The sequence below is a fragment of the Lentzea sp. NPDC054927 genome (genome assembly GCF_053610285.1).
On record NZ_JBSGXZ010000001.1, the window covers coordinates 272,998 to 330,668 of the forward strand.

Sequence of the window (57,671 nt, forward strand, 5' to 3'; positions counted from 1 at the left end):
GAGGTCGGGGTGTTGTCCCACCGGGCGGGCATTCTTTGCTGCTTGGCCGGGGGCTGCCCGGGCCGCCCGGGGCCCGCCACGTCTACCGCGGTTACAGGTACTTCTTGAGTTCGCGCTTGGCCAGCGACATGCGGTGGACCTCGTCGGGGCCGTCCGCGAGGCGCAGGGTGCGGGTCGCGGCCCACAGTTCGGCCAGCGGGAAGTCCTGGCTGACGCCGGCGCCGCCGTGGGCCTGAATGGCCTTGTCGAGGACCCATTCGGTCATCGAGGGGACGCCGATCTTGATGGCCTGGATCTCGGTGTGGGCGCCCTTGTTGCCGACGGTGTCCATCAGCCACGCGGTCTTGAGGACCAGCAGGCGGGCCTGTTCGATGCGGACGCGCGATTCGGCGATCCACTCGTGCACGACGCCCTGGGCGGCGATGGGCTTGCCGAACGCGACGCGGGAGGAGGCGCGTTTGCAGAGCAGTTCGAGGGCTCGTTCGGCCATGCCGATCAGGCGCATGCAGTGGTGGATGCGGCCGGGGCCGAGGCGGGCCTGCGCGATGGCGAACCCCTCGCCCTCGCCGGAGATGAGGTTCGAGGCCGGGACGCGGACGTTCTCGAAGAGGATCTCGGCGTGGCCGCCGTGGGCGTGGTCCTGGTAGCCGAAGACGTGCATGGCGCGCTTCACGGTGATGCCGGGGGTGTCGCGCGGCACGAGGATCTGGGACTGCTGGCGGTGCCGGTCGGCGTCGGGGTCGGTCTTGCCCATCACGATGAAGATGGCGCAGTTGGGGTTCATCGCGCCCGATGACCACCACTTGCGGCCGTTGATGACGTAGTCGTCGCCGTCGCGTTCGATGCGGGTGGCGATGTTGGTGGCGTCGGAGGAGGCGACCTCGGGTTCGGTCATGCAGAACGCCGAGCGGATCTCGCCGTCGAGCAGGGGCTGCAGCCACTGCTTCTTCTGCTCGTCGGTGCCGAACATCGTCAGCACCTCCATGTTGCCGGTGTCCGGCGCGGCGCAGTTGAGCGCCTCGGGGGCGAGGTGCGGGCTGCGGCCGGTGATCTCGGCGAGCGGCGCGTACTGCAGGTTCGTCAGGCCGTTGCTGTGCTCGGGGTGGAACAGGTTCCACAGCCCCTGCTTGCGGGCCTCGGTCTTCAGCTCTTCCAGGATCGGCTGGCGTTCCCACGGGTCGGCGGCGTCGTGGAGTTGCTGTTCGAGGACGGCTTCGGCGGGGTAGACGTGCTCGTCCATGAACGCGAGCAGCTTGGTGCGCAGTTCCTCGGTCTTGGCGTCGAAGGCGAAGTCCATGTCAGAGCTCCTTGTGGGCGGCGGCGAGACCCTGCCGCACGAGGGGGGCGGTGAACGCGCCGAGCTTCTCGAACCCGGCGCCGACGGTTTTGCCGCTGGCGAAGCGGAAGTGGATGCCTTCGACGATGACGGCGAGCTTGAAGTAGCCGAAGGCGATGTACCAGCCCAGGCCGGAGGTGTCGGTGCCGGTGCGGGTGGTGTAGCGGGCGACGAGTTGGTCGGCGGTCAGGAACCCGGGCATCGAGGTGACGCCGCCGGTGATGGGGTCGCTGCCCGCGGCGGTGTCGACGCCGAGGCCTTCCCAGTAGACGTAGAGCAGGCCGAGGTCGGCGAGCGGGTCGCCGAGGGTGGCCATCTCCCAGTCCAGGACGGCGCTGATCCGCAGTGGTGACTCGGTCACCAGCGCGTTGTCGAGGCGGTAGTCGCCGTGGATGATCGCGACGCGCGGCGAGTCGGGGACGGTGTCGGCGAGTTTGTCGCGCAGTTCGTCGATGCCGGGCAGGTCGCGGCTGCGGGAGGCGTCGAGCTGTTTGCCCCACCGCTTGACCTGGCGGGCGAGGAACCCTTCCGGGCGCCCGAAGTCACCGAGGCCCACCGAGTCGGGGTCGACGGAGTGCAGGTCGGCGAGGACGTCGACCAGTTTCCGCGACAGCACGGTGGCCTTCTCGGAGTTGAGCCACGGGGCCTGCGACCGCTCGCGCAGCGCCACACCGGGCATCTCCGACATGAGGTAGAAGGGCGCGCCGATGACGGAGGTGTCCTCGACGAGCTGATGCGCGTGGGGCACCGGCACCGACGTGGCCTCCAGCGCGGAGATGACGCGGAACTCGCGGGCCATGTCGTGCGCGGTGGCCAGCACGTGGCCCAGCGGCGGGCGGCGCAGCACCCAGCTCTGCGCGCCGTCGGTGACGCGGTAGGTGAGGTTCGAGCGGCCGCCGCGGAACAGTTCCCCGGACAGCGGGCCTGTGCCGAGGTGCGCGGCCAGTGCCTCCAGGTCGAGGCCGGGAAGGTCGGTCACAGGTTCACTCCGAGGGTGGCGAGGTTGGCGCGGGTGTCGTCGGCGGTGGTGTGGCGGAACGCGTGCATGCCGACGGCCTGGGCGGCTTCGACGTTGACCGGCGCGTCGTCGAAGAACACCGCGCGCCCGGCGGCGACGCCGATCTGGTCGAGGGTGTGACGGTAGATGCGCTCGTCGGGCTTGCGCAGGCCGATCCGGCCGCTGATCACGATGGTGTCGAACAGCTCGACGAGCAGGTCTTTCGGGTAACCCTCGCCCCAGCTGTTGGACAGCAGCGCGGTGTGCAGGCCCGCGGCGCGGGCCTTGCGGACGAGCTCGACCATCGCCGGGTCCGGGGCCGCGCCGCCGAACATGCGCTTGAGCAGCCCGTTCTCGTCGATCGCCGCGCCGGTCGTGGTGATCAGCTCGGCGGCCAGCAGCCGTTCGAACTCGGGCACCGTCAGCTCGCCGGTCTCCAGGCGGTAGACCGGGTTGTCCGGGAGCGCGTCGCGGCTCATCCACTCGCGCATGATGCGGCCGTAGACCTCGCGGTCGATGGCCTCGGCGTGCAGCCACGCGCCGACGAACTCCGGCACGGAGACGGTCAGGACGCCGCCCCAGTCGAAGACGAGCGCGTCGACCAGGGGCTGTTCCGGAAGCGTTGTGTCACCCACGACTCGGAGGGTACCGACCGGTCGGTATGTCGGCAACAGGGGAAGCGGAACAGCGACTTTCGATGAACGGGACATGTTCTCCTTCAGCGGTTCCGGCCTCCCCCGGTCCTCGATACGTTCGAGGCCGAAGGGGGCGAACAACTCATGGCGAGGAAACTCACGGCGGCACTGGCCGCCGCGATGGCGCTTGTCGTCATCGCCGTCCCGGCCGCGCACGCGGACGGCGACGGCCACGTCGTCAGAACGGACAAAGGCGCGGTCTCCGGCACGGTGACCAGCACGTATCGGACGTTCGGGAACATCCCGTTCGCCGCGCCGCCGGTCGGCGAGAACCGGTGGCGCGATCCGCGGCCGGTCACACGGTGGCAGGGCGTGCGCGACGCGACCACACCCGCGCCCGCCTGCGCACAGACGACGCAGCCCGGGGTGCCGGGGTCCGAGACCGAGGACTGTCTCTACCTGAACGTCACCACACCGGCCGGGAAGCCGCGCACGCCGCGGCCGGTCATGGTGTGGATCCACGGCGGCGGTTTCACCAGCGGCAGCGGCGGCACCTACGACGCCACCAGGCTGGCGACGCTCAACGACGCCGTGGTCGTCACGATCAACTACCGGCTGGGCGTGTTCGGGTTCTTCGGCTACCCCGGCCTGCCCGGTTCGGGCGCGTTCGGCATCGCGGACCAGCAGGCGGCGCTCAAGTGGGTGCAGCGCAACGCCCGTGCGTTCGGCGGCGACGCCCGCAACGTCACCATCTTCGGTGAGTCCGCCGGCGGGTTGAGCGTGTGCGCCCAACTCGCGTCACCGGGCGCGGCGGGCTTGTTCCACAAGGCGATCATCCAGTCCGGCGCGTGCGGGGTCACCTTCCCCACCGAGCCGCCGGGCACGTTCGCGACGCTGTGGCGGCCGCGCGACGTGGTCGAGCAGCTCGGCGCCGCCCAGCCGCTGGGCTGCCAGGACATCGCGTGCCTGCGGGCGTTGCCGGTGACCAAGCTGCTGCCGGTGCACAACGCGTTCTCCTACCCGGCGTTCGGCACGCGGGTGCTGCCGATCGACCCGCTGGTCGCGCAGAACACCGGCCGGACGCGCCGGGTGCCCACGCTGGTCGGGTCCACGCACGACGAGGCGAACCTGTTCGCCGCCTTCGCCTCTCCCTCGCCGGTTCCCGACGTCGCCTACCGCGCGAACGTCGCCGGGCTGTTCGGCGAACAGAAGGCGGACCGGGTCGTGGCGCGGTATCCGCTCAACGACAACAGCGACGCCCGCGACGAGCTCGCGGCCGCGCTGACCGACGGGTCGTGGGCGTGCCCGACACACACCGCGCGCCAACGGCTCGGTGGACGGGTGTCCGGGTACGAGTTCGCGGACAAGGACGTGCCGATGTTCTTCCCCGGCATGCCGCCGTTCCCCGGTGGCTACGGCGCCTATCACGGCTCCGAGCTGGCGATGCTGTTCGGCCTCGGCCTGGACCTCACGCCAGGGCAGCAGAAGCTGTCCGACTACATGGTCACCGCGTGGGGCAGGTTCGCTCGCACCGGTGATCCGGGCTGGCGGGCGGACGTGCAGTCGCTGGCGGCGGGCGCGGTCGGGCCGGCCGAGTTCACGAAGGACCACAAGTGCGACTTCTGGGGGTCTCTGTGAGGGCGATGCTGACGGCGGTCGTCGCTGCGGCGATGACGTGTGCGGTGGTGGTGAGCCCGGCTTCCGCGGACAGCGGCGCCGTGGTGCGAACCGACAAGGGCGCGGTCTCCGGCACGGTGACCAGCACGTATCGGACGTTCGGGAACATCCCGTTCGCCGCCGCGCCGGTCGGTGAGAACCGGTGGAAGGACCCTCAGCCGGCGGCGGCGTGGCAGGGCGTGCGCGACGCGACGAAGCCCGCGCCTATGTGCGCGCAGAACGCCGATCTGGGGCAGCCGGCGGGTTCGGAGACCGAGGACTGCCTGTACTTGAACGTCACGACGCCGGCTGGGCAGGCGCGCAAGCCTCGGCCGGTGATGGTGTGGATCCACGGCGGGTCGTTCACGTCCGGATCGGGCTCGATGTACGACGCAGGGGCGTTCGCGGCGAAGAACGACGTCGTGGTCGTGACGATCAACTACCGGCTCGGGGTCTTCGGGTACTTCGGGTATCCCGGTCTCCCCGGCTCGGGGGCGTTCGGTCTGGCGGATCAGCAGGCGGCGTTGAAGTGGGTGCAGCGCAACGCACGTGCGTTCGGCGGTGACAGTCGCAACGTCACGATCTTCGGTGAGTCCGCCGGTGGGTTGAGCGTGTGTGCCCAGCTGACGTCGCCACGTGCCGGCGGGTTGTTCGCGAAGGCGATCATCCAGTCCGGTGCGTGCGGGATCGACTCACCGACGTTCGCCAAGCCGGGCGAGTTCGTACACCTGTGGAAGCCGCGGGCCGACGTGGAGAAGCAGGGCGTGGGCACCGTGGGCTGTGCCGACATCGCGTGCCTGCGGGCGCAGCCGGTGTCGAAGCTGCTGACCGTGCACGCGCAGTTCTCCTCCCCCGCCTACGACACGGCCGTGCTGCCGATCGATCCCGTGGTCGCGCAACGGACGGGGCGCGTGCATCACGTGCCGACGATGGTGGGGTCGACGCACGACGAGATGACGTTGTTCACGCCGATCGTCTACCCGCAGCCCGTGCCCGAGTCCTCTTACAAGGAGCAGTTGGTCGCGCTGTTCGGTGAGCACGCGGACAAGGTCGCGGCCGAGTACCCGGTCAACGGCAACGGCGACGCCCGTGACGAGATCGCGCGGACGCTGACCGATAAGTCGTGGTCGTGCACCTCGCAGACCACGCGCGAGGAACTCGGACGGCACGCACGGGTGTCGGGCTACGAGTTCGCGGACAAGAACATGCCGGTGATCTTCCCCGGCCTGCCGCCGTTCCCCGGTGGCTACGGGGCGTACCACGCATCTGAGCTGCCGTTGCTGTTCGACTTCGGTGTGCCGCTGACGCCGGGGCAGCGGGAGCTGTCGAACTACATGATCGCCGCGTGGGGCAGGTTCGCCCGTACCGGTGATCCGGGCTGGCGGGCGGATGTGCAGTCGCTGGCGGCGGGCGCGGTCGGGCCCGCGGACTTCGCGAAGGACCACAAGTGCGGCTTTTGGGGGCAACTGTGAGAAGGATGCTGACCGCTGTCGTCGCCGCGGCGATGACGTTCGCGGTGGTGAGTCCGGCTTCCGCCACCGGCAACGGTGCGGTGGTGCGGACCGACAAGGGTGCCGTTCAGGGAACGGTGACCGATACATATCGGACGTTCGGGAACATTCCGTTCGCCGCCGCGCCGGTCGGTGAGAACCGCTGGAAGGACCCTCAGCCGGCGGCGGCGTGGCAGGGCGTCCGGGACGCGACCAAGCCGGCCCCGATGTGCGCGCAGAACTCGCAGCTCGGACAGCCGAGCTCGCAGACCGAGGACTGCCTCTACCTGAACGTCACGACGCCGGCCGGGCAGGCACGGAAACCGCGGCCGGTGATGGTGTGGATCCACGGTGGCGGCTTCACCGCGGGTGGCGCCTCGATGTACGACGCGCGGTGGCTCGCCACCAAGAACGACGTCGTCGTGGTGACGATCAACTACCGGCTGGGTGTGTTCGGGTACTTCGGCCTTCCCGGTCTCCCCGGCTCGGGGGCGTTCGGTCTGGCGGATCAACAGGCGGCGTTGAAGTGGGTGCAGCGCAACGCCCGTGCGTTCGGCGGGGACGCGCGCAACGTGACGGTGTTCGGTGAGTCGGCGGGTGGGTTGAGCGTGTGTGCTCAGCTGGCCTCACCGCGGGCGGGCGGGTTGTTCGCCAAGGCGATCATCCAGTCCGGTCCGTGCGGGCTCACGTTCCCCGGCGCCAGCCCGGGCGAGTTCGGTGGTGTGTGGCGGGCTCGGGCGGACGTCGAGAAGCAGGGCGTCGGCACCCTGGGCTGCGCCGACCTGGCGTGCCTGCGGGCGCAGCCGGTGGACAAGCTGCTGACGGTGCACGACCTGTTCAACTGGCCGGCCTACGACACCGCGGTGCTGCCGATCGATCCGGCCGTGGCGCAGAAGACCGGCCGGATGCATCACGTGCCGACGATGGTGGGGTCGACGCACGACGAGATGACGTTGTTCGCCTCGTTGTTGTTCCCGCAGCCTCTGCCGGAAGCCGGTTATCGGGCGATCCTGGCCGGGGTGTTCGGCGAGAACCACGCGGACGCCGTGCTGGCCCGCTACCCGGTCAACGGCAACGACGACGCTCGCGACGAGCTCGCGGCGGCGCTCACGGACAAGTCGTGGTCGTGCCCGTCGCAGGTCGCGCGCAAAGAACTCGGACGGCACGCACGCGTGTCGGGGTACGAGTTCGCGGATCAGGACGTGCCGCTGATCGTCCCGTTGCCGCCGTTCCCGGACTACAAGGCCTACCACGCCTCCGAGCTGCCGATGCTGTTCGACTTCGGTGTCCAGCTCTCGCCCGGTCAGCGCGCGGTGTCGGACTACATGATCGCGGCGTGGGGACGGTTCGCGCGCACCGGTGATCCGGGGTGGCGTTCGGCCGTGCAGTCACTGGCACCCGGAGCAATCGGCGGCACCGACTTCGCCCGTGATCACCAGTGCGGGTTCTGGTCGTCCATCCTGTAGTGCATGCCCGGCTACCGTGCGCTCGCCCGCGACGGTGAGTTCCGCGCCGTTTTCGTGGCGCACGTCGTGTCGGTGGCCGGGGACCAGTTCGCGCGGGTCGCGTTGACGGTGCACGTCTACGACCGCACCGCCAGCGCCGGCCTGACCGCGCTGACCTACGCGTTGACCTTCCTGCCGGACCTGATCGGCGGGCCCCTGCTCTCCGGGCTCGCCGATCGGTTCGCGCGAAAAGAAGTGATGGTGGCCGCCGACCTGGCCCGGGCGGCCCTGCTGCTGTTCATGGCCGTGCCGCGGATGCCCTTGTGGGTGCTCGCGGCACTGCTGGTTCTGGTGCAGTTCGCGGGGGCACCGCACGGGGCGGCGCGCGCGGCGTTGCTGCCGCAGATCCTGCCCGACGAGCGGTATCCGCTGGGTCAGGCGGTGCTGAGCACGGTCACGCAGGCCGCCCAGGTCGCCGGGTTCCTCACCGGCGGCGCGCTGGTCGCCTGGCTCGGACCGGGGCTGGTGCTGGTCGCCGACGGGGTGACGTTCGGGGTCTCGGCGTTCCTGGTGGGGGTGTTCCTGCTGGACCGGGCCGCCCCGGTGCGCCCGCACGTGCGGGCGTGGTCCGCGGATCTGGTCGGCGGGGCACGGCTGGTGTGGGGTGAACGGCGGCTGCGGGCACTGGTCGCGCTCGCGTGCGTGTCCGGCTTCTACATCGTCGGTGAGGCCCTGGCGGTGCCGTACGCGACACAGCTCGGAGCGGGACCGGCCGGGGTGGGGCTGATCTTCGGTGCCTACGCCGCCGGCGCGGCCGTGGGCATGCTGGCCGTCGCGCACCTGGGCGCGCGGCTGCAGCTGCGGCTGATGCCGTGGCTGGCGATCGCCGCGTGCGCGGTTCTGGTCCCGGCCGCGCTGCGGCCGGGTCTCGCGGTGAGCTTGGGACTGTTCGCGTTGTCCGGTGCGGCCAGTGCCTATCACCTGGTCGCGAACACGACGTTCGTGCGCGCGGTACCGGACTCGTCGCGGGGGCAGGCGTTCGGCCTGGCCGTCACCGCGCTGCGGGTCTCCCAGGGCATCGGCGTAGCCCTGGCCGGTCTGGCTGCGGAAACCCTCGCGGTGCACCAGGTCGTCGCCGCCGCCGGAGCACTGGGAGTGCTCGCGGCAGGCGGTGCGGCGATCGTCTGGTGGGTCACCGACGCCAGTCGGTCGGACGGTGCCAGTCGGTGGGACGGCTCAGGTCCGTCAGGCGCAGCCAGTCAGTCGGACGGTTCCAGTCGGTCGGACGAACAGGACGGCCGGCAGCGGAGGTACGGTTGATCATGACTGCTCCTATGGGTGTTCGTTGCGCGTGAACTGCGACGACTTGCGAGGCTGCATTCTGTGAGGACTACTCACGGTGAGGTCCCCCACATGGAGCCACGACTTTGAGTTACCCGGTAGCTACAGTGGTTGGTTCCTGGACAGTGGTGTGGGGGTGAACGCGTGCCTTGGCTCGACCCGCGCCGGTGGAAGTTATGGTCGCTTCCTCCTGTGGTGCTGGCCTATGTCGTGACGGTGGTTGTGTCAGCGACCCTCGTCACGCTCGCCACCGCATGGCGTACCCCTGCCGAGGCCTTGAACTGGCCCATCTTCTTGCTGCTCGCCGGCGGTGCGGTGGTGCACCTGGAAGCGGCACGGGGCATCGAACGGATCCGCGAAATCGGCGCCGAGGGCTCGCCGCACGCCCACATGCAGTCGGTGTGGCTGTTCGCGGGCGTGCTCCTGCTACCGATGCCACTGCTCGTGGCGCTGATCGTCATCAGCTACACGCACTCGTGGTACCGGGTCTACAAGCGGCGGGCGGTCCTGTTCCGCAAGGTGTTCTCCGCTAGCACTGTCGTCCTCGGCAGTGCGACGGCGCAACTCGTCCTGGGGCTGTTCCCAGTCCGCGCCGTTGACGTTGACGGCCCGCTTGGCCTGTTGGCATTGGTTACGGCCGGATTCCTGTATTGGTTCATCAACTATGCGTTCGTGGTGACCGCGATCTTCGTGACGAACCGCCAGAATCCCGTCCGCACAGCCCTGGGCAACGCCTCTGACGTGCTGATCGTGCTGGCCTCGGTCGGGCTGGGCTCCGGTGTCGCGATCATCATGACCCTGCGGCCCTGGCTCACGCCGATGCTGCTGCTGACCGTGCTCGCCCTGCACATGGGCCTGCTGCTGCCGCAGTTCCGCGTCGCAGCCCGCACCGACTCCAAGACCGGCCTGGTCGACGCGACGTTCTGGCACGACGTGGCCGAACGCGAACTCGCCCGCGCCCGCCGCCTCGTCTCGACCGTGGGCGTGCTGATCCTCGACCTCGACCACTTCAAGCTCATCAACGACACCTACGGCCACCTCGCCGGCGACCGCGTCCTGCGCGCCGTGGCCGACGCCTTGAAGCACTCAGTGCGCTCATACGACCTCGTAGGCCGCTTCGGGGGTGAGGAGTTCGCCGTACTGCTGCCCGGCGTGAGCACCGACGAAGTCCGCGCGACCGCCGAACGGATCCGCTTCGAGATCGCCAGCCTGCACATCGTCGTGACCGACCGCCTCGGCGAACAACAGGTCGTCCTCGGCCTCACCGCCTCGGTCGGCGCCGCCGTCTTCCCGGACACCGCGACCGAGCTCAGCCCGCTGCTGCTGGCCGCAGACGACGCCCTCTACTCGGCCAAGAACAACGGCCGGGACCGCGTCGCCACCGCCCGCGTGTTCTAGCCACACCACTAGTCGTTCAGGAACGCCGCGATCTGCCCGGCGACCTGCTCAGGCTCCTCCACCCACGGGTAATGCCCCACACCCTCGTGCACGTACAACGTCGCGTCCGGGAACAGCTCCGCCAGCTCCGCGCAACGCCGCACCGGCGAGATCGGGTCCACCGAGCACGCGTACACCAGCACCGGGTGGTCGAAGTCCGCGAGCGCACGCCGCAGCACACCCGGCACGAACGCGCCCTCGGCGTTGTAGCCCAGCGCCACCGCGTACTTCCACTGACCGAGCTCGGCGTTCGCATGCGCCTGGGAACGCTCGTCCCACCGCGCGTACAGCAGCGGAGACGCGGCCACCCGGTTCTCCACCGAGTCGTCACCCGCGGCATTGCGTTCCAGCGCCGTCGTCGCGCTCTCGAACCACGGCTCGCCCGCCCGCGCGGCCAGGAACGTGTCCCAGTCGCTCTGCTCCGGCGACAACCCGACCGACCGCAACGCCGGAGTGAGCAGCACCAGCTTGCCGACACGGTCCGGGAAGTCCGCCGCGTACCCCATCGCGATCCCCGCCCCCGCCGAGTGACCCAACACGTCGACGAGCTCCAGCCCCAGGTGACGGCGCAGCATCTCCACGTCGCGGACCAGCATGTCCCGGCGATAGGTGAACGGATCCGCCGGCTCGTCGGACTCACCGGTGCCCCGGTTGTCCAGGACGATCAACCGGCGGGCGGAGTCCAGGCCGCCCAGCGTCTCCAGGTACTCCGAAGCCCGGCCGGGACCACCGGCCAGGACGACCAGCGGGGTGCCCACGCCCACTTCCCGGTAGGCGAGTTCGGTGCCGTCGAACGAGGTGAAGCGTGCCATGCTGCACATCATGCCGAAGATCGCCACGGCCGACCTCGTCGACCGGCCGCAGCTGCTCGAGTTCCTCCGCACCCGCCACCACGGCGTCCTGATCACCCGCCGCTCCACCGTCGACGGAGTGCAGGTCTCCCCCGTCTCCTGCGGCGTCGACACCGACGGCCGCATCGTCATCGCGACCTACCCGCAACGCGCCAAGGTCCGCAACGCCCGCCGCACCCCGTCGGTCACGATCTGCGTGCTCTCCGACGACTTCGACGGCCCCTACGTGCAGATCGACGGCACCGCCGAAGTCCTCGACCTGCCCGAAGCCCTCGAGGACTTCGTCGAGTACTACCGCTGCATCGCGGGCGAACACCCCGACTGGGACGAGTACCGCGCCGCCATGCTCCGCCAGGGCAAGTCCCTCATCCGCATCACCATCGACGCTTGGGGCCCCATCGCCACCGGCGGCTTCCCGCCCGAGCTGGAGGCCTGAGCGCCCCGTGAAGCTCTGGATGAAGATCGTCCTCTGGGTCTACATCGCGTTCAACCTGCTCCAGGCCGTCGTGCTCACGTTCTCCCCGGAGCTCACCGACCGCGCCTACCTCGGCGGCGAGATGACCCCCACCCGCGCCTTCCAGTGGTACGCCGTCGCCGGCTACCACGTGATCATCATCGCCGTCACGATCATCGCGATGGGCCTGCGGCGCGCGGCCGACCGCCGCAAGCTCATCGTCGTCAACGCGCTGATGTACCTGTTCTGGGACGCGGGCTCACAGCTCGCCTACTGGGGCCGCGAGATCGGCATGGCCACCTCGGACCTGCTGATCAACTCCGGCGTCAGCATCGCCACCGGACTGATCCTGCTGACCGTGGCCTGGCTCGACCGCGACCCCGCCAACTAGCCGGCCCAGGTCCCGCCCCAGCCCTTCGGCTGCTCCAGCAACACGCAGGCGCCACCGTGCGGGCCCTCGATCGACGCGATGAACCCGGTTGGCACGGTCGTGGGTTCCAGCAGCACACGACCGTCCAACTCGGACACCGCCGCACAGGCCGCCGCGAGATCGTCCACCGCGAAATAGGTCTGCCAGCCCTGCGCGCGTTCGGTCCTCAACCGGCCCGCGACCGCACGCGGATCACCGTGCCGTGAAGACGTGTAGAGCACGAAGTCGTCCGTGCCGGGCTCGGTCTCCCAGCCCAGCTCCCGCGTCCAGTACTCGTCGTCCGGCTCACCGGTCATCAACTCGACCCAGCACGGCTCACCCCCGCGCGGCGCGGGAGCCCACGGACCGTGCAGCACCCTGCCACCGTCCACAGAGGAATTAACTGCCAGCTCACGGGGCTCGTCACCACCGAAGAAGACACGCCAACCCGCTTCTCCCGCAACGACCTGAGCCGCCAGTCTGTCACCGACCCAGCCCGTGAAAGTTCCGCCGGTCTCCGCTATCACCGTCCAACCGAGAACACCGGCGAAGAAGTCCACCGACAACTCAGGCTCGGCAACGCTCAACTCAAGACGACGCAGACCACAAGACGACACGGGCATCCCATCGGGCGGGAATCAGGAGCGCGCACCATCCTCTGCTCCGACCACCCGAGACGACAATGCGCCATTCGGCGGCATGCGCTCCGCGTTCACCACGTCACGCAACGGCACCGGCCTGCCCAGGTGGAAACCCTGCCCCACCCGCACACCCAGCCGCCGCAGAGCCTCCACCTGAGAAGGCCGCTCCACCCACTCCGCCACCGCCGACAACCCCAGCCCGTTCGCGATCTGCACGATCCCCGACACCAGCACCGCGTCCGCGTCGTTGGTCTCGATGCCCTTCACGAACTCACCGTCGATCTTGATACCCGTGATCGGCAGATGCTTCAGATGCACGAACGACCCGAAACCCGACCCGAAGTCGTCCAGCGTGATCCGGCACCCGAAACTGCGCAGCTGAGTCGCCAGCGTCACCGCCGCGTCCAAATTGGTCACCGCCGCCGTCTCGGTGATCTCCAGCCCCAGCCTGCCCGGCGCCACACCCGCCGAACCCAGCTTGTCCAGCACGAAATCGCCGAAATCCGGATCCTCGAGAGTCCGGCCGGAGACGTTCACGTTGAACTTCAACCGCGGATCCGGCTCCGCGACGAGAGCGTCGATCGCGGTCGTGAGCACCCACCGGTCGACCTCCAGGATCAGGTTCGACCGCTCCGCCACCGGCAGGAAGTCCGCCGGACCGAGATACGGCTCCTGCCCGTCCTCCAGCCGCAACAACAACTCGTGCCCCAGCGTGTGCCCGGTCATCAGATCGACCATCGGCATGCCGTACAACGCCAGACCATTGCCCGCCAACGCCGCCCGCAACCGATCCAGCACACTGACCCGCTTCACCGTGTCCGCGTAGTGGTTCGGCTCGTACACCGTCACCCGATCCCGGCCCGCCGCCTTCGACGCGTACAACGCCAGATCCGCGTTCGCCAGCACCAGCTCCCACGAATCACCAGGACCGAACTCCGCCAGACCCGTGCTCACCGTGATCCGCGCCGGCGTCCCGATCCCCGCCAGCGGGAAACTCGCGACAGCCTCCTTCAGGTTGTCCGCGACCTCCGAAGCGTCCTTCAAGGACGCACCCGGCAACACCACCGCGAACTCGTCACCACCCAGACGAGCGATCAACCGATCCGCCAGCCGCGACTGCAACGCACTCGCCAGCATCCGCATCACCCGGTCACCCACCGCGTGCCCGCGCAGATCGTTGACGTCCTTGAAGTTGTCCAGGTCCAGCACCAGCAACGCACCAGAACCGTTGTTCGCCAGCTCCTGCTCCAGCGCACGCGTGAGAGCCCGGCGATTCGGCAACCCCGTCAACGGATCCTGCTCCGCCATCCTCACCAGTTCGTCGTGCACCCTCGACGACTGCGTGACGTCGTGCGCCGTACCGAGAGCCCGCAGCGGCACGCCGTCGTCACCGACCACGACCTCACCGAAGCACTCGAACACCCGCTCCTTGCCGTCCGGCCGCAACATCCGATGCGTGTACGTGAACACCGAACCGGTCTTGAGCGCCGCGTCCAGCGTCTCCTCGATCATCGGCAGGTCGTCCGGGTGCACCAGCTGCGAGTACATCTCGAAGTCGAACGCCGTCCCCGCCGCGAACCCGAACATCTCCAGCAACGTGTCCGACCAGGTCACCCGGTCATCGGTGATCGACCACTCCCACGTACCCATGCGCCCCAGCGCCTGAGCCCGCCGCAGCGCGTCCGCCTCCTGGGTCACCGTCAGCTCGCGATCACGCCACGCCGACACGTCCACGACCTCGTACATCAGGTCGTCACCCAGACTCGAACACCGCACCTCGAGCCACTTCGGACCCGGAACCAGCACCTCCCGCGCCGGAGCGGGCACCTCGGGCACACCCGGCAGCAGTGCGGGCAACGACCGCCCGTACGCCTGCTCGACCGGAACACCGAGCACAACACCCAGCGCGCGGTTGCACCACAGCAGGTTCCCGCGCGAGTCCGTCACGGCATAGCCGACACCCGCTCGGTCCAGCACCGTGCGGCAGTAGGAGGTCACGCGCGTCATGATCGTCCGATCACCGGACGTAAGCAACCCGCTACGCCGGTCAGTTCGCTACTTTGCGAACGGCTCAACGAAGCCGTTCCAAACCTTTCGCCGACTCCACCAGCTCCGCGGCCAGCTTCCGCAGCTCCTCGTTCTCGGCCCCGTCCTGCGCGGCCGTCACCACGTCCTCAGCCGCACACCGCAGCTGGAACAACCTGTCCTGCAGATCAGCCAGCTCGGCCGTCGAGAGAACGACCGCGTCCTCCGGCAGACCACCCCGCTGCAACGCCGCCCTGCGCTCGTAAGCACGCTGACGACACGGCTGTGCGCAGTACCGCCTAGGCCGGCCGATCCGCCCACTCCCCGGCAACCTCCGCCCGCACCACGCACAGTGCCTGGGCTCATCCGCCTCCATGGAGCGCTCCATGGCGCGCGACGGTAGCGAATTGCGAGGGGTGGTCTCCAGCGACGCGCCAGAAAGCCCGACCTTCGTAGGGAACCGGACAGTACCGCCTCGGCGAGTGGTGCTGCTTTCGGGTGGGATCTGATCGCCTTGCGTCGCCTGCCGGCGCGTCTGCCTCGATTGATCGCTTTTCAACTACTTCTCCCCTGCCCGGTTTCCTCGATTCCTTCGAGGGCCGGCGTCGCTCCTCGGTTCCATTGCTTCGTTCATTCCGGACGTTCCTGTGAACGGGACAGCCGAGAGGCTTTATTTCAGGCAACACTGAAGTGATAGAGGTCAAGAAGAAAGTGTCCCGCCACCCACTGTCCACCCCGGAGCCACTGCCGCCAGGCACACTCAGGACGTGACCCACCCGTACCTCGCAGGTCCGCGCCCCCGAGCCTTCGCCCACCGCGGCTGGCACGTCGACGATCTGACGGGCATGGAGAACTCGCTGAGTTCGTTCCGCCGCGCCGTGCAGGAGGGCTACCGCTACATCGAGACCGACGTGCACGCCACCGCCGACGGCGAAGTCGTCGTGCACCACGACCACACGCTCGACCGCACCACCGACAGCCAGGGACGCGTCGCCGAACTGCCGTGGACCGAGGTCCGGCTCGCCCGCGTCGGCGGCAGGGAACCCATTGCACGCCTCGCAGACGTCCTCGAAGAACTGCCGGAGACGTTCTTCAACATCGACGTCAAAGCCGACAGCGCCGTCGAGCCGATCATCGCCCTGCTGCGCAAGGCCAAGGCACTGCAACGGGTCTGCCTCGCCAGCTTCTCGGACAACCGGCTCGCCCGGCTGCGCCGCCAGGGCGGACCGGAACTGCTCACGTCCATGGGACCGCGATCAGCCGGCGCGCTCTGGGCGGCAGGCCGCATCCCGCTCGCCGGACTCGCCGTGCGCGGACAGGTCGCCCAGGTACCGGTGAGCCAGGGACGACTCAAGGTCGTCGACAGGAAGTTCGTTCAGGCAGCCCACCGCCGGGCCCTCGAAGTGCACGTGTGGACGATCGACGACGAGGCCGACATGCGGGCCCTGCTCGATCTCGGCGTCGACGGCCTCGTCACCGACAGGCCTGATGTCCTGCGCGAAGTTCTCCGGTCGCGCAACAGCTGGTAACAGCTTGGACAGTCGGTCATGGGATGAGTCGGCGGACAAGTACAGTCCGCCGACATGAAGGTCAAGGGCGACGACGCCGCCGACGCCAACACCACCGGCCGCCGCAGGGAACAACGCGGCTGGGTCTGGTACGACGTGGCGAACTCCGTGTTCCCCACGTCCGTGATCACCGTCTTCCTCTCGCTGTACCTCACGAGCATCGCGACCAACGCGGCCAAGGCCGACACCGCGCTCAACGGGGCGAACCCCTGCGCGGGCGACAACGCCTTCAACCACTGCGACGTCACGTTCCTCGGGCTCCAGTTCCCCTCCGGCTCGCTGTGGGGCTACCTGCTCTCCGCCGCGACCGTCATCCAGGTCCTGGTCCTGCCGGTCATGGGCGCCATCGCCGACCGCACCCAGAACAAGAAGAAGATGCTCGGCTTCTTCGCCTTCACCGGCTCCGCGGCCACCATCGCGCTCGCGACCGTCGAAGGCACCAACTGGAAGCTCGGCGTCTTCTTCTTCGTCATCGCGAACATCTGCTACGGCGCCAGCGTCGTCGTCTACTACGCCTTCCTGCCCGAGATCGCGACACCGGACGAACGCGACGCGGTGTCCAGCCGCGGCTGGGCGTTCGGCTACCTCGGCGGCGGCGTCGCCCTCGCGATCCAGCTCGGCATCACGCTGTCCGCCGACTCCCTCGGCATCACCTCCGGCGACGCGGCGCGCATCGCGTTCGTCATCTCCGGCATCTGGTGGGCCGCGTTCACGATCATCCCGCTGCGCACCCTCACCGAGCACCAGTCACCGCACGGCCGCGAGCACGGCGCCTCGGTCGTCTCCGCCGGGTTCAAGGAACTCGGCTCGACCTTCAGGCAGGCCAAGGCCTTCCCGCTCACGCTCGCGTTCCTCGGCACCTACCTGATCTACACCGACGGCATCGCCACCGTCGCCAACGTCTCCGCCCAGTACGGCAGCGTCGAGCTCAAGTTCGAACAGCAGACGCTGATCACGGTCATCCTGATCGTCCAGTTCGTCGCCTTCATCGGCGGCGTCCTGCACGGCTTCGTGGCCAAGCGCATCGGCGCCAAGAAGACGATCCTCGGCTCGCTCGTGGTGTGGATCGTCGTGATCACCGCCGCGTTCTTCGTGCGGGCGGGCGACGAGATGCAGTTCTACCTCGTCGCCGCGGGCATCGGCATCGTGCTCGGCGGCACCAACGCGTTGTCCCGCAGCCTCTTCAGCCAGATGGTGCCGCCCGGCCGCGAAGCGCAGTACTTCTCGCTCTACGAGGTCGGCGAGCGCTCCACCAGCTGGCTCGGCCCGCTGGTGTTCGCCGGCGTCGGCCAGGCCACCGGCAGCCTGCGCCCCGCCATTCTCGCCCTGATCATCTTCTTCGTCGCCGGCTTCGTCCTGCTGATCTTCGTGCCCGTCCGCAGGGCCATCAAGGCAGTCGGGAACTCCGAACCGACGCTCGTCTGATCGGTGCGGCGGCGCTGACCCCCAGCAGCGCCGCCGCCACCAGCACGTACCCCTGCAGCTCCGGCGGAAGCCTCAGGTACGTGACCACCGCGTCGGGCAGCAGCAACAGCGCGAACAGCGACAACGCCCGCCCCAGCGCCACTTCCCCACGCACGTACGCGAACACCCGCACGGCGAGCACCACCGCCGCCGGCACCACCGGATACACCTGCCACGCCAGCAGTTCCGCGGCACCCACGAGCACCGCTCCCCCGCACCACCACAACATCGGCCCGACCCGCGGTACCGGCGCTTCCCGGTGGAAACCCAGGCACAGCGCCACGAACGCCACCAGCACCGGCAACTGCCACAGCACGCTCAGCGCACCGGCCGGCCCCACGTCCGTCACCGCGTTCACCAGCCACGGCACGAACGCCGCACCGGCCACCACCTTCGCCCACGTCCGGTACCCGCGCAGCAACAACGCGATCACCACCACCGGGCTGAAGTTCGCCAGCACCGCGCTCCACTGCGGCGCCACGACCTCACCACTGGCCCGCACGACGATCTCGCTGTAGATCACGTGCACCACGTTCTTGAGGCCCAGCAACAACCCCAGCACGGCCAGCCACCGCGCGACCTCCCCCAGCCGCACCGCACGCTCCGGCGCGCCCGACGCCGCGAACCGCGTGCGGATCGCCAGCGCCAGCATCGCCCCGGTCTCACCCCAGCCGGGCCAGCTGTGCTCCAGGTCGAGCTCGTCGGTCCGTTCCACCAGGAACAGCCCGACCATCTCCTCCTCGCGGTCCTCCCGGTACCACGCCGGCAACACCTTCAACAACGCGCGATACCGGCGCTCGAGGTTGTTCACGCGAACCGGGGTTTCCGCACCGGCGCCACCGCGCTGAGCACGAGCAGCACCACCAGCACGAGCGCGGCGGCAAAGACCTCTCCCCCGGCGAGCAGCACCACGACCGGCCCCAGCTCCAGCGCCGCGAACACCGACAACGCCCGCCCCAGCACGAAGTCACCGCGCACCAACGCCACCACCCGCACGGCCACCAGGACACCGACGAGCGCGACCGTCCCCAACCACGGCCCGGCGAGCAGGCCCAGCAGCAGCGCTCCCCCACCCCACCACGCGAGCCGCCCGGCCGGCGGCGTCGGAGCCTCCCGGTGGAAACCCAGGCACAGACACGCGAACGTCACCAGCATCGGCAACTGCCACAGCAACCACGACCCCGGTTGCGGCCCCAACAGCAGCAGGCCGGGCACGGACGCCAGGAACGCCACGGACTTCGCCAACGTCCGCTTCCCCGCCAGCAACGCCACGAACGCCGCGATCGGCAGCAGGTTGAGCACCAGCATCTCCGGCGCCGGACGGGACAGCTCCGGGTTCCCGGTCGCGTAGAACGCGCTCTGCACCGACGCACCCGCCTGGAACACGCCGACCAGCAGCCCGATCATGCCCAGCGCCCGCACGATCTCGCCGCGCCACACCACCCTGGCGGGAACGGCCGCGAGCGCCGCACCGGCAGCCAGATGCGTTCGCGTCGCCAGACCCAGCGCCGCCCGCGTCTCCCCCCACCCCGGCCAGCCGTGCTCACGATCGAGCCCGTCCGCCCGGCCGTCGAGGAAGATCCCGACCATCTCCTCCTCGCGTTCCCGCCGATACCACCGCGGCAGCACCTTCAACAGCGCGCGATACCGCCGCTCCAGGTTGCTCATCCCCTGCTCGCCCATGTCTGGACGCCCCTCCCCCTCAACACCGCCGAGGCCGCCCGCACGTTCGCGCTGAGCCTCGCGACCTCCGCCTGCAACGCCCGCACACCGGAGTCGGTGAGCTTGTAGTAGCGCCGCAGCCGCCCCTGATGCACCTCTTCGCGGTCGCGCTCGGCGAGACCGTCCGCCACCAACCGGTCCAGCACCCCGTACAGCGTGCCCACCCGCAGCACCATCCGCCCCTCGGACAACTGCTCCACCGCCTGCACGATCGCGTACCCGTGCAACGGCTCCTCGGCGAGCGCGGTGAGCACGAGGAACGTCTGCTCCGACATGACCCGACCACTCATGCCGCTGAATATATCGCAGCGCGAGCTATATCGGGAAGCCGCATATTTCGGCGAGCCGGACCGGTCCGGCCGTGGGAGCGCCGGGCAGGCGGGGAGGGCTTCGCGGACTGGCGTCGGGAACGCGGTGAGCAGGCGCGCCGCCTCGGCGACGTTGACGCAGGTACCTAGTGCGATGCCGCGATCGGATCGCGTCCCCTTCTTTGCGTTGTTGGAGGCTGCTGCGGCTAGGTGTCGGCCGCTACGCAAGATGTTTGACTTCGGTCAACACTGAAGTTATCGAGCACGTCATACCTCGGCTTGCCGCGCGCGCCCATGAAGCCGAGGTATGACAGACGCCGAGAGCGGGCGCACTCTCCCCAAGTCCTGCCAGGCCCTCCGCTCCTCCGACATCGGCCGCCCACCGACGGCCGCCCCTCCCCTTCCTTGCGGTTGTTGACCTTTGACTGCGCACCGGCCGCCGCCACGTCGGAGTTGACCTATCTTCAGTCAACACTGAAGTTATCGAGCAGTCCGAGTCGAGACGATGTTTAGTCGATCTACGCAATGGCTATGACGTGCTCAGACGTGCGGCGCCGACACGGAGGACCGATCGATGAGCGGGGATACGCCATGGGGATGCCTGTTGATCAGGAGCCAGGCACTAGGGTGACCCGCCGTGGACGCCCTTCCCGATCCGACAGACGCCCTCTCCGCTGTACCTGTCGCGGGTTCCCGGCGGTCGACGCCGGTGGTCGGACATCTCAAGTTCTTCTTCGGTCCCATGGACTGCGGCAAGTCGACGCTCGCCCTGCAGATCGACCACAACAACTCGCGGCAGGGTCGTCGCGGGCTGCTGCTGGTGCGGCACGACAGGTCGGGCCGGCCGCAGATCTCCAGCCGGATCGGCATCACGCGCGAAGCCGCGGAGATCCGCGACGACGATCTCCGCCGGCTGGTCCGCGCGGAGTGGGCCGAGGGGCGCCGGGTGGACTACCTGATCGTCGACGAGGCCCAGTTCCTGTCCCCCGACCAGGTGGAGCAGCTCGCCGAACTCGCGGACGACGTCCAGGTGGACGTCTACTGCTTCGGTCTCGCCACGGACTTCCGCGGCGAGATGTTCCCCGGCTCGCAGCGACTGTTCGAGCTGGCGGACGAACTGAAGGCGATTCAGGTGGAGGTGCTGTGCTGGTGCGGGGTGCCGGGACGGTTCAACGCGCGGGTGCGGGCCGGACGGGTGATTCGCGCCGGCGACACGGTTCTGGTCGCAGATACAGCTTCGGACACGGAACAGCACCGATCGGGTACAGAGAGCAACGGTGTAACCGATACCACGGAAACTACTATCCGTTACCAGGTGCTCTGTCGGCGTCACTTCCGGTTGGGTGACCTAGGCCCTGACGTCGCACAAAGTGGCCAGCTCCGCTTGGCCTAGGCGGTTACACACAGGGTTGGCTAGGCCATTAGAGTGACGCATGAGCGCGATAGCTTGATAACGCGTCACGATCCTGTGGCGATCGCATCCATTAGTAGGAAGCCTTCGTTGACGAGTGAACGACGTCACTGTGGGCGACCATGAGAGCGAACCGGAAACAAACGGAGCAATCCGGGCGTTGCACACGGTGAGCAAGAAGCCTGGGCCCCGGCCCTGAGCCGAGCGAAAGGACACCGCCATGGCCGACCGCGTTTTGCGTGGAAGCCGGCTCGGAGCAGTCAGCTACGAGACCGACCGCAACCACGATCTCGCTCCGCGCCGGGCAGCGCGGTACGCCTGCCCGAAGGGACACGACTTCGAGGTCCCGTTCTCCGACGACGCCGAGTTGCCGCCGACCTGGGAATGCCGTCTCCACGGCACCGAGTCGAAGATCATCGACGGCGTCGAGCCGGAGGTGAAGAAGGTCAAGCCGCCGCGCACGCACTGGGACATGCTCCTGGAGCGCCGGTCGATCCCCGAGCTCGAGGAGCTGCTCGACGAGCGGCTCGAAGAGCTTCGCGGACGCCGTACCCGCACGGCCTGACCTTCCAGCGAAGGTCATAGACGCTTCAAGCCGTCCCGGTCTCCCGCCGGGGCGGCTTTTCGCGTTTCCACGCGCGGTTCCGCGGGCGGTCCTACGCGGTCCTGGTGACGAGCCGGCGTCCCCACCACAGGCCGACCGCCGCCAGCACCGTCCAGATCGACAGCGCCACGACGGACCGCGGTGACCCGAGGTCGCTCAGCGCGTCCCCCAGCACCGCGGCGAGCACGGTGGACGGCACCAGCCCCAGCGCCGTGCCGAGCGCGAAGTCCCTGCCCCTGACCGCCGTGACGCCCGCGCCGTAGTTGGCGAGCGTGAACGGCACGATCGGCAGCAGCCTGATCACGAGCGTCGCCTCCACACCCCGGCGCGCGAAGACCTGTTCGAGCGTGTGCAGCCGCTCCCCCAGCCATCCCTTGATCGCGTCCCGGCCGAGACCGCGGGCGATGCCGAACGCGATCAGCGCCCCCGCCGTGAACCCGGCGATCGCGAGCGCACTCCCCCACCCCACGCCGAACAGCAGGCCCGCCGCCGTGGCGAGCACCGGTTTCGGGAAGAACACCGCCGTGCCGAACGCGCAGACAGCGACGAACAACGCGGGTGCCGCCGCTCCCGCCTGGTCGACGAGTTCGCGCAGTCGTGCGCCGTCCGGGATGTCGACGAGTTGTGCGGTGACGGCCAACGCGATGACGAGCAGCACCAACAACACAAGCCCCGCACGTCGCATCAGCCCAACGTACCGGGCATCCTGAGGGACATGACTGTGGCGCTGCCGTCCGGTGAGACCATCCCCGCGCTCGGCATGGGCACGTGGATGATGGCCGAGAACGCCTCCAAGCGCGCTGCCGAGATCGCCGCGCTCCGTGCCGGCATCGACCTCGGCCTGACGTTGATCGACACTGCCGAGATGTACGGGTCCGGCGCGTCCGAGTCGCTCGTCGGCGAGGCGGTGGCCGGGCGGCGCGACTCGGTGTTCCTCGTGTCGAAGGTGCTGCCGTCCAACGCCACCGCCAAGGGCACTGTGCGGGCCTGTGAGGCCAGCCTGCGCCGTCTGGGCACCGACCGGCTGGATCTCTACCTCCTGCACTGGCGCGGCCGCGTACCGCTCGCTCAGACCCTGGACGGGTTCACCGAGTTGATCGACGCCGGCAAGATCCGGCACTGGGGCGTGAGCAACCTGGACCTGGCCGACATGCGGGAGCTGACCGAGTTGCCCGGCTTCTGCCAGACCAACCAGATCCTCTACAACCTGTCGCGGCGCGGGCCGGAGCACGACCTGCTGCCGTGGCACGCCGCCGCCGGGATGCCGGTCATGGCCTACTCCCCCGTCGAACAGGGCAGGCTGCTGGGTTCGCCGGTGCTCGCGGAGGTCGCTGAACGGCACGACGCCACGCCCGCCCAGGTGGCGCTGGCCTGGGTGTTGCGGCTGCCCCACGTCAACGCGATCCCCAAGGCGGGCACCGTCGAGCACGTGCGGGAGAACGCCGGGGCGCTGTCGGTGCGGCTGTCCTCAGTGGACCTGGCCGACCTGGACCGGGCGTTCCCGCCGCCGGACGGCCCGGAGCCGCTCGCCATGCTCTAGTTTTTGGTCTCATGGCAATGCCGAACGAGAACACCGCCAAGCTCGCCGTGCTCATCGACGCGGACAACGCGCAGCCGGGCAACGTCGAGGCGTTGCTGGCCGAGGTCGCCAAGTACGGCACCGCGCACGTCAAGCGCGCATACGGTGACTGGACCGGCACGAACCTGAAGGGCTGGAAGGACCAGCTGCTGGCCCAGTCGATCCAGCCCATCCAGCAGTTCGCGTACACGTACGGCAAGAACGCCACCGACGCCGCCATGGTGATCGACGCGATGGACCTGTTGTACTCCAACCGGTTCGACGGCTTCTGCATCGTCTCCAGCGACTCCGACTTCACCCGGCTCGCGGCCCGGCTGCGCGAGTCCGGCCTGACCGTCTACGGCTTCGGTCAGCGCAAGACGCCCAAGCCGTTCGTCGCGGCCTGCGACAAGTTCATCCACGTCGAGAACCTCATCGACACCACCGCGACCACCCCCGACGCGGCGCCCGCACCGAAGTCCACCTCGGCCACGCAGCTCAAGGGCGACACCGCGCTGGTGAACCTGCTGCGCAACGCCGTCGAGGCCGCCTCGGACGACGACGGCTGGGCCACGCTGTCCTCCGTCGGCAACATCGTCACCAAGCAGCGGCCGGACTTCGACCCGCGCACCTGGGGCTACGCCAAGCTCAGCGACCTGATCACCGCGACGACCCTGTTCAAGACCGATCGGCGCAGCCCGGGCGAGGGCAAGCCGGCGATCATCTTCGTGCGTGACCGGCGCCGCGCCGAGCAGACGACCTGAAACTGGGACGTCCGTCTCACTCTCACCCAGGGCTCACACCGGGCCGGATAACGTGAACGACCGGTCTTACCAACCAGACACGAGGAAGCGAGGTGAGCGACACATGCCAGGCGACAGTAGCCCGCGCAGGTCTTTCACCTCGCACGTCCAATTTGGGCACGTCCGATTTGGGCACGCTTCAGTTTCTGGCGTGTGACGCACACCCCTGAACACAAGGGGAGTCACACGATGCACGTCTTCGACATGACGCTGCGCATTGCCGAGAGCATGGGCCTCGGCGCGTTGATCGGTTTCGAGCGGCAGTACCGCTCGCGCATGGCAGGCCTGCGCACCAACGCCCTCGTGGCGGTGGGTGCCGCGTTGTTCGTCCTGCTGTCCGCGCAAGGTTTCGACGGCCAGGGCGACCCCACGCGGGTCGCCGCCCAGGTCGTGTCCGGCATCGGCTTCCTGGGCGCGGGCGTGATCCTGCGCGACGGGTTGTCGGTGCGCGGCCTGAACACCGCGGCCACGCTCTGGTGCGCGGCCGCGGTGGGCTCACTGGCGGGCGCCGGGCTGCACGTCGTCGCGGCCGCCGGCACCGTCGCGATCATCGCGGTCAACGTCGGCCTGCGGGAGCTCGGCCGGGCCGTGGACCGCAAGGACGAAGAGGTCTAACGGGGTTCGTAGGTCAGGCAGTTCGCGTGGTGGTCGCCCGCACCGGCACCGATGCGCACGCTCTGCGCCGTGCATTCCAACGAGGCGTTGTGCGTGCAGTCGGTGCGCAGACAGGCACCCACCTGTGCCACGACCTTCTCCAAGCCGCCCTTGGTGCTCAACGGGATGAAGGTGCCGCAGTCGGCAGCCCCGTTGTCGCCGCGCACGGTGATCGCGAAGGCGTGGCAGCCGTCGTGGTTGTACGAGCACTCGCTCACGGAGCAATCGTGGACGGCGGGCATCGCCGGGTTCTCGAGGGTGGTCATGTCCGCTCCTGCCGTGGTGGGAAAGGTTCGGTGATTCGGACGATGCCACCACGGCAGAAGGCCCGCAATTCGAAGGGAATTAGGCGAGCCTATCCTCAAGAATTGTTTCTAGCCTGGATCGAGGATCCTTCGCAGGAATCGTTGCGTGCGTTCTTCCCGCGGGTCTCCGATCACCTGTCCCGGCGCTCCCCGCTCCACGATCACCCCGCCGTCCAGGAACAGCACCTGGTCGGCCACACCCTCCGCGAACCGGATCTCGTGGGTCACGATGACCGTCGTCCACCCCTGCGAGGCCAGGTCCTTGATCACCGCCAGCACCTCCCCCACCAGCTCGGGGTCCAGCGCGGACGTCGGCTCGTCGAACAGCACGACGCGTGGCTTCAAAGCCAGCGCACGGGCGATGCCGACGCGCTGCTGCTGGCCGCCCGACAACTGGTACGGGTACGAAGAAGCCTTGTCGGCCAGCCCGACCTGATCCAGCAGCACCCGAGCCTCGGCGACGACCTCCTCGAGAGGACGCTTCTGGGCCACGACCGGGCCCTCGGTCAGGTTCTCGAGGACCGTGCGGTGCGGGAACAGGTTGTGCGACTGGAACACCATGCCGCTCTGCCCGCGCAGCCGTTGCGCGGCGGCACGGCCCGCCTTCCCGGCAGGCAACAAGGAGAAGTCCACCGACACGTCGTCGATGCGGACGATGCCGCGGTCTGGGGTGTCGAGGACGTTGAGGGAACGCAGCAGGGTGGTCTTGCCGGAGCCGGACGGGCCCAGCAGGACGGTCGAGGTGCCGCGCGGGACCGTGAAGTCGATGCCGCGCAACACGTCGAGCGAGCCGAACGACTTGTGCAGGCCAGAGACCTCGATGCGGATGTCGGTCATGCGATCACGTACCTGTTCAGCCTGGTCTCCAGTCGTTTCTGCCCGGCGGAGAGCGCCACGCAGATCAGCCAGTAATAGAGCCCCGCGAAGGCGTAGAGGGCGAGGAACTCGTTGCTCTCGGCGGCGGCCAGCTGGGATTCGCGGAAGAGTTCGGTCAGCAGCACCACGGAGCCGAGCGAGGTGTCCTTCAGCAGCGACAGCAGCGTGTTGGACAGCGGGGGCACGGCGGTGCGGGCGGCTTGCGGCAGGACGATGCGGCGCAACGTCTGCGCGTAGCCCAGGCCGATGGTCGAGGCGGCTTCGAACTGGCCGCGTGGCACAGACAGAATCGCCGAGCGGACCACCTCGGCCGCGTAGCCCGCGACGTTCAGGGAGAACGCGACCACCGCGGCGGTGAAGGGCGGGAACTTCAGGCCTATCTGCGGCAGGCCGTAGAAGACGATGAACAGCTGCAGCAGCAACGGGGTGCCGCGGATGATCGAGATGAACGCCCGCGCCAGGCCGGACAGCACCCGGTAGGGCGATATTCGGGCCAGGGCCACGAGAAGGGCCAGTGCCAGGCCGATCGCGAACGACAGCGCGGTCAGCGGGATCGTCACCTTGACCAGGCCCACGAACATCGGCCACGCGGTGGAGCGCAGGACCTCCCACGTGCTGCGCGGGCCGCGCCCCTCGGACAGGTCCGCGGCGCCACCGTCCTCAACGGACACATCGGCCTTGAAGTACTTCTGGGAGATCCCGCGCAGCGTGCCGTCGGCCTTCAACGCGTCGATCGCCTGGTTCGCCTGAGAAAGCAGCGCAGCATCCGTCTTGCGGAGCGCCAGCACCTGTTCGCTGCCCGCCTGGCCCGCGTCGCCGGTGATCTCGACGTCCTTGGAGCCGGTGGTGGCGAGGTAGTCGAGGACGGCGATGTTGTCGTTGACGATCGCGTCGACACGACCCTGCTGCAACAACGCGGCGGCCTGCGCGAAGCCTTCGACGGCCTCCACGTTCGCGCCGGCGTCGCGGGCTACCTTGGCCCAGTTGCTGGTGCTGGACTGCGCGGTGGTCTTGCCGCTGAGGTCCGAGATGGACTTGATCCGGTCGTCGCCGGTGCGGCGGACGATCACGCCGCGCGAGTAGGTGTAGGTGGTGGACAGGCCGTACTTGGCCGTTCGTTCGGGATTGCGCGACACCTGGTTGGCGATCAGGTCGATCCGGCCCGAGTCCAGTGCGGGGAAGATCGCGTCCCACTGCGTCTCGACGAACTCCAGCCGCCAGCCGGCCTTCGCGGCGATCGCCTTGATCACCTCGATGTCGTAGCCGGTCAGTTCCTGGGTCTGGGGGTCGTGGAAGGAGAACGGCGGATAGGTGCCCTCCGTCCCGACCTTGACCACGGGAGGTTGCTGTTGTTGCGCGTTCGCCGGTGCGGGGACGACGATCAACAGCAGCAGGAGCAGCACCGCGCCCCTGATCACTTGTCGCATTCGGGCAGAGTAGAGCGAACAGGGCGGGTGCCGCTGATGATCCACTATGCGGGAAACCCGAGATGAGGTGTGGCATGGCGACAGTCACGACGGGCGACGGCCAGCTGGTGTCCTACGTGGACCACGGCGGTGACGGCCCGGCGGTCGTGCTGCTGCACAGCTTCCTGATGGACACGACGATGTGGGCGCCGCAGGTCGCGGCGTTCGGCGACCGCTTCCGGTTGATCGCGGTCGACGAGCGCGGGCACGGCGGGACGCCTGCGGACGGGCCGTTCGACCACTGGGACGTCGCCAGGGACACGCTCGCCGTGCTCGACGACCTGAACATCGACTCAGCGGCCGTCGCCGGCACCAGCCAGGGCGGGTTCGTGGCGCTGCGGATGGCGTTGCTGGCACCGGAACGGGTCACCGCGCTGGCGTTGCTGGGCACGTCCGGCGAGACCGAGGACGAACAGATCGCCGCCGCGTACGACCAACTCGCGGAGGTCTGGATCGCGCAGGGACCCGAGACGGTGATCGAGGCCGTCGCCAAGATCTGTCTGGGCGATTACGACCCGTCCGAGTGGACGCCGAAGTGGTCCGAGGTGGAACCGGAGCGGCTGCGGCTGATCATGAACGCGCTGGTCGGCCGCGAAAGCGTGCTGGAGCGAGCCAGCGAGATCTCCGTGCCCGCACTCGTGTTGCACGGCACCGCCGACCTCGCCTACCCGGTCTCGAAGGCCGAGGCGCTCGTGGCCGCGTTGCCCAAGGCCGAGCCGCTGGTCACGATCGAGGGCGGCGCACACTTCCTGAGCCTCACCCACGCCGCGGACGTGAACCCGCACCTGGAGCGGTTCCTCAGCGCGACCCTCTGACGGCCCACGCCTTGGCGGTCAGCTCGATCGGGCCGCCGGCACCCAGGCGTGACTCCAGCAGGTCGCGGATCGCGTCCTGCTGGCCGGCGGGCAGCGTCGCGTAGTAGGCGGGTGCCGCGCCCGCGCCGCCGAGGAACGGTTCCCAGAAGTCGGCGAAGTCGCGGAACACCGTCGGCACGACGATGCCGGTCACCTCGACGTGCCGCAGACCGGCACCGGACCACAGCGCACGCAACGGTTCCTCGCCGCTCACGTTGGCGAACCGCGTGCCTTCGTCGTGGGCGGCCGCGGACGGGTCGACGTGCCGTGCCGCGTCCCAGAAGTGGCGCATCATCTGCATGCCGCTCGTGTAGTCCCAGACGTACGACGCGACGAACGAGCCTGCGCGCGCGAACTCGGCCACGGCGCGAGGAACGTCGGGCACGAAGGTGAGCACGAGCCCGCTCACCACGACGTCGGCCTGGAGGTCGCCCAGCTCGATCGCGTTGCCGACGTCGAAGGTGGCGCCGGGCACGCGTTGCCTGGCCAGTTCGAGGAAGCCCGCCGACGGGTCGACGCCCGTGATCGACGCCGGCCGCGCGCAGGCCAGCACGGTCTCGGTCAGCGCACCGGTGCCGCAACCCACGTCGAGCCACGTCCGGTCCGGCGGCACGTCCAGCCAGCGCAGGAACTCCACCGCGACGGGCCTGCTCCACCGGCCCACGTAGCGTTCGTACGCGTCACCGAGATCCCACATGCCCGCGACGCTAACGCAGCGGACGGAAGCCCGCCCAGAGTTCCTGGGCGAACAGCTGTGGCTGCTCCCAGGCGGCGAAATGCCCACCCGCGGCCACCCGGTTGTAGTGGATCAGGTTCGGGTACGCGCGTTCGGCCCAGCTGCGCGGCGCCTGGTAGACCTCCTCGGGGAACACGCTCACCGCGACCGGCAGCGTGACGCCCTTGGCGGCGATCACCGAGTACTTGCTCTCCCAGTACAGGCGGGCCGCGGAGATCGCGGTGCCCGTCAGCCAGTACAGCGAGACGTTCTCGACGACGTCCTGGCGCGTGAGCCCTTCGCGATGCCCCTCGAACGTCCTGACGATCTGCGCGAGGCTCGCGAGGTTGTGGTCGATCATGAACGACGCCAGCCCGGCCGGGGAGTCGGTGAACGCCATCAGCGTCTGCGGCCGGGTGCCCATCATGCGCGCGTAGGCCTGCCCCTTGCCGTAGCGGAAGAGCACGTCCTGCCACGCCTTGAGCTCGTCACCCTGCAGTCCGGGCGGCTGCGGGCCACCGGCGCGGGCGGCGTTGTCGATGTCGACGGGGACCGCACCGGGCAGGTTGGTGTGCACGCCGAGCAGCCCGGCCGGCTTGCGCAACGCCATGAGGTCGACGACCAGCGCGCCCCAGTCGCCGCCCTGCGCGACGTACCGGTCGTAGCCCAGCCGTGTCATCAGCTCGATCCACGCTCCGGCGATGTGGTCGGGTCCCCAGCCGGTCGCCGCCGGCTTGCCGGAGAAGCCGTAACCGGGCATCGACGGGATGACCAGGTGGAAGGCGTCCTCGGCCTTGCCGCCGTGTGCGGTCGGGTCGGTGAGCGGCCCGATGATCTTCAGCTGTTCGATGACCGAACCGGGCCAGCCGTGCGAGACGAGCAGCGGCAGGGCGTTCTCGTGCTTCGAGCGGACGTGCAGGAAGTGGATGTCCAGGCCGTCGATCTCAGTCATGAACTGCGGCAGCGCGTTGAGCTTGCGTTCGGTCGTGCGCCAGTCGTACTCGTGCGCCCAGTAGTGCGCGAGCGCCTTCATCGTACGCTGCGGCGGGCCCTGGGAGAGGTCCGTGACGGTCTCCACCTCGGGCCAGCGGGTCGCGAGGACGCGGCGGCGCATCTCGGTCACGTCCCGCTCGCCGATCCGCACCCGGAACGGCCGGATGGTGCTCGCAGCCTCGGCCGGACCGGCTTTGACCAGTCCGAACGTGAGTGCGGCCGCTGCCGAGGCGGTCAGGAAACTGCGGCGAGAGGGCTCGTTGGACACGGTTCACGACCGTAGGGAGGCGGGCCGGCCGTCGCGAGCGTCGGGTGACGGCGTTGCGGTACGTCACCCCTGCGGAATAAACGGGGGCCGGTCCGGTTATGCTGGGTGACACGTCAACTAGCCAGGTCGGGTGAGCTGTGAAGATCGCTGTTCTCGGTGCGGGCCACGTCGGTCCCGTCATCGCGCGCCTCGCCCTCGCGGCGGGCTACCCGGTGGCCATCGCGGGGTCGGGTGATCCCTCGCGGATCGAGATGATCACCGAGTTCCTGGCGCCGGGCGCCGTACCGCGGTCGGCCGCCGACGCGGTCGCGGACGCCGATCTGGTCGTGCTGGCGATCCCGTGGCACCGGCGCGATTCGCTCGAACCGGCGATGTTCGCGGGCAAGGTCGTCATCGACGCGATGAACCACTGGCCGCCCGCCGACGCGCCGCTGGGCACCAGCGAAGAGGTGGCCGGACGGCTCACCGGCGCGTACGTCGTCAAATCCCTCAACCACGTCGCCTACCAGGACATGGAACCCCCGAACGGCCGTGCCGTCGGCCTGGCCGGTGACTCGCCGGAGGCCGTCGAAGCGGTGCGGGAGTTCCTGTCCCGCATCGGTTTCGACCCGGTGCCGGTGGGCCCGCTGACGTCGGGACGGCTGCTGGAACCCGGCAGCCCGGTGTTCGGGGTCGCCGTCCGCCGTCCGGAACTCGAGAAGCTCGCGAAGGAGCAGTCATGAACACGTTCGGACTCGACACGTTCGGCGACGTCACCCTCGACGCCGAGGGCAGGCCGCTGACCCACGCCCAGACCATCCGCAACCTGGTCGAGCAGGGCGTGCTCGCCGACCAGGTGGGCCTCGACTTCTTCGGCATCGGCGAGCACCACACCCCGGACATGCCGCTCTCGGCCGCCGACGTGGTGCTGGCCGCGATCGCCGCCCGCACCACCCGCATCCACCTGGGCTCGGCCGTCACGGTGCTGAGCTCCGACGACCCGGTGCGGGTGTTCCAGCGGTTCTCGACGTTGAACGCCGTGTCGGACGGGCGCGCGGAGATCATCCTGGGCCGCGGGTCCAGTGTGGACTCGTTCCCGCTGTTCGGTTACGACCTCGCCGACTACGAGGACCTGTTCGAGGAGAAGACGCAGCTGTTCGCCGAGCTGGTGAAGGGCGGCCCGGTGACGTGGCAGGGCAAGACCCGCTCGTCGTTGCACGAGCAGGACGTCGTGCCGTTCACCGAACCGTTCCCGACCTGGATCGGTGTCGGCGGCAGCCCGCAGTCCGTGGTGCGGGCGGCGTCGCACGGGTTCTCGCTGATGCTCGCGATCATCGGCGGTCACCCCGGCCGGTTCGCTCCGTTCTCCGAGCTGTACCTGCACGCGCTGGAGAAGTTCGGCCGCTCGCCGCTGCCCATCGGGATCCACTCCCCCGGTCACGTGGCCGCGACCGACGAGCAGGCGCAGGAGGAGTTCTGGCCGCACTACCTCGACGTGATCTCGCGGCTCGGCAAGACGCGTGGGTTCTCCACGCCCACGCCGGAGTCGTACGCGCACGAGGTCGGGCCGCACGGCGCGTTGTTCGTCGGGTCGCCGGAGACCGTGGCCGAGAAGATGGCGCGGACGATGAAGACGTTGCACGCCAGCCGGTTCGACCTGAAGTACGGGATCGGCGGGTTGTCGCACGAATCGCTGATGCGGACGATCGAGCTGTACGGGACCGAGGTCGTGCCTCGGGTCCGGGAGCTGCTCAGCTGATCAGCCGTTCCATCTCCTCGTGGCTGATCGGCAGGTAGCGGCTGTAGTACGCCTTGTTGATCTGTTGCTCCGGGCCTGTCGGCACCCAGCCGTCGGGCCCGGCGAACTTCTCCTCGACCCCGTCTTTGCGCCTGATGACCAGCCGTGCGCGGGAGAGGTCGAAGGCGGCCGCACGGACGGGGAAGATCGCGAAGTACTCGTACTCCTGGTCGCGGAACTTGACGGACCTGCCGAGGTGCGCTGACCAGAACCGGTGGCCCAGCATGCTGTCCTCGTCCACCTCGGCGACGAACCACGACTGTTCGCCCGGCAGCCGGGTGAGCACGTCGGACGGCTCCCAGCCGAGGTCGCGGGCGGACTCCTCGGTGGTGCCGGTGAGCCGCAGCAGTGCGACGGGTCCCCGGTCCCGGCAGCGCACCGTCAGGTAGCGGGACTCACCGGCGGTGAGCCTGGCCGTGACCGCCGCCAGATCGGTGTCCCCGAGGGGCAGCAACGTCTGCTGGCTCGACGGCCGCACCGCCGGCAGCCACCGTCCCGGCAGCAGGAACACCTCCCACTGCTGTGGCGAGGCGTCCACGGTGGAGCGGATCACCGAGTAGGCGTTGCGGATGTCCGCTGCTTCTCCAACGTTGTTGAAGAGCCCGAAGTACTGGTGCGCACCGACCGCCGCGGCCTGCCGTTTCGCGTTCCTGAGGCGGAGCAGCGCGGTCAGGCGTTCGGCTTCCATCGTGTCCAGACGAACGGTGAACTCGTGCCCCTCCCCCGGCACTGGCACGACCGCGTGGGCGGAGTCGACGTCGAGCACGTCGGTCAGGCTGTGAAAGACCGCGTAGCCGCCGCTCAGCCTGATCTTGTCGCGCCGCCGCACCTCGATCCGCGCCATGATCCCGGCGACCGCGGCCGGTTCCACCACGTCCACGCTCCACGTCGGCTCGGCCGGCACGCGGTCGAGCAGATCCGTCTCCGAACGCCCGCGGTACCCGTGCCGCGAGATCTGCTGCTGCCGCCGGCCCCAGTCCGGGTTCTTCGGGGTCAGGACCACGGCGAACGGCGTGCCGTCCGCGGAGATGACGTGGTGGTGCCAGCGAGTCGCCCAGGACGCGTCGATCTGGGCCCTGAGTTGGAGTGCCTCGGCCTCGGTGATCGCGCTGTAGTCGTCGGTCCAGTCCCGGCCGGAGTCGAGGCGGTAGAGCTTGTCCGTGTCAGCCCATACGCCGTGGCCGACGTACTCCTCCTCGCGATAGCCCTCCGGCCGTCGCACGAGCATCGAGGCTCGATCCACGCTGCCGACGCCGTTCTTGAAGACCGCGTAGTAGCGGAAGTCCGCGAGTTCCCGTTCGAGGTTCATGAGATCGCCCCCCAGCAGATCCGTTGATCCAGTCTAGACCAACGGATCGCTGCGGCGGGCTCACTTCTTGGACGAGGCGATCTCGCACTCCTTCGCGTGTTCCAGGCCGAGCGTGATCGACGCGGCGTCGTTGTTCGGGCCGCCGAGCGCGTAGGAGACCGTGTCGGCGCCGGGTTCGTTGTGCACCTCGACGTAACGAACACCCTTGTCCCGCAGGCATTGCACGACGCGGTTGGCGAAGTCGACGGCCTCGGGGTTCGTGACGTCCTTCTCCCACGGCGGCAGCGGTGTCTTGGACTCGCAGGCCTTGAGCGCCTTGTCGACCTCTTCCTTCGCCGGTTGCGTGCGGCCGCTGCCCTCGGGAGCGCGGCCCTTCTGGTCCAGGCCGAACCCGGCCATGCACTGGTGGTACGGAGCCTGCAGGGCCTCGTAGTCCTCGGGCGTCATGTCGAGGCGTTCGCGGGGCCGTTGTTCCTGCTGGGCCGATGTCGTGGCGGCGCTGCTCGGGGTCTGGATCGAGGCGACCTCGGGCTGGGCGGCGGGTTTGGAACAGGCTGCCAGCAGGAGCAGGAGTGCGAGCGCGGCCTTCTTCATCGGAGACTTTCCTTTCGTCACGCGGAGAGCGCCTGCGTCGGGGTGAGCCGGGCGGCGCGGATGGAGGGGTAGAGGCCCGCGGCGGCGCCCACGACGAACGCGGCCAGCACACCGGAAGCCAGGACGGGCAGGGGAATCACGATCGGCCAGTCGTGCAGGGCGGCGTACCCGGCGACTCCGGCGGCACCGAGTGCGGTCCCCGCCAGACCGCCCAGGCTGGACAGCAGGACCGCCTCGGTGAGGAACTGGGCGCGGATGTGGCCGCGAGTGGCGCCGAGGGCCCGCCTCAGCCCGATCTCGCTGCGGCGTTCCAGCACCGAGATGACCATCGTGTTCGCCACGCCGACGCCGCCGACCAGCAGCGCGACCCCGGCCAGCCCGAGGAACAGCGCGCTGTAGGAGTTCTGCGTGGCCCGCTTGGCCGCCAGCACGTCCGACGGACGGCTCACCTGCACCAGGCCGGGGATCTCGCCGTACAGCGTGGCCGGCAGCACCGCGCGAACGTCCTCAATGGACTCCTCGCGGGCCTTGACGTACACGACGGTCGGGTGCCCGTCGAAGCCGAGCTGGGTGCGCGCGGCCTCCCAGCCGACGAGGACCGAGCGTTCGACGTCCGGGGCGAGCGGCATCGGCCCGAGCACCCCGACCACGGTGAACCACCGCTCCCCCACGAACACCGCCGGCCGGTCCTGTGCGTTCGCGATGCCGAGCCGTTGCGCGGCCGTGTTACCGAGCACGACCGACGGGAAGTCCGGGCGCGGCAGGAACTCCCCACTCTGGACGTGGCCGTTCACGGTCTCCAGCAGGTTCGGTGTTGCGGCCAGGACGGTGATGTCCGAGCTGTGGCCGGGGTCCAGCAGGTCGTTGCGGCGGACGCGGGTGTGGGTGTTCGCGACGGCCGCGGCCGCGGTGACCGGGCCGATGCGCTGGACCATCGCCACCGAGGATTCCGGGAGCAGCACCGGGTCCTCGTTGCGCTGGGCCGGTTGGGCTCGGAGGAGGTTGGTGCCCAGCGCGGTCAGTTCGTCCAGCAGGGCCTGCTGGCTGGAGGCGGGGATACCGGTCACGACGATCACCGTGGCGATGCCCAGAGCGATGCCCAGGGCGGAAAGTGCGGCGCGGAGTCGGCGGGTGCGGATGCCGAGCGAGCCGAGCGCGATCAGGTCGGCGAAGGAGAGCCGGGTCAACGCGCACCGCCGGCTGCACCCGTGTCGGCGACGATCCGTCCGTCCCGCAACTCCACCCGGCGCGGCAACGACGCGGCGATGTCCCGGTCGTGCGTGATCAGCGCGATCGTCGTGCCCTGCCGGTTCAACTCCCGCAGCAACTCCAGCACCGCACGCCCGTTGGCCGTGTCGAGCGCGCCGGTCGGTTCGTCCGCCAGCACCAGGGCCGGGTTGTTCACCACGGCGCGGGCGATGGCGACGCGCTGCTTCTCCCCACCCGACAGCTGCGACGGCCGGTGATCGGTCCGGTGCCCGAGGCCTACCCGTTTCAGCGCCTCCACGGCCAGCGCGCGGCGGTCCTTGCGGCGCACGCCCGCGTACAGGAGGCCGGTGGCGACGTTTTCCGTGGCGGTGAGGCCGTCGGAGAGGTGGAACTGCTGGAAGACGAAGCCCAGCCGGCTCCCGCGCAGCATCGACAGGCGACGGTCCGACAGGGACGACACGTCCTGGCCGTCGATCTCCACCGTGCCGGACGACGGGAGGTCCAGCGTGCCGACGAGGTGCAGCAGGGTGGACTTGCCCGAGCCGGACGGGCCCACGATCGCGAGCAGCTCGCCTGAGCTGACCTGCAGCGATACGTCGGACAGGGCCGTGACTCCGCCGTAGTAATGCTTGCTCACCGCGCGCAACGCGAGGACCGGGGTCACTGCGCCGTCACCACTTCCAGGCCGTCGGTGATGCCGTCGCCGGAGATCTCGACCTTGTCCTGCGAGTACAGACCGGTCTGCACTGCCTTCAGGCCGCCGGCGGGCAGCTGCACGGCATAGCCACCCTCTTTCAACGCGATCAGCGCGGCCAGGGGCACGGTCAGGACGCCGGTCCGGCTCTCGGTCGTGATCTTCAGCCGGACCGGTGCGGTGTCCAGGTCCGCCACGTCGGCGGGGTTGTCGGGGGTGACCACGACGTCGATCTTCTGGCCGCCGCCGTTCTCGGCGGGAGGGGCGTTGGTCACCGACGTGACCTTGCCGGGCACCTCGCGGTTGTCCGGGCGCACGATCGTCAGCGGCATGCCGGCCTTCACCGCGCCGGCTTCCGCGACGGGCACCTGCACGGTGACCAGGCGGGTGGTCGGTGTGACCTCGAACAGCTCCTCGGCCGCCGGGGCGCCCAGCTGGGCTTTCACGGTCGCCACGCGCATCGGGCGGTCCAGCACGAGGACGCGGCCAGGGACCAGGACGCCGTTCTGTTCGACGCCGAGGGTCTTCTGCCACTTCTTCAGCGCCTCGACGACGCGTGGGGTGAACTCGGCTTTGGCGGCGTCGCCGGGGCGGGTGCCGACCTGGTAGCCGAGGGCGGCGAGGTTGTCCATCACCACGGCGACGTCCGAGCCCTTGAGGCCCGGCGTGTCCAGGGCGCGGAACAGCGGGGTCGCGCCGAAGAACACGACGACCGGCTGGTCGTCCACCCGGTACAGCTCCTTGCCCAGCTCGGTCGTCTGGCCGGCCGCGGGCAGCTTCGTGACGGTGCCGGTGCCTCCTTTGACCGGGCGGGCGGCGCCGAAGCCCAGGTTGGCCTGCAGCACGCGGGTGTTCGCGAGGTCTCCTTTCTGCACGGTCGTGGTCTTCGGGGCGGGTGGAGGGGCCGCGGCGGGCTCGTCCGGTCTGCCTCGCACCAGCAGCACGACGGCGGTGACGACCACGACGAGCAGCGTGGCCGCGATGAGGGCGTTGCGCATGCCGTGGATCTTGATCAGCACTTGTGAGGATCCTGTGTCGAACCGGTGATCGCCGCGAGGGCGTCCGTATTCTCGCGGCGTGAGCGCTCTCATCCTGGTCGCGGAGGACGACGAGAACCAGGCCGAGCTCGTCCGCCGCTATCTCGAGCAGGATCATCACCGGGTGCTCGTCGTCCGCGACGGTCGGGACGCGCTCGACGTCGTCCGCGCTCACCGGCCAGAACTCGTCGTGCTGGACCTGATGCTGCCGGGCCTGGGCGGGCTCGACGTGTGCCGGGCCTTGCGGGCCGGTGAGGATCAACCCGACGTGCTGGTGCTCATGCTCACGGCGCGGTCCACTGAGGACGATCTGCTGCACGGGCTCGGGATCGGCGCCGACGACTACATGACCAAGCCGTTCAGCCCGCGCGAACTGGTGGCGCGGGTGCGGACGTTGCTCCGGCGGCGTCCTGCCGCCCGGCCCGCACCGTTGCTGACGGTCGGGCCGATCGTGGTCGACCCCGTGCGGCACGAGGTCACGGTGCGCGGTGAGCAGGTCGAGTGCACGCCCGGCGAATTCGGGTTGCTGGAGGTGCTCGCGTCCGAAGTGGACCGGGTGTTCAACCGCGAGCAGTTGCTGGAGCGGATGCACGGCATCGACAGCTTCCTGACCACCCGCACGATCGACACGCACGTGAAGAACCTGCGCCGCAAGATCGAGGCCGACGCCCGCGCGCCCGAGCACCTGGTCACCGTCTACGGCATCGGCTACAAGCTCACCGCTGGACGCCGTGATGCGCCGTAGCGTCTTCACCCGGCTGCTCGTGGTCGTGGTGCTGATCGCGGTGTGCTCGATCGCCGCGACCGCGTGGCTCGCCACCCAGCTGACCCAGGCGTCGATCGCCCGTGAGCAGGGCCGCGAACTGGCCTCGGACAACAAGATCTACGCCACGCTGCTCTCGTACGCCACCGGGCATCGGGACTGGTCCGAAGTGGACGGTTGGCTGGAGTCGCTGGTGACCGAGCATCCGCACCGCCGCATCGCGCTGGTCACCAAGGACGGCAGGACGATCGCGGACCTGGGTGGCGACGGCGGTCAGCTGCCCGCGACGGCCGCGGCGGTGGTGGATCCGCTGGCGGTCGATCCCGTGCTGGTGCCGGACGCGCCGGCCGACCGGATCGACGAGCGGGTGCTGGGGCCGTTCCGCACGCCGATCGGCTTCCGCGACCGCGAGGACCCCACCGGGTCGCTGGTCTGCCTGCGGCTGGTCAAGCGCAAGGAGGTGAGCATGGACTGCCGGGACTCGCAGCTGCCGTTCGACACCGCCGCCGACTTCTACGCGTTGCTCGACCTGGAGGACCTGGTCAACGCCTGCCTGGCACGCAAGTCGCTGCCGCAGGTCGAGCTCGACCCCGACTACACCCCCGCGGTGAAGCAGACGACCGGCCTGGCGATCCCCGACGAGCCCACCGTTGCCGCATGTGTCGCCGCGGGCCGCAAGGAGCAGCTCACGCCGTATGTGCCGCCGCCGGCCCTGCTCTACCTGACGAACCCGTCGGGTCCGCCGACCGCCGCGATCTCGTTGTCGGGCAACGGCTGGCAGGTCGTGGGTGCCGCGGCGGCGGTGCTGCTGGCCGCGGTCGGGGTGACGGCGCTGGCCGGCGCGCGGATCACCCGGCCGCTCAGGGCGCTGACCGCCGCGGCGCAGCACATGTCCGGCGGGAGCGACATCCCGCCGGTGCCGGTGCGCGGTCAGGACGAGATCGCGGGGCTGACCAAGGCGTTCAACACGATGGCGGCGAACCGGGCGCAGCTGGAGCAGGCCCGCAAGACGATGGTCAGCGACGTCGCGCACGAGCTGCGGACGCCGCTGAGCAACATCCGGGGCTGGCTGGAGGCGGCGGAGGACGGGGTGAGCGATCTCGACCCCGCGCTGGTCACGTTGCTGCTCAAGGAAGCGCTGGTGCTCCAGCACGTGGTGGACGACCTGCAGGACCTCGCGGTGGCGGAGGCGGGCTCGTTGCGGCTGACGATCGAACCGGTGCCGGTGCTGGCCGCGTTCGAGCAGGTCCGCGCGGCGCACGAGGCACGGGCCGCGCAGGCAGGTGTCACGTTGTCGGTGGCCGCGGACCCGTCGCTCGTCGTCCGGGCGGACGCGTTGCGGCTCAGGCAGATCCTCGACAACCTCGTCGCGAACGCGTTGCGGTACGTGCCGCCCGGCGGTTCGGTGACGGTCAGCGCGGTCGAGGAAGACGGCGTGGTGATCTCGGTGGAGGACACCGGAGCGGGCATCTCGGAGGCGGATCTGCCGCACGTGTTCGACAGGTTCTGGCGCGCGGACAAGTCACGGGCCCGCAGCACGGGCGGCAGCGGACTGGGGCTGGCGATCGTCCGCAAGCTCGTCGAGGCGCACGGCGGGACGGTCGGTGTGATCAGCACGACAGGGCGGGGAACCACGTTCACCCTCCGGTTGCCGGAACTCACCTGATACTGCCAGCGTTAGTCCGCTGGAGAGGAAACCGGTGATTGTTCCCATGCCCACGAGCGCGCCCCGTCGCACGGGCTCGTTCGTACTGACCGAGGACGTCGCCGTCCGGGTGACCGGACAGGCCCGTACCGCGGCGGCTCTGCTGCGCGAGCACATCTTCGCGCAGACCGGCTACCTGCTCGCGGAGTCGCCTGACGGCATGCTGATGGTGTCGCACGATCCCGCCATGCGCGGGCTCGGCCCCGAGGGCTACGCCTTGCTGGTCAGCAACGACGCGGTGATGCTGCGGGCGGGCACCCAGGCAGGGCTGCGGCACGGCGTGCAGTCGTTCCGGCAGCTGATGACCCGTGACGCCACGGTGCGCGCGGCCGACGTGCGGGACTCCCCCGCGTTCGCCTGGCGCGGCGTGTCGAGCGCCATGCTGGCGCCGGCCGAGATGCGCAAGGCCATCGACAAGATGGCCGCCTACAAGCTCAACGTCCTGCACGTGTTCCCCGAGGGTGATCCCGACGCGTTGCGTGATCTCGTCGAGTACGGCCGCGACCACGGCGTCACCATCGTCCCGGAGCTCAGCCCGGCCACGATCGAGCTGCTGGACCTGTTCCCGAGCCGCTGGGTGCACATCGGCAGCGCCAAGCTCAGCACCAGGTTCGGCGAGCTGCTGCACCGGCACGGCCGCCTTCCGGTGCGGTGGCACGACGGGAACGCCACCGTTCTCGGTCCGCACGGCAGGCTCGCCGAGGGCGACGACGGACTGCGCGCCATCGCGACCGCGGGCTGGGTCGGCGGTGGTGGCACCACGTCCGCCGTGGCCCCCGCCTGGACGTAGCTGTTCACACCCGCCGATTGATCGCAGGTCACGCCGGGCCGCCGTTCACATGTTTATCGTTGAATTACCGGTCCGGCGCGATCGCAAAGCCTCGCGAGTTTGTCGAAGTCTGCGCCGAATGCCGCAACCGACAGTTTCGCAAGACGGCAGAACAGCGGAAATACCGCTGCACCCGGCCCTGCCGGTCACATTTGTGAACGATCTCCCGTGCCTGTCCATTGGCTGTTGCACCACCTCCATGACCTGGTCCGACTCCCCTGCGGCGTGCCATTCTTCGTGCTGTGCGCCTGCTGCTCGTAGAGGACGACAGGGAGCTGGTGGAGTTGCTCTCCGCCGTGTTCCGAGGGGACGGACATGTCGTGGACATCGCGTTGGACGGGCAACGCGGACTGCATCTCGCACTGACTCGGCCATATGACGTGGTCGTGATAGATCGCGGACTGCCCGTTGTCGACGGGCTCGATCTCCTTTCCCGGTTGCGTTCCCGGTCCATACGAACGCAGGCATTGGTTTTGACGGCAATGGGCACTGTTCGCGATCGAATCGACGGCCTCGACGCCGGTGCGGACGACTATCTGATGAAACCGTTCGACCTGGGCGAGCTGCGTGCACGACTGAGAGCGCTGTACCGGCGGGCCGCGGAGCTGGCGGTGGTGTTGCGGATCGGCGCCGGCCGCCTCGAGCTGGAGCAACACCAGGTGGTGCTGCCCGACGGCGAACGGGTACCGCTGACCGCCAGGGAGTTCGCCCTGCTGCGGGTGCTCGCCACCCACCCCGACACCGTGCACACGCGGGCCTCGCTGCGGCGGACCGTCTTCCACGACGCCCCCTCGCCGTCCATTGTGGACACCTACGTGCACTACCTGCGGTCCAAGGTGGGGCGCACGGTGGTCCGGACGGTGCAGGGCGTCGGCTACCGGTTGGGGGCGCTGTGACGACGTGGGCCGAGGCCGAACGCGCGGAGGTCCGGCGGGCGCGGCTGCGGGTCAGCGTGCTGGTGGGTCTCGCGATCACCGTGATGATCGCGTTCGTCGGCGCTATCGCGTACGTGGTCATGGTGCAGGCGCAGGAAACGCAGGTGGCGCGCGAACTCCGGTACAACGCCCGGTTCGGCGTACCCGATGTCGCGCCGCGATGTGCGTGGGTGTTCGTACTGGAAAACGGTGTGCTCGACGAGGGCGTGCTGACGGTGCCGGACGGGTTCCCGTTGCGCGGTGACCTCGACGCGGTGCGGTCCTCGGGCGCCGCGGTGGAGCGTGACGTCTCCGCGAACGGCACGGAGTACATGGTGTTCACGACACCGGGCGCGGATTCCACGACGGTGCAGGCGGTGTTCGACATGCGGTACCTGCTGGCCGACCGCCACCACCTGCTGCTGGCCCTGGGGATAGCGCAGGTGGGCGGACTGCTCGCGGCGGCGTTGATCGGCCTCGGGGTCAGCCGCCGCACGGTCGGTCCGCTGGCAGAAGCGCTGGCCAGGCAACGGCAGTTCGTCACGGACGCGAGCCACGAACTGCGCACCCCGATCGCACGGGCGTATCTGCGCGCCCAGTTGCTGTCGTCGGCCGCGAACCTGCCCGACGACCAGCGGGACGGCCTCGACGCGCTCGCCAGGTCGATTCGCGGGCTGTCGGACGTGGTGGACGACCTGTTGCTGTCGGCGCAGCTCAACCGGGAGTTCGACGGGCAGCCCGTGGACCTCGCCGCGGTGGCCGAGTCCGCGGTGACCGGGGAGAGCGAACGGGCGGCGGAACGCCGGATCACTCTGTCCATGGAGCTTCCGGGTGGTCCGCTGGTGGTGTTCGGCGTGGAGACCGCGCTGCGGCGGGCGGTGGACGAACTGCTGGCCAACGCGGTCCGGCACACGCCAGAAGGAGGCCGGATCTCGGTGCGGGTGGCGCAGCGGGACGGGCACGCGGAGGTGACGGTCGCGGACACCGGGGACGGGTTCGAGGCGGTGGAGGCCGAGCGGCTCTTCGACCGGTTCCGCCACGGGCACGGCGAGAAGCGCTTCGGACTGGGGCTGGCCCTGGTCCAGGAGATCGTGACCGGGCACGGCGGCACGGTGAAGGCGTTCGGACATCCGGGCAGGGGCGCTCGCTTCACACTGAGATTGCCGATGACGGGACCGGATTCGGCGCCACAGCGGGAGAGGATCACGTCCGCCTGCCCGTGATCACCCCTGCCATGGTCACCACTGCCTGCTGGTGACCACGTCCGCGGCGACCCGGACGTCCACGTCGAGCGGCCGGTCCGGGTCGACCGGCTCGATCGCGTCGGCGAGTGCGTCCAGCAACGCGGCACAACGCGGCGCGGTCGGCCGCCTGCCGCCCACGTGCACGGCCTGCCGCAACCCCAAGGCGAGCGAGCCGCACAGCAACCGCAGCAGTTCGGCGAGGTCGTAGGCGCGCAACGCGGACTGGGTGCCGAACGGCACGACGTCCTGGTTGTGCAGGTTCGTCGGCAGACTCTGCGTGCTGGCAGGAAGAACGTTGCGCCGGATCTCGGCGATGAACGCGGTCGTGGCCAGCTGCACGCCCTGCAACCCGTGCTGCTGGCCGGGTCCGGCGGCCAGCATCGGTGGCAGGCCGGTGTTGCGGGCCGGGTCGACCAGCAGGTCCAGCTGCCGTTCCGCCAGGTTGCCCAGTGACGCCGTGACCATCGCCAGCACGTCGGCGGCGAACGCGGCGGGCTGGCCGAAGAAGTTGCCGCCGTGCGCCACCAGGTCGTCGCCGGGGAAGAACAACGGGTTGTCGCTGACCCCGCCGAGGTCCGCCGCGACCACACCGTCCACGTAGCGCAACGCGTCCTCGGCCGCTCCGAGCAGCTGCGGCGCGCACCGGATGCTGTACGGCTCCTGCAACGCCCGCGATCCGCTGGGACTCGTTCCTTCCAGCAACCCTCGCATGTCCGCGGCGACCGACACCGCGCCGGTGTGCCCGAACGCGGCGATCAGCCGTGCGTCCAGGAATCCCGGGTCGGCACCGAGCACGTCCACCAGCAGGCAGGTCAGGTCCGCAACCGCCCGATGCGAAGCACGCACTGAGGACAGCGCGAGAGCCGTGGCCGCAGTGGTGACGGACGTGCCGTTGACCAACGCCAAGGCGTCACGGCCGTCCAACTCCAAAGCCGACAGTCCCGCAGAAGTCAGAGCCTCCGCGGCGGGCAATCGGACGCCGTCGAGGTAGGCGTGCCCGCGGCCGCGCAGTGCTTGAGCCGCATAGGCGAGCGGGATCAGGTCACCGCTGGCACCGACGGATCCGTAGCGCGGGATCGCCGGCACGAAGGTGGTCCCGAACATCGCAGCGAGGCCGTCCACGACGTGTGCCGACACGCCGGACAATCCCTGGGCCAGCGACCAGGTTCGCACCAGCATCGCGGCGCGGGCGATGTCCAGTGGCAGGTCGGGGCCTTGGCCCGCACCCAGGTGTGCCAGGGTGTTGTCGCACTGGTCAGCCTCGGAGGCACGGCCCGCGAAGCCCACCAGGGCGCCGAACCCGGTTTTGGCGCCGTACACCGGTCGTTCGTCGTCGGCGAGCACCGTGCGCAGGTACGCGCGGCCCTCCGCGACGCGGTCCGCGACGAGTGCGCCGACCTGCACGTGCAGCGGCTCGGAAGCCCGCAGCAGGTCGGTGATGGCGAGCGGCGAACCGAGGTCCACGGACGTGTCTGCAGCGGTCGTGGTCACGGCACGGACGGTAGGCAGCCGATCTCAGAAAGTTCTGAGATCGCGTGGGTAGCTTCCCCGTCCATGGCGCACGACTACCTGATCATCGGCGCGGGACCGGCCGGTTTGCAGCTCGCCGCACTGCTGGAGCGGGACGGTCGCGACTACGCCGTCCTCGAACGCGGCAGCGGGGCCGGCACGTTCTTCACCCGCTATCCGAGGCACCGCAAACTCATCTCGATCAACAAGGTCCACACCGGGGCCAAAGATCCCGAACGACGCATGCGGATGGACTGGAACTCGCTGCTGCTCGACGATCCGGACCTGCTGTTCACCCGCTACAGCCCGAAGTACTTCCCGGACGCCGACGACATCGTCCGGTACTTCCAGGACTGCGCGGCCACTCTGAAGATCCAGTACGACATCGATGTCACCACGGTCGAACGCGACGGCGACGAGTTCGCCGTCACCGCCCGCGGTGGACAGACCTGGCGGGCGAGGAACCTGGTGATGGCCACCGGGGTCTCGCAGCTGTACGTGCCGGAGATCCCCGGCATCGAGCACGTCGAACGCTACGACACCTTCGACACCGACCCCGAGTCGTTCACCGACCAGCGGGTGCTGGTGATCGGCAAGGGCAACTCGGGTTTCGAAACCGCCGACGCACTGGTCGAGCACGCGGCCGTGATCCACGTGGCTGGGCCGCACTCGGTGAAGCTGGCCTGGCAGACCCACTACGTCGGGCACCTGCGCGCGGTGAACAACAACTTCCTCGACACCTACCAGCTCAAGAGCGAGAACGCGGTCATCGACGGCTCGATCGAACGCATCGAGCAGCGGCCGGAGGGCGGGTTCCGCATCCAGTTCCGCTACGCCCGCACGGTCGAGAAGCTGCGCGAGCTGGAGTACGACCGGATCATCGCGTGCACCGGGTTCCGGTTCGACGCCACGATCTTCGCGGAGAACTGCCGGCCGTCGCTGATCATCAAGGACCGGTTCCCGCAGCTGACCTCGGCGTTCGAGTCGACGAACATCCCCGGCCTGTACTTCGCGGGCACGATCACGCAGTCCCGTGACTTCAAGAAGTCGACCAGCGGGTTCATCCACGGCTTCCGCTACGGCGCCCGCGCGCTGCACCGCGTTCTCAGTGCCCGCAACCACGCCGTTCCGTGGCCCGGCAGGGATCTGGAGCTGTCCCCGGAGGCGATCAGCGACGCGCTCATCGCCAGGGTGAACACGTCCTCGTGTCTGTGGCAGCAGTTCGCGGTCGTCGGCGACGTCGTGACGGTCGACGCGGACTCCGCGCGGTACGAGGAGGAAGTGCCGGTCGCCTACGTGGCCGACGGCGGCCTCGGCCCGGCAGAGCACCGGTTCGTCGCGACGCTCGAGTACGGACCGGACCACGACACCGTCGACCCGTTCGACATCACCATCCCGCGCGTCGCCGAGAACGACCCTGTCAACGCGGCCGACGCGAGCTACCTGCACCCGGTGGTCCGCCACTACCGCCACGGCGTGCTCGCCGCGACCCACCACCTCGCGGAGAACCTCGAGAACCACTGGGACGTGCCGGAGGTGCACCAGCAGCCGCTGGCCGTGTTCGTGAAGGAATGCCTTGCCGGCGCGTGACGCCGAGCCGTTCCCGCGCGCGGTGCTCGACGTGCTCGGCGCCGCCGCGGACCGGCCGGTGTTCGAGCACGGCACCCGCGTGGTGACCGGTACCGAGATGCTCGACCTCATCGCGCGGATCGCGACCGGGTTGCGCGCCAACGGACTCGGCCCTGGTGACGGGGTCGCGCTGCTGCAGGGCGTGCACCCGGAGGCGTTCGCCACGATCCTCGCCGCGCACGCGGTGGGCGCGCGGGTCGTGGGTGTGCGGCCAGGACTGACCGAGGCCCAGGTCGAACACCTGCTCAGCCTCGACATCAAACTCGTGGTCCGCGACACCGACGATCTCGCCAGAAATCCAGCCGAACCACTGCGCTGCGACGGCAGGCCGGACGACATCGCCCGGCTCATCCACACCAGCGGCAGCACCGGTGCACCCAAGGCGTGCGCCCAGACCTATGCATCCATGACGAACGCGTGGACCGCCCGGCCCGACGCGTGGCCACCCGCGATCCGGGAACTCGCGACCAGGCTCGACCGGTACCTGGTGTTCGGATCGCTGTCGAGCCAGGTGATGTTCGAGTACGCGATCCTCACCCTGACCGCCGGTGGCACGGTCGTCGTCGCGGACAACCCCAGCGCCATCGCTCAGCACCGAGCGACCGCGCGCGTGATCACCGTTCCTGGTCTGGCAAAGCTCGTCGCCGGCCAGCGCCACTCCCCCGCGGACCTGTCGACCTTGCGTGCGTTGCTGGTCTCGGGCTCGCCGCTGACGACCGAACGCCACCGCGAAGCCCTGGAAGTGCTGGGGCCGGTGCTGTTCCACGGTTACGGCCAGACCGAGACCGGGATGATCTCGATGGCCACGCCCGCGGATCCGCCCGGCACGGTCGGGAAGCCACCGGTCGACGTGGAGATCCGCGACGGCGAGCTGTTCGTCCGCACTCCTGGCCAGGCGAGCGGGTACTGGGCGAACCCAGAGGAATCGGCCGAGGTGTTCGTGGACGGCTGGATCCGCACCCGCGACCTGGGCAGGTTCGACGCCGACGGCTACCTGCACCTGACCGGCCGCGCCAGGGACGTCGTGATCGTCAACGCGAACCTGCACTACATCGGCCCGATCGAGCACGTGATCGCCGAGCACCCGGACGTCGCAGAGGCCTACGTCGTCGCGGTACCGGACGACGACACCGGCGAAGCGGTGCACGCATTCGTCGTGCCCAGAGGTGATCGCGTTCCCGAGCTGGCCGAGCTGCGGCAGCTGGTGACCGAACGGCTGGGCGCGGCCTGCGCACCTGTTCAGGTCACCGCGATCACCGAACCTCCTGTCGCCCCGAGCGGCAAACCCGACAAGCGCAAGTTGGCCGAAGTGGTGAACACCGCGTGAGGAGAGAAGTCGTGTCCAGCGAGGTTTCGACCGAGTGTCTCGTGATCGGCGCCGGTCCGGCGGGGCTGCAGGCGTCCTACCTGCTCAAAAAGGATGGCCGTGACCACCTGGTGCTGGAGGCGGGACCGGCGGCGGGAACGTTCTTCACCCGCTTCCCCCGGCACCGGCAGCTGATCTCCATCAACAAGATCTACACCGGCTGGGACGACCCCGAGTTGAACCTGCGCGTCGACTGGAACTCGTTGCTCAGCGACGATCCCGACCTGCTGTTCACCGGCTACACGCCGCGCTACTTTCCCCACGCCGACGACATGGTCCGCTACCTGGGCGACTTCGCCGTCAAGAACGACCTGCCGATCCGCTACGACACGCGCGTCGTGTCGGTGAACAGGCCGGACGACTTCGTGGTGCGCGACCAGCACGGCGTCACCTACCGGGCCAAGCGGATCATCGTGGCCACGGGCGTCTCCCAGAAGTACGTGCCGGACATCGAGGGTGTCGAACACGCCGAGCACTACTACGACGTGTCGGTCGACCCGGCCGAGTTCACCAACAAGAAGGTGCTGATCATCGGGCGCGGCAACTCGGCGTTCGAAACCGCGGACGCCCTGATGGAGACCACGTCGGTCATCCACCTCGCGGGCCCCGGTTCGCTGAAACTGGCATGGCAGACCCACTTCGTCGGCCACCTGCGCGCGGTGAACAACAACTTCCTCGACACCTACCAGCTCAAGTCGCAGAACGCGTTGCTGGACGGGCACATCGCGGGCATCCGGCGCGACGGCGACGACTACCTGGTCAAGGTCAGCTTCCAGCGGGTCGACGAGGTGATCAAGGAGATCCGCTACGACCGGGTGATCCTCGCGACCGGGTTCCGGTTCGACGCCTCGATCTTCGCGCCGGAGTGCCGGCCGCAGCTCACGATCAACTCGCGTTTCCCCGACCAGACCGCGGCGTGGGAGTCGGTGAACGTCCCGGACCTCTTCTTCGCGGGCACGATCACGCAGATGCGCGACTTCAAGAAGTCGACCAGCGGGTTCATCCACGGCTTCCGCTACGGCGTCCGCGCGCTGCACCGGATCGCGGAACAGCGGTATCACGGCGTGGACTGGCCGAGCCGTGCCGTGGCCGCCGAGGACGTCACCGAGGCGATCATCGAGCGGGTCAACCGGACTTCCGCGCTGTGGCAGCTGTTCGCGTTCATGTCGGACGCGGTGCTCATCGGTCCCGACGGCGCCGTGCGGTACGTCGAGGAGGTTCCGGTCGCGCACCTGCACGAGGCGGTGGCGCGGGGCGAGTTCGGTGACGTCGAGACGTACCTGACGGTGACGCTGGAGTACGGCGCGGACCACGACAAGGTCAACCCGTTCGACATCACCGCCGGCCGGAACTCGCAGCAGGACACCAGCGGGCTCGACGGCCGCTACCTGCACCCGGTGGTCCGCCGGTTCCGTGCCGGTGACCTGGTCGACGAGCACCACGTCACCGAGAACCTCGAGAACGAGTGGGACAGCGAGAAGGTGCACAAGGCGCCGCTGCGGGCGTACCTCCGGTGAACCCGGTGCTCGCGGAGCTGCACGACAAGGCACGCGCGGTGCTCGACCCCGTCCACTACGACTTCTTCGCGGGCGGGGTCGGGGACGAGGTCGTGCTCGCCGAGAACGAGGCCGCGTTCCGGCGCCTGGCCCTGCTGCCACGGGTGTTGCGGGGCAAGGAGATCAGGGACGACTTCCCGGTGCTGATCTCGCCGACCGCGTTCCACAAGCTCGCGCACCCCGACGGTGAGCTGGCGACGGCACGGGGTGCGGCGGGCACGATCCTGGTGTCCAGCATGGCTTCGACCGCGCCGATCGCGGACGTCGTGGCCGCCGCGACCGGGCCTGTGTGGTTCCAGCTGTACCTCCAACCAGATCCGCGCGTCACGGAAGCCCTGGTGCGGCGGGCGGAACGAGCCGGATGCGAGGCGTTGGTCGTCACGGTCGACTCCCCCGTGTTCGGCAGGCACCGCAGGGACATCGCGAACGGGTTCCACGACCTGCCTTCCGGGTTGGCGGCGGAGAACATGCGCGATCTCGCCGGTGTCGCCGGTCCGCGCGATATCGAGATGGCGGCGTTCTCGTGGGAGGACGTCGACCGGTTGTGCGCGTCGACATCGCTCCCGGTGTGGTTGAAGGGAGTTCTCCACCCCGCCGACGCGGTGCTCGCGGTCGGGCACGGGGTGGCGGGGATCTTCGTGTCCAACCACGGCGGCCGCCAGCTCGACGTCGTACCGGCGGCACTGGACGCGTTGCCCGCGGTGGTGAAGGCGGTGGGCGGGCGGGTTCCGCTCGTGCTCGACGGCGGTGTCCGAAGTGGAGGTGACATCGCGTTGGCGCTGGCGATGGGAGCTTCGTCGGTCGGCATCGGCAGGCCGGTGTTGTGGGGGCTTGCGGCCGATGGTGAGGCGGGCGTGCACCGGGTCCTCGGCGTGCTGCGGGACGAGTTCGAGCACGTCCTCGCGCTGTGCGGCGGGGAGTTGAGCCACGACATGGTGGTGGTCCGGTGCTGAACTGGTTGCCGGCGCGCGTGGTGGCGTTGCGCGCCAAGGTGTTCGAGAAGGTCAACGGCGACAACGCGATCACGTTCCCCAACGACCAGGTCGGCCCGGACCGTTTCCTGGAGCTCTACAGCCATCCCGCCGCGAACGGCCGCAGCAAGGGTGCCGGGTTGTCGGACCTGTTCTGGTACTGGCTCTCCCCCGGCCCCGAGGTGCACCAGGAACACCTGGAGGCAGGGCCGCGCTACGACGACGTGGCGCGCGCGACCCGCGCGTTCCTGGCGGGACCAGCGGAAACCCTGTCGACGCTGGCCAGGAACTGCACCGGCCGCGTGCTGGACGAGGCCCTGGCCGGATCGGTCACCCACGTCCGGTTGCGCGAGCTGATGATGCCGATCTGGGCCGAGTACTTCTACGAGCTGGTCTTCGGCGAACCTTGCCCGCGCGCGGCCCGCGATCTGATCGTCGGGCACGCCGACGACGTCGTGACCTCGTTGAAGTGCACGGGTTTGCGCCACCCAGCCCGCCGCGCCCGCCTGACGCGGTACCTGGAGGAACGGCTCGAGGACGTCCAGCACCCGCTGCCCACCACGTTGTCCGAGATCGAGCAGGTCCACTACTTGCAGGGCACCTACTTCAACACCGCCGTCGTGCAGATGTCGGAGGCGATGGCCCACCTGCTGCTCGCGCTGGCCCAGCACCCGGAGGTCGCGGCACGACTCGCGGAGAACCCCGACGACGACAGGTACTTCGCCCACGTGCTCGACGAGACCTTCCGCCTCTACCCGTTGTTCGGCATCGCACACCGCATCACGACCGCCGACATCGAACTGGACGAGCACACGACGTTCCCGGCCGGTTCGGTGCTGTGCTTCAACTATCCCGCCTACCACGCGACCGGATACGCGAACCCGGACGAGTTCGAGCCCGGCCGCTGGGAACGCACCGCGGCCCGCAACGAGCACCACATCCCGTTCGGCATCGCCGCCAACCGACCCTGCCCGGCGTGGCGGCTCTCCCCGATCGCGATGCGCGCGGCCACGAGAGTGGTGCTGCGCCGCGTGACGCTGCACTCCTCCGTGACGCACACCCGTTCGTTGCCGAGCCGCGGCCCGTGCCTGCTCGTCCGCGACGGCACGGTTCCCCGCTCCCGCTTGGCCTTCATGCGCGTGCGCGACCGCTGGGAGGACGTCTGGCGCAGCGTCGTCCAGCTCATGCTCGGCACCGCGATGGTGCTGCACGCCCACCGGCTGCGGCTGGCGGGCCGTTATTTCGACACGCACGACACGCAGGGTTGCCCGGTCCGGCACTAACCCCAGGAGATCCCGGTGAACCAGATCCACTTCGCCTTGCAAGTCTTCGCCGCGCTGGCGGTGGTGCTCGTCGCGACGACGGTGTGCGGGCGCCTCGCCATGCTGGTCCGGCAACCCAGGGTCGTCGGCGAGATGGTCGCCGGCGTCCTGCTGGGACCGGCGCTGCTCGGTGCCGTGGCGCCTGGCGTGCAGGCCCAGCTCTTTCCCGCCGACGTCAAGAGCACCCTCTACGTGCTCAGCACGATCGGGTTGACGTTCTACATGTTCCTCGTCGGGTCCTCTTTGGACCACGGCATGACCGCCGGGTCCAACGCCCGACGCGCCGGGGTGCTCGCCGTGTCCGGCATCGTGCCGACGTTCCTGCTCGGCGCGGGCGCCGCGGTGATCTTCTTCGACTCGCTCAGCCCCGAGGGGTCGAGCCTGTGGGTGTTCATGCTGTTCCTCGGTGGCGCCCTGTCGATCACCGCTTTCCCGATGCTGGCCCGGATCCTGCAGGAACGCGGCATCGCGAACACCCCGATCGGCGGCCTGACCCTGGTCGCCGCGGCGATCGACGACGCGGTGGCGTGGGGCTTCCTCGCGCTGATCATCGCGGTCGGCACCTCCGGCAGCCCCGCCGGCGCGTTGCGCACCATCGGCGGCGCCGCCCTGTTCGCGGTGCTGATGCTCACGATCGGCCGCAAATGGCTCGCCAAGCTCGGTGAACGCGCGGAACGCGACGGCAAGCTCAGCCGCGACATGATGGCGATCATCCTGCTCGTCGTGCTGCTCGCCGGCTGGTTCACCGACTTCATCGGCGTCTTCTCGGTGTTCGGCGGCTTCATCACCGGCCTCGCCATGCCCAAGATGAAGGTGATCCGGCACGAGCTCGAAACCAAGCTCACCGACCTCAACTCGATCCTGCTGCTGCCGGTGTTCTTCGCCTTCAGCGGCCTCAACACCCAGGTGTCCGGCTTCGGCGCGGGCGGCGCGCTGTGGTTCCCGCTCGCCGTGATCATGCTGGCCGCGTTCGCCGGCAAGTACCTCGGCTGCGGCCTGGTCGTGCGCGCCCAGGGCTTCTCGTGGCGCTACGCCTCCGCGGTCGGCGGCCTGATGAACGCGCGCGGCCTGATGATCCTGATCTTCATCAACATCGGCCTCGCCTACGACCTGGTGACACCGGAGATGTTCGCGATCCTCGTGCTGGTCGCGATCGTCACCACCGCCGCGGCCATGCCGATCTACCGCGCGTCCCTGCCCGACCACCTGGAAGCACAGGCGGACGTCAAACCCGCTCCGGCTCCGGTCAGGTGACGTCTCGGGCCGGCTGCCGCCGCAGCCGGCCCTTCTTCAGCGCTTGTGGTTGTCGCGGACCGAGTTTGTCCACTGTGGCGCGAAGGATTTACTTCAGTCAGCACTGAAGCTATAGAGAAGGAGGAACTGGCTCCCCGCCAACGAGACCGCGCTACGGTCGGTTTCAGGGGAGGCACTGGGGTGAAGCCGATTTCTGAGTTGCTCGAGGACAACGCTCGACTGCGTGGGAACCAGGAGGCGTACAGCGACAGCAGGCGGTCCGTCACGTGGGCGGAGCTCGCGGATCGCACCGGGCGGCTGGCGGCCGGGCTGGGGGTTGAGCGCGGGGCTCGGGTGGCGTTGCTGCTCGACGACAGCGTGGAGCTGGTCGAAGCGGTCCTGGCGGTGGCGCGGGCCGCGGCGGTGTGCGTGTTGTTGAGTCCGTACGCGACAGAGGCCGAGTTGCGGCAGCTGCTGGACGACTGCGAGCCGTCGCTGGTGATCACCGATCCGCGTCAGCTGCCGAAGCTCCCGGACTCGCTGCGCGTGGTGGTGACCGGGGAGGAGTTCGAGGGGCTCACCGCCTTCGCCGGCTCGCCGCGTGACGACCTCGGGCTCGACGAACCCGCCTGGTTGCTCTACACGTCCGGCACCACCGGGACGCCCAAGGGTGCGGTGTCCACGCAGCGCGCGGGGTTGTGGTCTCCGCTGACCTGCTACGGGCCGGTGCTCGGGATGTCCGCCGGCGACCGGCTGCTGTGGCCGTTGCCGATGTCGCACAGCTGGGCGCACTCGATGTGCATCCTCGGTGTCCTCACGCTCGGCGCCCGTGCTCACCTCTGCGGGCGGGTCGAACCTGGCCGGCTCAAGCAACTCATCAGCGAGTACGCGCCGACCGTGCTCGCGGGAGTGCCGACGACGTACCGGATGTTGCTGGAGACCTCGCCTGCTTCGGCGCCTTCGCTGCGCTTCGCGCTGACGGCGGGTGCGCCCAGTGACGCCGGGCTGCTGGCTGATGTCCGGGCGGCGCTCGGTGTGCCGTTGCTCGATCTCTACGGCACCACCGAGACCTGTGGGGCCATCAGCATCGGGCCGCCGGTCGACGGGGTGTCCGTGCGGATCGACGAGGGCGAGATCCTGGTCAGCAGTCCCGGCTTGTTCTCCGGCTATCACGGCAACCCCGAGGCGACGGCTCAGGCGTTGCGGGACGGGTGGTATCGCACTGGCGACCTCGGGCGGTTCGCGCAGGACGGTCGGCTGCTGGTCACCGGACGGGTCAGTGATCTGATCATCCGCGGCGGTCAGAACGTCGACCCGGTCGAGGTCGAGGCGGTGTTGCTCAGGCTGCCAGGGGTTCGGGACGCGGCGGTCGTCGCACGGCCGGACTCGGTGCTGGGCGAGGTTCCGGTGGCGTTCGTCGTGGGGCCGGCGGACGGCGACGCGGTGGTGCGGGCTTGCGCGGACGTCCTGTCGCCGCACAAGGTTCCGGTGGAGGTCCGGTTCACCTCGGCAATTCCCCGCACGGGTTCGGGCAAGGTGCGGCGGAACGTGCTGCGCGAGGAACTCGGCGAAACAATCCGGTCCGTCTCGTTCGAGAAGCTCGTGCTGGACGAGGTCGCGGCCATGCGCGGTGAACGTCCCAGCGCGACCACGGCCTTCGCGGATTTCGGGATGACGTCGCTGGACGGCACCACCCTGCGGCACCGGTTGAGCGTGCTGACCGGTTTGACGTTGCCCGCGACGTTGGTGTGGGACCACCCGACGCCGGCCGCCGTCGCTCGTCATCTCTCGTCGCTGCTCCACGACGAGGCGCCTGAACCTGTTGTCGCGCGGTCGCAGGAGACCGAGCCGATCGCCGTTGTCGCGGTGGGCTGCCGGTTCCCCGGCGGGGTCAGGTCGCCGGAGGAGCTGTGGCGGCTCGTCGTCGACGGGGTGGACGCCACGAGCGACTTCCCGGCGAACCGCGACTGGGACGTCGACTCGCTGTACGACCCGGAACCGGACCAGGCGGGCAGGACGTACGTGCGGCGCGGCGGGTTCCTGCACGACGCCGCGGACTTCGACGCCGGGTTCTTCGGCATCTCACCGCGCGAGGCGGCCACGATGGACCCGCAGCAGCGCTTGCTGCTCGAGGTCGCGTGGGAGACCGTCGAGCGCGCCGGGATCGCCCCGACCTCGTTGCACGGCAGCAACACCGCGGTGTTCGTCGGCCTGATGCACAACGACTACGCGACTCGGGTCGACGGGCACGGCATCGAGTCGCATCTCGCGCTCGGGTCGACCGGCAGTGTCGCGTCCGGGCGGATCTCGTACGTGCTCGGGCTGCGTGGTCCGTCCTTGACGATCGACACGGCCTGTTCGTCGTCGCTCGTCGCGATGCACCTGGCCGCTCGCTCGTTGCGGGACGGGGAGTGCTCGCTGGCCCTGGCCGGTGGTGTGACGGTCATGTCGACGCCGGGGCCGTTCGTCGCGTTCAGCCAGCAGCACGCGCTCTCGCCGGACGGACGGTGCCGGTCGTTCTCCGCTGATGCCGACGGCACTGGCTGGGCCGAGGGCGCCGGGCTGGTGCTGCTCGAACGGCTTTCCGACGCCCAGCGCAACGGTCATCCCGTGCTCGCGGTCCTGCGCGGATCGGCGGTGAACTCCGACGGCGCGTCGAACGGGCTCACCGCGCCGAACGGGCCGGCGCAGCAGGACGTGATCCGGCGGGCGTTGTCCGACGCGGGTCTGTCTCCGTCCGATGTGGACGTGGTGGAGGGGCACGGCACCGGGACGACGCTCGGTGATCCGATCGAGGCGTCGGCGCTGATGGCGACCTACGGGGTTGGCCGGGAACGTCCGCTGTGGCTCGGGTCGGTCAAGTCGAACATCGGGCACACGCAGGCGGCCGCCGGGGTGGCGTCGCTGATCAAGGTGATGTGGGCGATGCGGGACGGCGTGCTGCCCCGGTCGTTGTACGCGGACTCGCCGTCGCCGCACGCCGACTGGTCCGGGGTGCGGCTGCTGGCCGAGCCGGTGGCGTGGTCGGACGGTGTGCGGCGGGCGGGCATTTCGTCGTTCGGGATCAGCGGGACCAATGCGCACATCATCGTGGAGGAGCCGCCGGTTCTGGAGGTGGAGGCTGCCGGGGCGGCGATCGAGGTGCCGTGGCTGGTCAGCGGGGACGATGAGGAGGGGCTGCGGGCGCACGCTGCCGCGCTCGCTGACGCGGTGACCGATGAGTCCTCATTGGACGTTGGATGGTCGCTGGCGACGAGCAGGGCTCACCTGAGTCACCGGGCCGTGGTTCACGGCGTGGGTGCTCTGCGGGATCTGGCTCGTGGTGTCGGCAACCCTGCTGTCCTGCACGCCACCGCCCAACGCGATCCGCTGCTGGCGTTCCTGTTCACCGGGCAGGGTTCGCAGCGTCCGGGGATGGGCCGTGAGCTGGCCGAGGCGTTCCCCGTCTTCCGCGAGGCCTTCGACGCGGTGTGCGCGGAGTTCGATCTTCCGCTGGCGGAGGCGATCGCGGGACCGTTGATCGACCGCACCGACTACACCCAGCCCGCGCTGTTCGCGTACGAGGTGGCGCTGTGTGCGTTGCTCGGCTCGCACGGCGTGCGGCCCAGTCACGTCGCGGGCCACTCCATCGGCGAACTCGCTGCCGCGCACGTCGCCGGGGTGCTGTCGTTGCCCGACGCGGTCCGGCTGGTGACCGTACGAGGCCGGGCGATGGCCGCGATGCCCCGCGGCGCGATGGTCGCCGTTCGTGCCGATGCGGTGCGGGCCGTGCGGATCGCCGCCGAGTTCGGGGTTTCCGTTGCGGCGATCAACGGTCCTGAGTCCGCGGTGCTGTCAGGCCCTGAGGATGCCGTTGCCGCCATCCCCGGCCGTCGGCTCGGCTCGTACGCGTTCCACTCGGCGTTGCTCGACGGGGTGCTGGACGAGTTCCGCGAGGTGGCGGAGTCCATCACCTATCAGCGACCGACGATTCCGTTCTTCTCGACGCTGACCGGGCGTGAGGAGTCCGAGGCGCTCACCCGGCCCGAGTACTGGGTGCGGCAGGCCAGGGAGACCGTGTTGTTCGCCGACGCCGTCCGGGGTCTGGCCGACGCGGGCGTCTCGGTGTTCGCCGAGATCGGGCCGGCCGCGACGCTCACGGCGTTGGGGCAGGAGTGCGCGGACGGGGCGTTCGTCGCGATGTCCCGTGGCGTGCGGGACGGTCTGGCGACCCTGCACGTGCACGGCGTCGACGTTGACTGGCACGCCGTGTACGCGGGCACCGGCGCACGGCGGTGCGATCTGCCGGTGTACCCGTTCCAGCGCGAGCGTTACTGGTTGCCGCCGAGCACCGCCTCTTCCGGGCCTGTTCTCTCGGTGGCGACACAGCCGTGGCTCGCGGATCATCGCATCGGCGACGACGTCATCGTGCCCGCGACGGCGTTCGTCGAGATGGCCTGGCAGGCGACCGGTGATCGGCTCGACGACCTGGTCGTCCACGAACCGTTGGTGCTGAACGGCGACGCGCAGGTGCAGGTGCTCGTCGATCAGGACCGCAAGATCACGATCTGGGCGCGTCCGGTTGGGGATGGTGCGTGGACGCGGCATGTGAGCGCGTCGGCTGTCGCCAGTGGCGAACCCTCGGACAGTGGTTCGGAGTGGCCTCCGGAGGGAGCCTCGCCGCTTCCCGTTGACTACCAAGGACTTGCCGGGCTCGGGTACCACTACGGGCCGGCGTTTCAGGGTGTGACGGCGTTGTGGCAACGCGGGAACGAGCTGTTCGCCGACGTTTCCGGCGGCCCGCTCCCCTGCCTGCTCGACGCGGCACTGCACTCGGCTCTGCTGGCGGACCCTCGGGGTGCGGTGCGGGTTCCGTTCGCGTTCAACGGGGTTGAGCTGTTTCGAAGCGTTGACGCGGCGCGAGTGCATCTCACGCGTCTCGGCGAGGACGAGCTGCGGGTCGTGCTCACCGATGACGACGGACGTGTGGTGGCGCGCATCGAGTCGTTGGTGACGCGGCCGCTGAAGGTCGAGAACGTCCTGCAGCAGATCGACTGGGTTCCGGTCACTCCGTCGCTGGTGGAGGCCGAGGTCTTCGACACGGGCGTTGGCGGCACTCGAGAGTTGCTCGCGGCCACCCTTGCCCGGTTGCGGGAATGGCTGGCCGCGCCGGATGAACGGCTGGTCGTGGTGACGCATCGGGCCACCAGCGACGATCCGGACCTCGCGGCGGCCGCGGTGTGGGGACTCGTGAGCAGTGCCCAGGCCGAACATCCCGGCCTCGGGCTGGTCGATCTGCGCGGTTCGCAGGATTCGGTGATCTTGACCGACGAGCCGCGGATCGCCGTCTCGGACGGCGTGGCTCTCGTGCCGCGGTTGGCCCCGGCGCCGGAACCTGGCGTTGAGCGGCAGGTGTTCGACGGCACGGTTTTGATCACCGGTGGGACCAGTGCGCTTGCGGAGCCGCTCGCCCGGTATCTCGACGCCGAGCACCTGGTGCTGGCGAGCAGAACTGGTGCCATGCCTGAATGGGCCGCGTCACTCTCGTGTGAGGTCACGGCCGTGGCGTGCGATGTCAGCGACCTGGCCGCCGTCAAGGACCTGGTCTCGTCGTGCGATCGGCTGCGGGCCGTGTTCCACCTCGCCGGGGTGCTGGATGACGGGCTGCTCGCCACGATGACGCCATCGCGCATCGATGCCGTGCTGGCTCCCAAGGCTGACGGTGCGTGGAACCTGCACGAGGCT

51 protein-coding genes (1 of these 51 running past the window's edge) are annotated in these 57,671 nt (G+C 69.4%); 29 read left to right on the forward strand and 22 right to left on the reverse strand.

What is annotated here, in order from left to right:
* Positions 1-91 precede the first annotated feature (91 nt).
* From ACWGE0_RS01380 to ACWGE0_RS01390, 3 genes are read right to left on the reverse strand one after another with little or no spacing between them, the layout of a single operon-like run.
* On the reverse strand, positions 92-1,297 hold the full coding sequence (locus ACWGE0_RS01380; RefSeq protein WP_452258892.1) for an acyl-CoA dehydrogenase family protein: 1,206 nt from the start codon (positions 1,295-1,297) through the stop codon (positions 92-94).
* Between the two features lies 1 nt (position 1,298).
* Entirely contained in the window at positions 1,299-2,315 is a 1,017-nt protein-coding gene (locus ACWGE0_RS01385) for a phosphotransferase family protein (RefSeq protein WP_452258893.1), read from the reverse strand.
* Positions 2,312-2,968: an HAD family hydrolase gene (locus ACWGE0_RS01390; protein WP_452258894.1), complete on the reverse strand. Its 657-nt coding sequence runs from the start codon at positions 2,966-2,968 to the stop codon at positions 2,312-2,314. The genes ACWGE0_RS01385 and ACWGE0_RS01390 overlap by 4 nt, the downstream gene beginning before the upstream one ends.
* A gap of 144 nt (positions 2,969-3,112) precedes the next feature.
* On the opposite strand from ACWGE0_RS01390, the gene ACWGE0_RS01395 reads away from it, so the two are divergent.
* The 5 genes from ACWGE0_RS01395 to ACWGE0_RS01415 all read left to right on the forward strand — a co-directional run bounded on the left by ACWGE0_RS01395 (position 3,113) and on the right by ACWGE0_RS01415 (position 10,298).
* Positions 3,113-4,606, forward strand: coding sequence for a carboxylesterase/lipase family protein (locus tag ACWGE0_RS01395; RefSeq protein ID WP_452258895.1), 1,494 nt, complete (start codon positions 3,113-3,115; stop codon positions 4,604-4,606).
* A 5-nt stretch (positions 4,607-4,611) separates the two neighbouring features.
* Complete coding sequence (locus tag ACWGE0_RS01400; RefSeq protein ID WP_452259323.1) at positions 4,612-6,096, forward strand: carboxylesterase/lipase family protein; 1,485 nt, start codon at positions 4,612-4,614, stop codon at positions 6,094-6,096.
* 5 nt (positions 6,097-6,101) lie between these two features.
* Complete coding sequence (locus ACWGE0_RS01405; protein ID WP_452258896.1) at positions 6,102-7,580, forward strand: carboxylesterase/lipase family protein; 1,479 nt, start codon at positions 6,102-6,104, stop codon at positions 7,578-7,580.
* A 3-nt stretch (positions 7,581-7,583) separates the two neighbouring features.
* Positions 7,584-8,879 carry an MFS transporter gene (locus tag ACWGE0_RS01410; protein ID WP_452258897.1) on the forward strand — a complete coding sequence of 432 codons (1,296 nt, stop codon included), beginning with the start codon at positions 7,584-7,586 and terminating at the stop codon, positions 8,877-8,879.
* 165 nt (positions 8,880-9,044) lie between these two features.
* A complete protein-coding gene (locus ACWGE0_RS01415; RefSeq protein ID WP_452258898.1) occupies positions 9,045-10,298 on the forward strand; it encodes a diguanylate cyclase in 1,254 nt (417 codons plus the stop codon).
* 8 nt (positions 10,299-10,306) lie between these two features.
* Here the strand turns inward: ACWGE0_RS01415 and ACWGE0_RS01420 are convergent, their stop codons facing one another.
* Positions 10,307-11,149 (reverse strand): alpha/beta fold hydrolase, encoded by an 843-nt coding sequence (locus tag ACWGE0_RS01420; protein ID WP_452258899.1) that lies wholly within the window; start codon positions 11,147-11,149, stop codon positions 10,307-10,309.
* Positions 11,150-11,159: 10 nt separating this feature from the next.
* Between ACWGE0_RS01420 and ACWGE0_RS01425 the strand changes: the two genes are divergently transcribed.
* Positions 11,160-11,624 carry a PPOX class F420-dependent oxidoreductase gene (locus ACWGE0_RS01425; protein ID WP_452259324.1) on the forward strand — a complete coding sequence of 155 codons (465 nt, stop codon included), beginning with the start codon at positions 11,160-11,162 and terminating at the stop codon, positions 11,622-11,624.
* 19 nt (positions 11,625-11,643) lie between these two features.
* Positions 11,644-12,033, forward strand: coding sequence for a hypothetical protein (locus ACWGE0_RS01430; protein WP_452258900.1), 390 nt, complete (start codon positions 11,644-11,646; stop codon positions 12,031-12,033).
* On the opposite strand, the gene ACWGE0_RS01435 is transcribed toward ACWGE0_RS01430, so the two are convergent.
* From ACWGE0_RS01435 to ACWGE0_RS01445, 3 genes are all read right to left on the reverse strand, one after another.
* Positions 12,030-12,638, reverse strand: coding sequence for a VOC family protein (locus ACWGE0_RS01435; protein WP_452258901.1), 609 nt, complete (start codon positions 12,636-12,638; stop codon positions 12,030-12,032). The two genes, ACWGE0_RS01430 and ACWGE0_RS01435, sit on opposite strands and share 4 nt — an antisense overlap.
* 51 nt (positions 12,639-12,689) lie before the next feature.
* A complete protein-coding gene (locus tag ACWGE0_RS01440) occupies positions 12,690-14,690 on the reverse strand; it encodes a putative bifunctional diguanylate cyclase/phosphodiesterase (protein ID WP_452258902.1) in 2,001 nt (666 codons plus the stop codon).
* 73 nt (positions 14,691-14,763) lie between these two features.
* Positions 14,764-15,105 carry a hypothetical protein gene (locus ACWGE0_RS01445; protein ID WP_030475304.1) on the reverse strand — a complete coding sequence of 114 codons (342 nt, stop codon included), beginning with the start codon at positions 15,103-15,105 and terminating at the stop codon, positions 14,764-14,766.
* 379 nt (positions 15,106-15,484) lie between these two features.
* Between ACWGE0_RS01445 and ACWGE0_RS01450 the strand changes: the two genes are divergently transcribed.
* A complete protein-coding gene (locus ACWGE0_RS01450; RefSeq protein ID WP_452258903.1) occupies positions 15,485-16,246 on the forward strand; it encodes a glycerophosphodiester phosphodiesterase in 762 nt (253 codons plus the stop codon).
* A gap of 54 nt (positions 16,247-16,300) precedes the next feature.
* Positions 16,301-17,710 carry an MFS transporter gene (locus ACWGE0_RS01455; RefSeq protein ID WP_452258904.1) on the forward strand — a complete coding sequence of 470 codons (1,410 nt, stop codon included), beginning with the start codon at positions 16,301-16,303 and terminating at the stop codon, positions 17,708-17,710.
* Here the strand turns inward: ACWGE0_RS01455 and ACWGE0_RS01460 are convergent.
* Genes ACWGE0_RS01460 through ACWGE0_RS01470 form a run of 3 tightly spaced genes read right to left on the reverse strand, consistent with a single transcriptional unit; the run spans position 17,673 to position 19,761 of the window.
* Positions 17,673-18,560, reverse strand: coding sequence for a hypothetical protein (locus ACWGE0_RS01460; protein WP_452258905.1), 888 nt, complete (start codon positions 18,558-18,560; stop codon positions 17,673-17,675). The genes ACWGE0_RS01455 and ACWGE0_RS01460 overlap by 38 nt on opposite strands.
* Positions 18,557-19,417 (reverse strand): hypothetical protein, encoded by an 861-nt coding sequence (locus tag ACWGE0_RS01465; protein ID WP_452258906.1) that lies wholly within the window; start codon positions 19,415-19,417, stop codon positions 18,557-18,559. The genes ACWGE0_RS01460 and ACWGE0_RS01465 overlap by 4 nt, the downstream gene beginning before the upstream one ends.
* Positions 19,414-19,761, reverse strand: a complete 348-nt coding sequence (locus ACWGE0_RS01470; RefSeq protein ID WP_319965518.1) for a PadR family transcriptional regulator — start codon at positions 19,759-19,761, stop codon at positions 19,414-19,416. The genes ACWGE0_RS01465 and ACWGE0_RS01470 overlap by 4 nt, the downstream gene beginning before the upstream one ends.
* Before the next feature lie 655 nt (positions 19,762-20,416).
* On the opposite strand from ACWGE0_RS01470, the gene ACWGE0_RS01475 reads away from it, so the two are divergent.
* Together ACWGE0_RS01475 and ACWGE0_RS01480 are read left to right on the forward strand one after the other, a co-directional pair.
* A complete protein-coding gene (locus tag ACWGE0_RS01475; RefSeq protein WP_319965519.1) occupies positions 20,417-21,172 on the forward strand; it encodes a thymidine kinase in 756 nt (251 codons plus the stop codon).
* A gap of 238 nt (positions 21,173-21,410) precedes the next feature.
* On the forward strand, positions 21,411-21,755 hold the full coding sequence (locus ACWGE0_RS01480) for an RNA polymerase-binding protein RbpA (protein ID WP_030466135.1): 345 nt from the start codon (positions 21,411-21,413) through the stop codon (positions 21,753-21,755).
* A gap of 91 nt (positions 21,756-21,846) precedes the next feature.
* Here ACWGE0_RS01480 and ACWGE0_RS01485 read toward each other — a convergent pair whose 3' ends face one another.
* Entirely contained in the window at positions 21,847-22,479 is a 633-nt protein-coding gene (locus ACWGE0_RS01485) for a TVP38/TMEM64 family protein (protein WP_452258907.1), read from the reverse strand.
* A 30-nt stretch (positions 22,480-22,509) separates the two neighbouring features.
* Between ACWGE0_RS01485 and ACWGE0_RS01490 the strand changes: the two genes are divergently transcribed.
* The 3 genes from ACWGE0_RS01490 (at position 22,510) to ACWGE0_RS01500 (ending at position 24,770) form a co-directional block, all read left to right on the forward strand.
* On the forward strand, positions 22,510-23,334 hold the full coding sequence (locus tag ACWGE0_RS01490) for an aldo/keto reductase (protein ID WP_452258908.1): 825 nt from the start codon (positions 22,510-22,512) through the stop codon (positions 23,332-23,334).
* A gap of 11 nt (positions 23,335-23,345) precedes the next feature.
* Positions 23,346-24,116, forward strand: coding sequence for an NYN domain-containing protein (locus ACWGE0_RS01495; RefSeq protein ID WP_452258909.1), 771 nt, complete (start codon positions 23,346-23,348; stop codon positions 24,114-24,116).
* Positions 24,117-24,344: 228 nt separating this feature from the next.
* Positions 24,345-24,770, forward strand: a complete 426-nt coding sequence (locus tag ACWGE0_RS01500) for an MgtC/SapB family protein (RefSeq protein ID WP_030466138.1) — start codon at positions 24,345-24,347, stop codon at positions 24,768-24,770.
* Here the strand turns inward: ACWGE0_RS01500 and ACWGE0_RS01505 are convergent.
* The 3 genes from ACWGE0_RS01505 to ACWGE0_RS01515 form a co-directional block, all read right to left on the reverse strand.
* Complete coding sequence (locus ACWGE0_RS01505) at positions 24,767-25,075, reverse strand: DUF1540 domain-containing protein (protein WP_452258910.1); 309 nt, start codon at positions 25,073-25,075, stop codon at positions 24,767-24,769. The two genes, ACWGE0_RS01500 and ACWGE0_RS01505, sit on opposite strands and share 4 nt — an antisense overlap.
* 108 nt (positions 25,076-25,183) lie before the next feature.
* Positions 25,184-25,951, reverse strand: a complete 768-nt coding sequence (locus tag ACWGE0_RS01510; protein ID WP_452258911.1) for an amino acid ABC transporter ATP-binding protein — start codon at positions 25,949-25,951, stop codon at positions 25,184-25,186.
* The gene (locus ACWGE0_RS01515) at positions 25,948-27,417 is read right to left on the reverse strand and encodes an ABC transporter substrate-binding protein/permease (protein WP_452258912.1); all 1,470 of its coding nucleotides are present in this window, start codon (positions 27,415-27,417) and stop codon (positions 25,948-25,950) included. The genes ACWGE0_RS01510 and ACWGE0_RS01515 overlap by 4 nt, the downstream gene beginning before the upstream one ends.
* A gap of 74 nt (positions 27,418-27,491) precedes the next feature.
* On the opposite strand from ACWGE0_RS01515, the gene ACWGE0_RS01520 reads away from it, so the two are divergent.
* Positions 27,492-28,271, forward strand: coding sequence for an alpha/beta fold hydrolase (locus ACWGE0_RS01520; RefSeq protein WP_452258913.1), 780 nt, complete (start codon positions 27,492-27,494; stop codon positions 28,269-28,271).
* On the opposite strand, the gene ACWGE0_RS01525 is transcribed toward ACWGE0_RS01520, so the two are convergent.
* Together ACWGE0_RS01525 and ACWGE0_RS01530 are read right to left on the reverse strand one after the other, a co-directional pair.
* Positions 28,255-29,007, reverse strand: coding sequence for a class I SAM-dependent methyltransferase (locus ACWGE0_RS01525; RefSeq protein WP_452258914.1), 753 nt, complete (start codon positions 29,005-29,007; stop codon positions 28,255-28,257). The genes ACWGE0_RS01520 and ACWGE0_RS01525 overlap by 17 nt on opposite strands.
* A gap of 10 nt (positions 29,008-29,017) precedes the next feature.
* A complete protein-coding gene (locus ACWGE0_RS01530; protein WP_452258915.1) occupies positions 29,018-30,286 on the reverse strand; it encodes an epoxide hydrolase family protein in 1,269 nt (422 codons plus the stop codon).
* Between the two features lie 137 nt (positions 30,287-30,423).
* Between ACWGE0_RS01530 and ACWGE0_RS01535 the strand changes: the two genes are divergently transcribed.
* Entirely contained in the window at positions 30,424-31,008 is a 585-nt protein-coding gene (locus ACWGE0_RS01535; protein WP_452258916.1) for an NADPH-dependent F420 reductase, read from the forward strand.
* Positions 31,005-32,024 carry an LLM class flavin-dependent oxidoreductase gene (locus ACWGE0_RS01540; RefSeq protein ID WP_452258917.1) on the forward strand — a complete coding sequence of 340 codons (1,020 nt, stop codon included), beginning with the start codon at positions 31,005-31,007 and terminating at the stop codon, positions 32,022-32,024. Before ACWGE0_RS01535 ends, ACWGE0_RS01540 begins: the two co-directional genes overlap by 4 nt.
* Here ACWGE0_RS01540 and ACWGE0_RS01545 read toward each other — a convergent pair.
* The 5 genes from ACWGE0_RS01545 to ACWGE0_RS01565 are packed head-to-tail and all read right to left on the reverse strand — an operon-like array spanning position 32,017 to position 36,888.
* Positions 32,017-33,372: a hypothetical protein gene (locus tag ACWGE0_RS01545; protein ID WP_452258918.1), complete on the reverse strand. Its 1,356-nt coding sequence runs from the start codon at positions 33,370-33,372 to the stop codon at positions 32,017-32,019. The two genes, ACWGE0_RS01540 and ACWGE0_RS01545, sit on opposite strands and share 8 nt — an antisense overlap.
* Positions 33,373-33,432: 60 nt before the next feature.
* Positions 33,433-33,966 carry a hypothetical protein gene (locus tag ACWGE0_RS01550; RefSeq protein ID WP_452258919.1) on the reverse strand — a complete coding sequence of 178 codons (534 nt, stop codon included), beginning with the start codon at positions 33,964-33,966 and terminating at the stop codon, positions 33,433-33,435.
* 17 nt (positions 33,967-33,983) lie between these two features.
* A complete protein-coding gene (locus tag ACWGE0_RS01555; protein WP_452258920.1) occupies positions 33,984-35,153 on the reverse strand; it encodes an ABC transporter permease in 1,170 nt (389 codons plus the stop codon).
* Positions 35,150-35,839 carry an ABC transporter ATP-binding protein gene (locus ACWGE0_RS01560; protein WP_452258921.1) on the reverse strand — a complete coding sequence of 230 codons (690 nt, stop codon included), beginning with the start codon at positions 35,837-35,839 and terminating at the stop codon, positions 35,150-35,152. The genes ACWGE0_RS01555 and ACWGE0_RS01560 overlap by 4 nt, the downstream gene beginning before the upstream one ends.
* Complete coding sequence (locus tag ACWGE0_RS01565) at positions 35,836-36,888, reverse strand: peptidoglycan-binding protein (RefSeq protein WP_452258922.1); 1,053 nt, start codon at positions 36,886-36,888, stop codon at positions 35,836-35,838. The genes ACWGE0_RS01560 and ACWGE0_RS01565 overlap by 4 nt, the downstream gene beginning before the upstream one ends.
* A 58-nt stretch (positions 36,889-36,946) precedes the next feature.
* On the opposite strand from ACWGE0_RS01565, the gene ACWGE0_RS01570 reads away from it, so the two are divergent.
* The 5 genes from ACWGE0_RS01570 to ACWGE0_RS01590 all read left to right on the forward strand — a co-directional run bounded on the left by ACWGE0_RS01570 (position 36,947) and on the right by ACWGE0_RS01590 (position 42,340).
* Positions 36,947-37,651: a response regulator transcription factor gene (locus tag ACWGE0_RS01570; protein ID WP_452258923.1), complete on the forward strand. Its 705-nt coding sequence runs from the start codon at positions 36,947-36,949 to the stop codon at positions 37,649-37,651.
* Positions 37,641-39,335: a HAMP domain-containing sensor histidine kinase gene (locus ACWGE0_RS01575; protein WP_452258924.1), complete on the forward strand. Its 1,695-nt coding sequence runs from the start codon at positions 37,641-37,643 to the stop codon at positions 39,333-39,335. Before ACWGE0_RS01570 ends, ACWGE0_RS01575 begins: the two co-directional genes overlap by 11 nt.
* Before the next feature lie 34 nt (positions 39,336-39,369).
* Entirely contained in the window at positions 39,370-40,164 is a 795-nt protein-coding gene (locus ACWGE0_RS01580; protein ID WP_452258925.1) for a glycoside hydrolase family 20 zincin-like fold domain-containing protein, read from the forward strand.
* A gap of 281 nt (positions 40,165-40,445) precedes the next feature.
* Positions 40,446-41,099 carry a response regulator transcription factor gene (locus tag ACWGE0_RS01585; RefSeq protein WP_452258926.1) on the forward strand — a complete coding sequence of 218 codons (654 nt, stop codon included), beginning with the start codon at positions 40,446-40,448 and terminating at the stop codon, positions 41,097-41,099.
* Positions 41,096-42,340, forward strand: a complete 1,245-nt coding sequence (locus ACWGE0_RS01590; RefSeq protein ID WP_452258927.1) for a sensor histidine kinase — start codon at positions 41,096-41,098, stop codon at positions 42,338-42,340. The genes ACWGE0_RS01585 and ACWGE0_RS01590 overlap by 4 nt, the downstream gene beginning before the upstream one ends.
* A 15-nt stretch (positions 42,341-42,355) precedes the next feature.
* On the opposite strand, the gene ACWGE0_RS01595 is transcribed toward ACWGE0_RS01590, so the two are convergent.
* On the reverse strand, positions 42,356-43,852 hold the full coding sequence (locus tag ACWGE0_RS01595; RefSeq protein ID WP_452258928.1) for an aromatic amino acid ammonia-lyase: 1,497 nt from the start codon (positions 43,850-43,852) through the stop codon (positions 42,356-42,358).
* A 63-nt stretch (positions 43,853-43,915) separates the two neighbouring features.
* Between ACWGE0_RS01595 and ACWGE0_RS01600 the strand changes: the two genes are divergently transcribed.
* The 7 genes from ACWGE0_RS01600 to ACWGE0_RS01630 all read left to right on the forward strand — a co-directional run.
* Complete coding sequence (locus ACWGE0_RS01600; RefSeq protein WP_452258929.1) at positions 43,916-45,460, forward strand: NAD(P)-binding domain-containing protein; 1,545 nt, start codon at positions 43,916-43,918, stop codon at positions 45,458-45,460.
* On the forward strand, positions 45,447-46,826 hold the full coding sequence (locus ACWGE0_RS01605) for a class I adenylate-forming enzyme family protein (protein ID WP_452258930.1): 1,380 nt from the start codon (positions 45,447-45,449) through the stop codon (positions 46,824-46,826). Before ACWGE0_RS01600 ends, ACWGE0_RS01605 begins: the two co-directional genes overlap by 14 nt.
* An 11-nt stretch (positions 46,827-46,837) precedes the next feature.
* Positions 46,838-48,382 carry an NAD(P)-binding domain-containing protein gene (locus ACWGE0_RS01610; protein WP_452258931.1) on the forward strand — a complete coding sequence of 515 codons (1,545 nt, stop codon included), beginning with the start codon at positions 46,838-46,840 and terminating at the stop codon, positions 48,380-48,382.
* Positions 48,379-49,374 (forward strand): alpha-hydroxy acid oxidase, encoded by a 996-nt coding sequence (locus ACWGE0_RS01615; protein WP_452258932.1) that lies wholly within the window; start codon positions 48,379-48,381, stop codon positions 49,372-49,374. The genes ACWGE0_RS01610 and ACWGE0_RS01615 overlap by 4 nt, the downstream gene beginning before the upstream one ends.
* Entirely contained in the window at positions 49,368-50,675 is a 1,308-nt protein-coding gene (locus ACWGE0_RS01620) for a cytochrome P450 (RefSeq protein WP_452258933.1), read from the forward strand. Before ACWGE0_RS01615 ends, ACWGE0_RS01620 begins: the two co-directional genes overlap by 7 nt.
* Before the next feature lie 15 nt (positions 50,676-50,690).
* Entirely contained in the window at positions 50,691-51,968 is a 1,278-nt protein-coding gene (locus ACWGE0_RS01625; protein WP_452258934.1) for a cation:proton antiporter domain-containing protein, read from the forward strand.
* A gap of 180 nt (positions 51,969-52,148) precedes the next feature.
* Positions 52,149-57,671 carry the 5' portion of an SDR family NAD(P)-dependent oxidoreductase gene (locus ACWGE0_RS01630; RefSeq protein WP_452258935.1) on the forward strand. The gene runs 1,497 nt beyond the window's last position, so the window shows 5,523 of its 7,020 coding nt (coding positions 1-5,523); it begins with the start codon at positions 52,149-52,151; its stop codon lies off the right edge, out of view.

Bases quoted from the DNA above. Each gene is read 5' to 3' on its own strand.
- ACWGE0_RS01400 (WP_452259323.1), top strand. From the start codon at position 4,612: ATGCTGACGGCGGTCGTCGCTGCGGCGATGACGTGTGCGGTGGTGGTG.
- ACWGE0_RS01500 (WP_030466138.1), top strand. From the start codon at position 24,345: ATGCACGTCTTCGACATGACGCTGCGCATTGCCGAGAGCATGGGCCTC.
- ACWGE0_RS01490 (WP_452258908.1), top strand. From the start codon at position 22,510: ATGACTGTGGCGCTGCCGTCCGGTGAGACCATCCCCGCGCTCGGCATG.
- ACWGE0_RS01495 (WP_452258909.1), top strand. From the start codon at position 23,346: ATGGCAATGCCGAACGAGAACACCGCCAAGCTCGCCGTGCTCATCGAC.
- ACWGE0_RS01455 (WP_452258904.1), top strand. From the start codon at position 16,301: ATGAAGGTCAAGGGCGACGACGCCGCCGACGCCAACACCACCGGCCGC.
- ACWGE0_RS01525 (WP_452258914.1), bottom strand. From the start codon at position 29,007: ATGTGGGATCTCGGTGACGCGTACGAACGCTACGTGGGCCGGTGGAGC.
- ACWGE0_RS01505 (WP_452258910.1), bottom strand. From the start codon at position 25,075: ATGACCACCCTCGAGAACCCGGCGATGCCCGCCGTCCACGATTGCTCC.
- ACWGE0_RS01380 (WP_452258892.1), bottom strand. From the start codon at position 1,297: ATGGACTTCGCCTTCGACGCCAAGACCGAGGAACTGCGCACCAAGCTG.
- ACWGE0_RS01550 (WP_452258919.1), bottom strand. From the start codon at position 33,966: ATGAAGAAGGCCGCGCTCGCACTCCTGCTCCTGCTGGCAGCCTGTTCC.
- ACWGE0_RS01520 (WP_452258913.1), top strand. From the start codon at position 27,492: ATGGCGACAGTCACGACGGGCGACGGCCAGCTGGTGTCCTACGTGGAC.
- ACWGE0_RS01410 (WP_452258897.1), top strand. From the start codon at position 7,584: ATGCCCGGCTACCGTGCGCTCGCCCGCGACGGTGAGTTCCGCGCCGTT.
- ACWGE0_RS01545 (WP_452258918.1), bottom strand. From the start codon at position 33,372: ATGAACCTCGAACGGGAACTCGCGGACTTCCGCTACTACGCGGTCTTC.
- ACWGE0_RS01510 (WP_452258911.1), bottom strand. From the start codon at position 25,951: ATGACCGACATCCGCATCGAGGTCTCTGGCCTGCACAAGTCGTTCGGC.
- ACWGE0_RS01405 (WP_452258896.1), top strand. From the start codon at position 6,102: ATGCTGACCGCTGTCGTCGCCGCGGCGATGACGTTCGCGGTGGTGAGT.
- ACWGE0_RS01485 (WP_452258907.1), bottom strand. From the start codon at position 22,479: ATGCGACGTGCGGGGCTTGTGTTGTTGGTGCTGCTCGTCATCGCGTTG.
- ACWGE0_RS01480 (WP_030466135.1), top strand. From the start codon at position 21,411: ATGGCCGACCGCGTTTTGCGTGGAAGCCGGCTCGGAGCAGTCAGCTAC.
- ACWGE0_RS01575 (WP_452258924.1), top strand. From the start codon at position 37,641: ATGCGCCGTAGCGTCTTCACCCGGCTGCTCGTGGTCGTGGTGCTGATC.
- ACWGE0_RS01445 (WP_030475304.1), bottom strand. From the start codon at position 15,105: ATGGAGCGCTCCATGGAGGCGGATGAGCCCAGGCACTGTGCGTGGTGC.
- ACWGE0_RS01465 (WP_452258906.1), bottom strand. From the start codon at position 19,417: ATGAGCAACCTGGAGCGGCGGTATCGCGCGCTGTTGAAGGTGCTGCCG.
- ACWGE0_RS01470 (WP_319965518.1), bottom strand. From the start codon at position 19,761: ATGAGTGGTCGGGTCATGTCGGAGCAGACGTTCCTCGTGCTCACCGCG.
- ACWGE0_RS01515 (WP_452258912.1), bottom strand. From the start codon at position 27,417: ATGCGACAAGTGATCAGGGGCGCGGTGCTGCTCCTGCTGCTGTTGATC.
- ACWGE0_RS01420 (WP_452258899.1), bottom strand. From the start codon at position 11,149: ATGGCACGCTTCACCTCGTTCGACGGCACCGAACTCGCCTACCGGGAA.
- ACWGE0_RS01540 (WP_452258917.1), top strand. From the start codon at position 31,005: ATGAACACGTTCGGACTCGACACGTTCGGCGACGTCACCCTCGACGCC.
- ACWGE0_RS01600 (WP_452258929.1), top strand. From the start codon at position 43,916: ATGGCGCACGACTACCTGATCATCGGCGCGGGACCGGCCGGTTTGCAG.
- ACWGE0_RS01430 (WP_452258900.1), top strand. From the start codon at position 11,644: ATGAAGATCGTCCTCTGGGTCTACATCGCGTTCAACCTGCTCCAGGCC.
- ACWGE0_RS01395 (WP_452258895.1), top strand. From the start codon at position 3,113: ATGGCGAGGAAACTCACGGCGGCACTGGCCGCCGCGATGGCGCTTGTC.
- ACWGE0_RS01425 (WP_452259324.1), top strand. From the start codon at position 11,160: ATGCCGAAGATCGCCACGGCCGACCTCGTCGACCGGCCGCAGCTGCTC.